The following is a 54806-nucleotide window of genomic DNA, read 5'->3' on the forward strand; positions in this document are numbered from 1 at the left end:
TGGCTGACAAGTTGGGCGAGCGCGCGGTGTTCGAGTTGGACGTGAGCTATGACGAGGCGTTGGACCCGGTCGCGCAAATGCCCACCCCGGCGCGGTGCCAAGGCTGGATTGAGGAAATCATCGCAGAGCGCAAGATCACCTTTGATCCCGGCTCTACCTCTATCAGTGCCGATGCCGTTGGCATTCTGGACGATATTGCAGAAGTGCTGCGCGGCTGTGGCCGCATGAGCATGGAGGTCGCGGGCCATACCGACAGCCAAGGCCGCCTTGAAACCAATATGCGGCTAAGCCAGCAGCGCGCCGAAGCGGTGGTGGCCGGGCTGATGGCGCGCGGTGCGCTTGTCAGCGAGTTCGAGGCGAAAGGCTACGGCCCCGAATTTCCCGTTGCCGACAATGGCACGGAAGAAGGGCGCGAAGCCAACCGCCGGATTGAATTTTCGCTGATTGGCGCATCTTTGGAAGCGGCGCGTGCGGAAACCGCGCCAGCGGAAGCGGCCACCGCCGAGGCCGCAGAACCGCAAGAGCTGCTTGACGAATCGGACCTTGCAATCCGTGTTAGCCCGGCCGAAGAGGCCGCCCTTCGCCCCCGCACCCGCCCGGATCGGCCCGAATAAGCAACAGGACTGCCTAACATGAACCGTATGCAATTTGTTCTTGTCACCGCGCTTGTGCTGTTCGTGGCTTTTGCGCTGGGGTGGTTCACCAATTGGTTGATCCATCGCTTCACGCGGGTACGCCAGCAAGATCTGGGCGAATTGGACAATATGGCCCAAGCCTTGCACGAGGCTGAGGAAATCCGCGATCAGGCCATCACCTATGTCGAAACCCGCGAGCGTGATCTGACAGCGCGCATCAAGCAATTGGAAGCAGAAGTTGACGCGGCGATGGCCGGTGTCCGCGAGGCGCGCGCAGAGGCCGAGTATTACCGCGGACAGATGCAGGGCGGCACACAGCAATAGCGCCTTGCCCGTTTTGCGGGAAATTGGCACTTGGCATCCTGCCCCGTTTCGACTAACACGCCACACGTCTAGGGCAAATCCGTCAGGTTTTGCCTTGGATGATTCGTCCGAGACGGTGGGTGATGCCTTGCATCATAAATCCTGCCTGAGGCGGGACAGAGACAATTTTCTGACCGGGGTTTTCCTCGGGCGAAATTGGAGAGTGCCCGTTCGGACCTCTTGTCGGGGGTAACAGCCCGACGCAACGAGCCGAGGGGGCAACCCCTCGAAAATTGGAGAGACCCTGTGGATAGAGCCCAAAAAGAGAAAGTGGTCGAGGAACTCGGCCAGATCTTCGAAAGCTCTGGCGTGGTTGTGGTAGCACATTACGCTGGCCTCACGGTTGCAGAGATGCAGGTTCTGCGCGCTCGCATGGGCGAAGCGGGCGGAGCCGTGCGTGTCGCCAAGAACAAGCTCGCCAAGATCGCCCTTGAAGGAAAGCCTTGCGAAAGCATTTCCGGCCTTCTGACAGGAATGACCGTTCTTGCCTATTCCGAAGACCCCGTCGCGGCTGCGAAGGTGGTTCAGGATTACACCAAAGAGAACCCCAAGCTGGTGGTTCTGGGCGGTGCAATGGGCAGTTCGGCGCTGAACCCGGATGGTGTCAAGGCTGTGGCTGCCATGCCCTCGCGCGAAGAGCTTATCGCTCAGGTCGTGTCGTGCATTGGTGCGCCTGCATCCAACATCGCCGGTGCGATCGGTGCGCCTGCTTCCAATATTGCCGGCATCCTTTCGACGCTCGAAGAGCGCGAAGCGGCATAAGCAACCCATGGCCCGCGTGGCGCGTGCGCGCCCGCGTTGGACAAACAAACCTGAACAGAACGGAACAGAACAATGGCTGACCTTAAAGCACTTGCAGAGCAGATCGTGAACCTGACCCTGCTGGAAGCACAAGAACTGAAAACCATCCTGAAGGATGAATACGGCATCGAGCCCGCTGCTGGCGGCGCTGTGATGATGGCAGGCCCGGCAGGCGATGCTGGCCCCGCTGCCGAAGAAAAGACCGAATTCGACGTCGTCCTCGTCGAAGCCGGCGCCAACAAGATCGCGGTCATCAAAGAAGTTCGCGGCATCACCGGTCTGGGCCTGAAAGAAGCCAAGGACCTGGTCGAAGCTGGTGGCAAGGCCGTGAAAGAAGGCGCTCCGAAAGAGGAAGCCGAAGAAATCAAGAAGAAGCTTGAAGAAGCTGGCGCGAAAGTCGAGCTCAAGTAATCGGGCGGGATGCGCGGCATCTCGACCCCATAAAATTGAAACTGGGGCCAGAGCATATCTGGCCCCAGTTTATCGCTGTTTCTGGACAGCTCTTTGTATTGGCTTAATTGCCCAGAGGGTTGTCCAGGGAAAGTGATCGGCTCGGGAGCGGACCTGTGGGAGGGTTCGCAGGAATAGAGCCTCTGACCCATTTCGCAAGCGGCCGGCGGCTGAGGCCCGACAGCCCGCCCGCCCGCGAAGACATAGAAGGTGACCACGCATATGGCGCAAACCCCTGTTGGCCCGAAACGCATCCGCAAGATGTTCGGCAAAATCCGCGAAGTGCTGGAGATGCCGAATCTGATCGAGATTCAGAAATCATCTTATGACCTGTTCCTGCGCTCAGGCGATGCCGACAAGCCGTTGGACGGCGAAGGTATTATGGGTGTGTTTCAGTCGGTTTTCCCGATCAAGGATTTCAACGAAACCGCAACGCTGGAATTCGTGAAATACGAGCTGGAAAAGCCGAAATACGACACCGAAGAATGCATGCAGCGTGACATGACCTATGCCGCGCCGCTGAAGGTGACTCTGCGCCTGATCGTGTTCGATATCTCGGAAGAAACCGGCGCGAAATCGGTCAAGGATATCAAGGAACAAGACGTGTTCATGGGTGACATGCCGCTTATGACCGGCAACGGCACGTTTATCGTGAACGGCACCGAACGCGTGGTCGTCAGCCAGATGCACCGCTCGCCGGGCGTGTTCTTTGACCATGACCAAGGCAAGACGCACAGCTCGGGCAAACTGCTGTTCACTTGCCGCATCATCCCCTATCGCGGCTCTTGGCTGGATTTCGAGTTTGACGCGAAGGATCTTGTATTCGCGCGCATCGACCGCCGCCGCAAGCTGCCCGTGACCAGCCTGCTCTACGCACTGGGCATGGATCAGAACGCGATCATGGATGCCTATTACGACAAGGTGAAGTTCCGCCTTGAGAAGAACAAGGGCTGGGTCACCAAGTTCTTCCCCGAGCGCGTGCGCGGCACCCGTCCGACCATGGACCTGATCGATGCCGCCACTGGCGAAGTGATCTGCAAGGCCGGCGACAAGATGACGCCGCGCATGGTCAAGAAGCTGATCGACGCGGGCGAAGTGACCGACTTGCTTGTGCCGTTCGACAATATTGTCGGGCGCTATGTGGCCAATGACATCATCAACGAAGAAACCGGCGCGATCTATGTCGAAGCCGGGGATGAGTTGACCTGGGAACTGGACAAGGATGGCGAGGTCAAGGGCGGCACGCTCAAGACCCTGCTGGACAACGGCATCACCGAGATTGACGTGCTGGACATCGACGGTGTGACGGTTGGACCTTACATCCGCAACACCATGGCCGCCGACAAGAACTGGAACCGCGAAACCGCGCTGCATGACATCTACCGCGTCATGCGCCCGGGTGAGCCGCCGACCTATGACACGGCCTCTGCCCTGTTCGACCAGTTGTTCTTCGATTCCGAGCGTTACGACCTGTCCGCCGTGGGCCGGGTGAAGATGAACATGCGCCTGCAACTGGACGCGCCCGATACCCTGCGCACGCTGCGCCCCGAAGATATCGTGGCCTGTGTGCGTGGTCTGGTGGAACTGCGCGACGGCAAGGGCGAGGTGGACGATATCGACCACCTGGGCAACCGCCGCGTTCGATCCGTGGGCGAGCTGATGGAAAACCAGTATCGCGTCGGCCTGCTGCGCATGGAGCGCGCGATCCGCGAGCGCATGTCCTCGGTCGAGATTGACACGGTCATGCCGCAAGACCTGATTAACGCGAAACCGGCAGCCGCCGCGGTGCGTGAATTCTTCGGGTCGTCGCAACTGTCGCAATTTATGGACCAGACCAACCCGCTGTCCGAAGTGACCCACAAGCGCCGCTTGTCCGCGCTTGGGCCGGGCGGTCTAACCCGCGAGCGCGCTGGTTTCGAGGTGCGCGACGTGCACCCGACCCATTATGGCCGCATGTGCCCGATTGAAACGCCGGAAGGTCAGAACATCGGTCTTATCAACTCTCTCGCGACCTTTGCGCGGGTGAACAAATATGGCTTTATCGAAACGCCCTATCGCAAGGTTGTCGATGGCAAGGTGACGGATGAGGTGGTTTACCTGTCTGCCACCGAGGAACAGCGCCACACCGTGGCGCAGGCCAACGCGGTTCTGGACGAAGAAGGCAGGTTCGTGAATGAAATGGTCTCGACCCGTGTCGGCGGCGATTTCATGCTGAACCCGGTCGAGAATGTCGACCTGATCGACGTGTCGCCCAAGCAGCTTGTATCGGTCGCGGCTTCGCTCATTCCGTTCTTGGAAAATGACGATGCCAACCGCGCGCTGATGGGGTCGAACATGATGCGTCAGGCCGTGCCGCTGTTGCAGGCCGACGCGCCGCTGGTCGGCACCGGTATGGAAGCGACCGTGGCCCGCGATTCGGGGGCTGCGATCATGTCCCGCCGCGCCGGTGTCATCGACCAGGTCGATGCGCAGCGTATCGTTGTGCGCGCCACGGAAATGCTGGAACCGGGCGAACCGGGCGTGGATATTTACCGCCTGCGCAAGTTCAAGCGGTCCAACGCGTCGTCCTGCATCAACCAGCGTCCGCTGGTGACGGTGGGCGAACAGGTTACGCGCGGTCAGGTCATCGCTGACGGTCCTTGCACCGATTTGGGCGAATTGGCCGTGGGGCGCAACGTGGTCGTCGCCTTCATGCCGTGGAATGGTTACAACTACGAAGACTCGATCCTGATCTCGGAGCGCATCCTGAAGGATGACGTCTTCACCTCGATCCATATCGACGAATACGAAGTGGCCGCCCGCGACACCAAGCTGGGGCCGGAAGAGATTACCCGCGATATCCCCAATGTGGGCGAGGAAGCGCTGCGCAACCTTGACGAAGCGGGCATCGTCTATGTCGGGGCCGAAGTAGGGGCAGGCGATATTCTGGTCGGCAAGGTCACTCCCAAGGGCGAAAGCCCGATGACGCCGGAAGAAAAGCTGCTGCGCGCCATCTTTGGTGAAAAGGCATCGGATGTGCGCGATACCTCGCTGCGTCTGCCGCCCGGCGCCTACGGCACGATTGTCGAGGTTCGGGTGTTCAACCGTCACGGCGTGGAAAAAGACGAGCGTGCGCTTCAGATCGAACGTGAGGAAATCGAACGCCTGTCGCGCGACCGCGATGACGAGTTGGAAATCCTTGAACGCAACATCTATGGCCGTTTGCAGCAGTTGATTCTGGGCAAGACCGCTGTCAAAGGCCCGAAAGGTGTGAAAGCCAATTCCGAGATTACCGAGGAATTGCTCTCCAGCCTTAGCCGTGGCCAGTGGTGGCAATTGGCGCTGGCAGACGAAGGCGAAGCGCAGGAAGTCGAAGCGCTCAACGCGCTCTACGACCAGCAGAAGCGCCAGCTTCAGGCCCGTTTCGACGACAAGGTCGAAAAGGTTCGCCGCGGCGACGACCTGCCGCCGGGCGTGATGAAGATGGTCAAGGTCTTCGTCGCCGTGAAGCGCAAGCTGCAAGCGGGCGACAAGATGGCCGGGCGCCATGGCAACAAGGGTGTTATCTCCAAGATCGTTCCGGTCGAAGATATGCCTTTCCTGGCTGACGGCACCACGGTTGACATGGTTCTAAACCCGCTGGGCGTGCCGTCGCGCATGAATGTGGGCCAGATTCTGGAAACCCATATGGGCTGGGCGCTGCGGGGCTTGGGTGTGCAGATTGACGAAGCGTTGCAGGAATACCGCCGCTCGGGCGACATGACCCCTGTGCGCGAAGCCATGCGCATCGGCTATGGCGACGATACCTATTCCGAAGTGTTCGAAAACATGGACGATGGCGCGCTTGTCGGCTCTGCATCGACCGTGACCAAGGGCGTTCCCATCGGCACCCCCGTTTTCGACGGGGCAAAAGAAGCCGATGTCAACGATGCGCTGACCCGCGCGGGCTTTGACACCTCGGGGCAGTCGGCGGTGTTCGACGGTCGGACGGGCGAGAAATTCGCCCGCAACGTCACCGTGGGTGTGAAATACATGCTCAAGCTGCACCACTTGGTGGATGACAAACTGCACGCGCGCTCGACCGGGCCGTACAGCCTTGTCACGCAGCAGCCTCTGGGCGGTAAGGCGCAATTCGGGGGTCAGCGTCTGGGTGAGATGGAAGTCTGGGCATTGGAAGCCTATGGTGCCGCATACACCCTGCAAGAGATGCTGACGGTCAAGTCGGATGATGTTGCTGGCCGAACCAAGGTCTATGAATCGATCGTCAAGGGCGAAGACAATTTCGAGGCCGGCGTGCCCGAATCCTTCAACGTGCTGGTGAAGGAAGTCCGCGGCCTTGGCCTGAACATGGAACTCCTGGATTCGAAGGAGGATGAGTAAGCGGCACGCGCCGGACCCTTCCAAAGGGTCCGGTCCGTTTTCTTTGCAAGAAAACGGTGTCGCGCTTCCTTCCACCGCCAGTCTTTTAGGAATATGAAATGAACCAGGAACTGACCACCAACCCGTTCAACCCGCTGGCCCAGACCAAGACCTTTGATCAGATCAAGGTGTCGCTGGCCTCGCCGGAGCGTATCCTCTCTTGGTCCTATGGTGAGATCAAGAAACCCGAAACCATCAACTATCGCACGTTCAAGCCAGAACGTGACGGCCTGTTTTGCGCGCGCATCTTTGGCCCGATCAAAGATTACGAATGCTTGTGCGGCAAATACAAGCGCATGAAATATCGCGGCGTTGTCTGCGAGAAATGCGGCGTGGAAGTGACCCTGCAAAAAGTGCGCCGCGAGCGTATGGGCCATATCGAATTGGCCAGCCCCGTTGCGCATATCTGGTTCCTGAAATCGCTGCCGTCGCGCATTGGTCTGATGCTGGACATGACGCTGCGTGACTTGGAGCGCATCCTTTATTTTGAAAACTATGTGGTGATCGAGCCGGGTCTGACCGACCTGACCTATGGCCAGTTGATGAACGAGGAAGAATTCCTCGACGCGCAAGACCAGTATGGCGCCGACGCTTTTACCGCCAATATCGGCGCCGAAGCGATCCGCGAAATGCTGGCAAATATCGACCTTGACGATGAAGCGACCCGCCTGCGCGAGGAGCTGAAGGAAGCCAAGGGCGAATTGAAGCCCAAGAAGATCATCAAGCGGCTGAAAGTGGTCGAGCATTTCATCGAATCCGGCAACCGCCCGGAATGGATGATCATGACTGTTCTGCCGGTCATCCCGCCGGAACTGCGCCCGCTGGTGCCGTTGGATGGTGGCCGTTTCGCCACGTCTGACCTGAACGACCTGTATCGCCGGGTTATCAACCGCAACAACCGACTGAAGCGCCTGATCGAACTGCGCGCGCCTGATATCATCGTGCGCAACGAAAAGCGCATGTTGCAGGAATCGGTCGATGCGCTGTTCGACAATGGCCGTCGTGGCCGGGTCATCACGGGCAATAACAAACGTCCGCTGAAATCCATGTCCGACATGCTGAAAGGCAAGCAGGGCCGGTTCCGTCAGAACCTTTTGGGCAAACGCGTGGATTTCTCGGGCCGATCCGTCATCGTGACCGGGCCGGAGCTGAAGCTGCATCAGTGTGGCCTGCCCAAGAAGATGGCGCTCGAATTGTTCAAGCCGTTCATCTATTCGCGGCTAGAGGCCAAGGGCCTGTCCAGCACCGTGAAACAGGCGAAAAAGCTGGTCGAGAAAGAGCGCCCCGAAGTTTGGGATATTCTGGACGAGGTGATCCGCGAGCACCCGGTTCTGTTGAACCGCGCGCCCACGTTGCACCGTCTGGGCATTCAGGCGTTTGAACCGATCTTGATCGAAGGCAAGGCGATCCAGCTTCACCCGCTGGTGTGTTCCGCCTTCAACGCCGATTTCGACGGTGACCAGATGGCCGTCCACGTTCCGCTGTCGCTGGAAGCGCAGTTGGAAGCGCGCGTGCTGATGATGTCGACCAATAACGTGCTGTCGCCTGCCAACGGTGCACCGATCATCGTGCCGTCGCAGGATATGGTGTTGGGTCTGTACTACGTTACCATGATGCGCGAGGGCATGACCGGCGAAGGCATGATCTTTGCATCTATCGACGAAGTGGAACATGCGCTGGCCAATGGCGACGTGCATCTGCACGCCAAGATCCAGTGTCGCATTACCCAGATCGACGAAGACGGGAACGAAGTGACCAAGCGTGTGGAAACCACGCCGGGCCGTTTGCGCTTGGGCGCGTTGCTGCCGCTGAATGCAAAAGCGCCCTTCGAACTGGTCAACCGCCTGTTGCGCAAGAAAGACGTGCAGACGGTCATCGACACGGTCTACCGGTATTGCGGGCAGAAGGAATCGGTCATTTTCTGCGACCAGATCATGACCCTTGGTTTCCGCGAAGCGTTCCGCGCCGGGATTTCCTTTGGCAAGGACGATATGCTGATCCCCGATGCCAAATGGGAGCAGGTGAACGAGACCCGTGAACAGGTCAAGGAATTCGAACAGCAATACCTTGATGGTCTGATTACGCAGGGCGAGAAATACAACAAGGTGGTCGACGCTTGGTCGAAGTGTTCCGACACCGTGGCAAACGCCATGATGGGCGAGATTTCGGCCGTGCGCCGCGACGAGGAAGGCCGCGAACTGGAGCCGAACTCGGTCTACATGATGTCGCATTCCGGGGCGCGTGGTTCGCCCGCACAGATGAAACAGCTGGGCGGGATGCGCGGGCTGATGGCCAAGCCTTCGGGCGAGATCATCGAAACGCCGATCATCTCGAACTTCAAGGAAGGTCTGACCGTTCTTGAATACTTCAACTCGACCCACGGTGCCCGCAAGGGTCTGGCCGATACCGCGCTGAAAACCGCGAACTCGGGCTACCTGACGCGTCGTCTGGTGGACGTGGCGCAGGATTGCATCGTGCGCATGGATGATTGCGGAACCGATATGTTCATCACCGCGCAAGCGGCGGTGAATGATGGTGAGATCATCGCGTCGCTGGCAGAGCGCATTCTGGGCCGCGTGACGGCGGAAGACGTGATCGACCCGGCCTCTGGCGAGGTATTGGTCGCGCGTAACAGCCTGATCGACGAGCGCGACGCGGATGATATCGAGGCCGCTGGCATCGCCACGGTCAAGATCCGCTCGCCGCTGACCTGTGAAGCTGAAGAAGGCGTTTGCGCCAAGTGTTACGGGCGCGACCTTGCGCGCGGCACGATGGTCAACCAAGGCGAGGCCGTGGGGATCATCGCGGCGCAGTCGATTGGCGAGCCGGGCACACAGTTGACCATGCGGACCTTCCACATCGGCGGGATCGCTCAGGGGGGTAGCCAGTCCTTCCAAGAGGCGAATGCCTCCGGGACGATCGAATTGCGCAATGCCCACAGTCTGCAAAATGCGGCAGGCGAGCAGATCGTGATGGGCCGTTCGGTGCAGATCGTCATCATCGATGCCAATGGTGTCGAGCGGGCGACCTTCAAGCCGGGTTACGGTTCCAAGCTGTTCGTCAAGGACGGTCAGCAGGTCGAACGCGGTGACAAGCTGTTCGAATGGGACCCCTATACCCTGCCGATCATTGCCGAAACCTCGGGTCGTGCGCGGTTTGTCGACCTTCTGGCGGGCCTGTCGGTGCGCGAGGAAACCGACGACGCCACCGGCATGTCGCAGAAGATCGTCAGCGACTGGCGTTCGACCGCGAAGGGTGGCGACCTGAAACCAGAAGTCATCCTGATGGACCCGGAAACCGGAGAGCCGCTGCGCAACGAGCAGGGCAACCCGATTACCTATCCGATGTCCGTGGATGCCATTCTGTCGGTCGAAGATGGGCAAGACCTGCAAGCTGGTGACGTGGTTGCGCGTATTCCGCGCGAGGGTGCCAAGACCAAGGACATCACCGGCGGTCTGCCGCGGGTGGCGGAATTGTTCGAAGCACGCCGCCCCAAGGATCACGCCATCATCTGCGAGATGGACGGCTATGTGCGCTTTGGCAAGGACTACAAGAACAAGCGCCGCATCACCGTCGAGCCTGCCGATGACACGCTGGAGCCGGTGGAATACCTTGTGCCCAAGGGCAAGCACATCCCCGTGCAGGAAGGTGATTTCATCCAGCGCGGCGATTACATCATGGACGGCAACCCCGCCCCGCATGACATTCTGCGCATTCTGGGGATCGAGGCGCTTGCGAACTACCTGATTGACGAAGTGCAGGACGTGTATCGTCTGCAAGGCGTGAAGATCAACGACAAGCATATCGAGGTGATCGTTCGCCAGATGCTTCAGAAGTGGGAAATCCTGGACTCTGGCCAGACCACGCTTCTGAAGGGCGAGAATGTCGACAAGATCGAGTTCGAGGAAGCCAACGCCAAGGCCATTTCCATGGGTCTGGAACCGGCCAAGGGCGAGCCGATTCTGCTGGGCATTACCAAGGCCAGCTTGCAGACGCGCAGCTTTATCTCTGCTGCGTCCTTCCAGGAAACCACGCGTGTTCTGACCGAAGCATCGGTGCAGGGCAAACGCGACCACCTTGTGGGCCTGAAGGAAAACGTCATCGTGGGCCGGTTGATCCCGGCGGGAACTGGCGGCGTTGTTGCCAAGGTGCGCCAATTGGCAGCCGACCGCGACAAGAAGGTGCTGGATGCGCGCCGCGCAGAGGCAGAGGCCGCCGCAGCATTGGCAGCGCCCGAACCTGCCGCGCAAAGCGAAGCCGATGTCGTGTTCGGCAAGCGCGACGACTGACGCGGCACCTGATACGACCTGAACCAACCGCCCCCGCGCATCGCTTTGCGCGGGGGCTTTTCTTTTACACATGCATCAGGCAATCCTTCAGCAGTATTCCGCAAAAGGGTTATGCGCATGGATTTCACGCCTCAGGTCATCGTCGTGATCCGGTTTTCCTACCTTGGCGAAAATGGCTGGCGGCTGACGCATGGCGGTTTAGACGCCAACCGCGCAACGCTGTATAACGAGGCCCGCTTGGCCCGGCGTTTCAAGCTGTTCGAGGCCCTGACGCTGCGCTCGCTTCTGGCCCAGACCGATGCGGATTTCACGACGGCCATACTGATCGGATCGGATTTCCCGCTGGCATGGCGCAAACGCCTGACCGATCTTGTCAGGCCATTGGCCAAGGCCCGGATCATCGCGCTGCCACCGATGAAGAATTTCGCAGCCACCAAGAAAGTGTTGGACCTGTGCACCGAAGCGCCCTCGCATGTCATCTCTCTGCGGTTGGATGATGACGACGCCATGAGCCTTGATTGCGTCGCCGAGCAAAAGCGCCTTGCCCCGATGGTGTTGCAGATTTCGGGCGTGGATACGCCGACAGTCATTGCTTTCAACAACGGGCTGTTTCTGAAAATCGCAGAAGGTGGGAACAAGCTGTTCGGCGTTATTGAAAGCCTGCCTCTGGGCATCGGGATGGGTATGATCGCGCCCAAGGGTATGCGGCCCACGATCTTTTCGACCGATCATCGGCAAATTCACACAAGGTGGAATTGCTACACCGATTCCATGACGCCGCATTTCATTCGTTCGGTGCATGGCGACAACGATTCCGGCGCGCGCGTTTATGGTGTGGAAAAAGACTATTCCGATGCGGAACTGGACCAGATCATGGCAACCCGCTTTCCGTTCACGCGAGCAGAGTTGATGGCGCTGCATCCATGATGACCGACAACCTGCGCGCGGCTGTGTTCATGATGACCGGGTCCAGCGCATTTGCGGTGAACGACACCTTTCTAAAGCTGCTGGGCGACAATCTTGGCATGTTCCAGATCATCACCATGCGCGGGGTCGTGGTGTCGCTGATCTTTGCCCTGCTTTTGTGGATGCAGCGTGCCAAGATCAGCGCGCTGGTGCCGAAAGACAGGTGGCTGCTGGCCATGCGGTCGGGCGCGGAAATGGGGGCGGCGTTCTTCTTCTTCAACGCGTTGTTCCACATGCCCTTGGCGGCGGTCACGGCCATTTTGCAGGTCGTGCCGCTGACTGTTGCGGCTGCGGCCTACCTATTTCTGAAAGAGCCGCTGGGCTGGCGCAGGCTGTCGGCCATTCTGATCGGTATGGGCGGGGTCATGCTGATCGTGCGGCCCGGAACCGACAGTTTTACCATGGCTTCTGTCCATGCGTTGCTGTGCGTCTTAATGGTCACGCTGCGCGATCTGACCACGCGGGTCATGGCCAAGGGCGTGCCCTCTAGCATGGTGGCGCTGACCACGGCCATCGGGGTTACATTGATGGGCGCGGTGGGATCGGTGACGGAACACTGGGTCGTGCCTGCTGCCCTGTCATGGGCTTGGCTGGGCGGAACCGTGGTGTTCACGGTGCTGGGCTATTACCTTGTCATCCTTGCCATGCGCACCGGAGAGCTGACATTCGTTGCCCCGTTTCGGTATGCCTCACTGTTGGCGGCGCTGGTGCTGGGGTGGTTCGTGCTGTCGGAATGGCCCGCACCGCTGACCTTCGCAGGCAGCGCGATCGTGGTCGCAACAGGGGTCTATACGCTTTACCGCGAGGGCCGGGCGCGCCGCCGTGCATTGGCCGCCAAAGCAGCATTGCCACGCGCGCCCGGCGAGTGTTGACAACACCTGCGACTCCACCTATACGCCCCACAATCCACCTATCGCAGACTTTTCTGTGTGGCGGTGCGACTCAGATTAGTAGCGGTCAAGATCCGGGCTAAGCGCCCCGATCCTCTGGAATTCCACCGCGGCGCCCCCACCCTTGGGGACGCAAGCGGTATTCTGCGTTCTGCCTTTCGGGGATTGGGCGCAAACATGAGAGGCGCATAAAGCGTCATGAACACGGGTTGAAACGGGAAGAACCGGAATGCCAACGATCCAACAGCTGATCCGCAAGCCGCGGCAGCCGAAAGTCAAGCGCTCCAAGTCCATGCATCTGGAGCAGTGCCCCCAGAAGCGTGGTGTTTGTACGCGCGTTTACACCACGACGCCGAAAAAGCCGAACTCGGCTATGCGGAAGGTTGCCAAGGTGCGCCTGACCAATGGGTATGAAGTCATCAGCTACATCCCCGGCGAAAAGCACAACCTGCAAGAGCACTCTGTCGTGCTGATTCGCGGCGGCCGCGTCAAAGACCTTCCCGGTGTGCGTTACCACATCCTGCGCGGCGTTCTGGATACGCAGGGCGTGAAAGACCGTAAGCAACGCCGTTCGAAATATGGCGCGAAGCGTCCGAAGTAAGGAGAAGTTCAGATGTCTCGTCGTCACGCCGCTGAAAAGCGCGAAATCCTGCCGGACGCAAAGTTCGGCGACATGGTCCTGTCGAAATTCATGAACAACCTCATGATCGACGGTAAGAAATCGGTCGCTGAATCGATCGTCTATAACGCAATGGACCGGGTCGAGGGCAAGCTGAAGCGCGCGCCCATCGAGGTGTTCCACGAAGCGCTCGACAACATCAAGCCGTCCGTCGAAGTGCGCTCGCGCCGCGTTGGTGGTGCCACCTACCAGGTGCCCGTCGAAGTGCGCCCGACCCGCCGCGAAGCACTGGCGATCCGTTGGCTTATCAAAGCTGCGCGCGCCCGCAACGAGAACACGATGGAAGAGCGTCTGGCCGCCGAGCTGGTCGATGCCGTCAACTCGCGCGGGTCTGCCGTCAAGAAGCGGGAAGACACCCACAAGATGGCCGATGCTAACAAGGCATTCAGCCATTACCGCTGGTAATCCAGTTATTTCTGCAAGCCTGAGGAACTAGATCATGGCACGCGAATACCCCCTAGAGCGCTACCGCAACTTCGGGATCATGGCGCATATTGACGCCGGAAAGACCACGACGACCGAGCGCATCCTGTATTACACCGGCAAGTCGCACAAGATTGGCGAAGTCCATGACGGCGCGGCCACCATGGACTGGATGGAGCAGGAACAAGAGCGTGGCATCACGATCACCTCTGCTGCAACGACCACCTTCTGGGCCAAGACCATCGATGGCGAAAACCAGATCGGTGAGAAGCACCGCTTCAACATCATCGATACTCCCGGCCACGTTGACTTCACCATCGAAGTTGAGCGGTCGTTGGCCGTGCTCGACGGTGCGATCTGCCTGCTCGACGGCAATGCCGGGGTAGAGCCGCAGACCGAAACCGTCTGGCGTCAGGCTGACCGCTACAAAGTTCCGCGCATCGTGTTCGTCAACAAGATGGACAAAATCGGCGCAGACTTCTTCAACTGCGTGAAGATGATCAAGGACCGCACCGGTGCGACCCCGCTGCCGATCCAGCTGCCCATCGGCGCAGAGGATCAGCTGGAAGGCATCATCGACCTTATCGCGATGGAAGAATGGACCTGGCGTGGCGAGGATCTGGGCGCAAGCTGGACCCGTCAGCCGATCCGTGACGATCTGAAGGACTTGGCCGACGAATGGCGCGCCAACATGATCGAAATCGTCTGCGATCAGGACGACGACGTGATGGAAGCCTATCTTGAAGGCAACGAGCCCGACGAAGCGACCCTGCGCCGCCTGATCCGCAAAGGCACGCTGGCACTGGATTTCGTGCCTGTTTGCACCGGTTCTGCGTTCAAGAACAAAGGTGTCCAGCCGCTGCTGAACGCCGTGACCGACTATCTGCCCAGCCCGCTGGACGTGCCCGCCTATATGGGGTTCGACCCGAAGGACGAGACAGAGACCCGCGACATTCCGCGGTCTGCCGATGACGGTCAGCCTTTTGCCGGTCTGGCGTTCAAGATCATGAACGACCCGTTCGTCGGTTCGCTGACCTTTACCCGCATCTATTCGGGCGTCATCAGCAAAGGCGACGGCATCCTGAACTCGACCAAGGGCAAAAAAGAGCGCGTCGGTCGCATGATGATGATGCACTCGAACTCGCGCGAGGAAATCGATTGGGCCGCGGCTGGTGACATTATCGCACTTGCCGGCCTGAAAGAGACCACGACGGGTGACACGCTGTGCGATCCGGCCAAGCCGGTGGTTCTGGAAACCATGACCTTCCCCGATCCCGTGATCGAGATTGCCGTGGAACCCAAAACCAAGGCTGACCAAGAAAAGATGAGCCAAGGTCTGGCACGTCTGGCCGCCGAGGATCCGTCTTTCCGCGTCGAAACCGATCTGGAATCGGGTCAGACCATCATGAAGGGCATGGGCGAGCTTCATCTCGACATTCTGGTCGACCGTCTGAAGCGCGAATTCAAGGTGGAAGCGAATATCGGTGCGCCGCAGGTGGCCTATCGTGAAACGATCAGCCACAAGATCGAACACACCTACACCCACAAGAAGCAGTCGGGTGGTTCTGGTCAGTTCGCAGAGGTCAAGCTGGAAATCAGCCCGACCGAACCGGGCGAAGGCTATTCGTTCGAATCCCGCATCGTCGGCGGCACGGTCCCGAAAGAATACATTCCGGGCGTCGAAAAGGGCATCAACTCTGTCATGGACTCCGGTCCTTTGGCAGGCTTCCCGGTGATCGACTTCAAGGTCGCGCTGCTGGACGGCAAATATCACGATGTCGACTCGTCGGTCTTGGCGTTTGAAATCGCATCGCGGATGGCCATGCGCGAAGGTCTGAAAAAGGCCGGCGCGAAGCTGCTGGAACCGATGATGAAGGTCGAAGTTATCTCGCCCGAGGAATACACGGGTTCGGTGATCGGCGACCTGACCTCGCGTCGTGGCCAAGTGACCGGTCAGGAACAGCGCGGCAACGCGATCGCCATCAACGCTTTCGTGCCGCTTGCAAACATGTTCGGCTACATCAACACGCTGCGGTCCATGTCTTCGGGGCGCGCGAACTTTACGATGCAGTTCGACCATTACGAGCCGGTTCCGCAGAACGTGTCCGAAGAGATCCAGAAGAAATACGCCTGATAGCAGCGGTGCGTGGGTTACCACGCACCCTACAAACCGTAGGGTGCGCGCTTGCGCGCACCGCCCCCCGAGAAAAGGAGATGCCACCATGGCAAAAGCAAAGTTTGACCGGACGAAACCGCATGTGAACATCGGCACGATTGGCCATGTTGACCATGGCAAGACGACGCTGACGGCGGCGATCACGAAGTATTTCGGTGATTTCCGGGCCTATGACCAGATTGACGGTGCGCCCGAAGAAAAGGCGCGCGGGATCACGATCTCGACCGCGCATGTGGAATATGAAACCGAAGCGCGTCACTACGCCCATGTGGACTGCCCCGGCCACGCCGACTACGTCAAGAACATGATCACCGGTGCGGCGCAGATGGACGGCGCGATCCTGGTGGTGAACGCTGCTGACGGCCCGATGCCGCAGACGCGCGAGCACATCCTGCTGGGCCGTCAGGTGGGCATTCCGTTCATGGTTGTGTACATGAACAAGGTCGACCAGGTCGATGACGAGGAACTGCTGGAGCTGGTGGAAATGGAAATCCGCGAGCTGCTGTCCTCCTACGACTACCCGGGCGACGATATTCCGATCATCAAAGGCTCGGCTCTGGCCGCGATGGAAGGGCGTGACCCGGAAATCGGCGAGAACTCGATCCGCGAGCTGCTGGCCGCTGTTGACAGCTACATCCCGACGCCCGAGCGCGCCGTGGACCAGCCCTTCCTGATGCCGATCGAGGACGTGTTCTCGATTTCCGGCCGCGGCACGGTTGTGACCGGTCGTGTGGAACGCGGCGTCATCAATGTGGGCGATTCGATCGAGATCGTGGGCATTCGCGACACCAAGACCACGACCTGCACGGGTGTGGAAATGTTCCGCAAGCTGCTGGATCGGGGTGAGGCTGGCGACAATATCGGTGCGCTGCTGCGCGGCATTGGCCGTGAAGATGTCGAGCGCGGGCAGGTGCTGTGCAAGCCGAAATCGGTGACGCCGCACACGCATTTCGAAGCCGAGGCCTATATCCTGACCAAGGAAGAAGGCGGCCGCCACACCCCGTTCTTCGCGAATTATCGCCCGCAATTCTACTTCCGCACGACGGATGTGACCGGCACGGTCCAGCTTCCCGAAGGCACGGAAATGGTGATGCCCGGCGACAACCTGAAATTCGAGGTCGAGCTGATCGCGCCCATCGCCATGGAAGAGAAGCTGCGCTTCGCCATCCGTGAAGGCGGCCGCACCGTCGGCGCAGGCGTCGTGTCGAAAATCATCAAGTGATGCGTCATCGGCGCGCCCTGTCAGGTGCGTCGAAGATCATCGCATATTGTGACGGGTAGGGTGCGTGGTTTCCACGCACCACGCCTTTCGAGGGAAAAGAAGATGCAAGGTCAGAATATCCGCATCCGGCTCAAGGCCTTCGATTACCGCGTGCTAGATGCTAGCACGCAGGAAATCGTGAACACGGCCAAGCGGACGGGCGCCCAGGTGCGCGGTCCGATCCCGCTGCCGAACAAGATTGAAAAGTTCACGGTTCTTCGTGGTCCGCATGTCGACAAGAAATCGCGCGACCAGTGGGAGATCCGCACGCATAAACGTCTTCTCGACATTGTCGACCCGACCCCGCAGACCGTGGACGCGCTGATGAAGCTCGACCTCGCCGCCGGTGTCGATGTCGAGATCAAAGTGTAAGGAGCCAGGACAATGCGCTCTGGAGTTATCGCAAAGAAGCTGGGCATGACCCGGCTGTTCATGGAGGACGGGCGGCAAGTTCCCGTGACGGTCCTTCAACTTGATGGGTTGCAGGTCGTCGCTCAGCGGACTGCGGACCGGGATGGGTATACGGCTGTTCAGTTGGGTGCGGGCACGGCGAAAGCCAAGCGTGTCGCAGCCCCGATGCGTGGTCATTTCGCCAAGGCAAGCGTTGCGCCCAAGCGCAAACTGGCCGAATTCCGCGTCAGCCCCGATTGCATGATCGATGTGGGTGAGGAAATCACCGCCGACCATTACTTCGAAGGTCAGTTCGTGGATATCGCGGGCACCTCGATCGGTAAGGGGTTTGCCGGTGCTATGAAGCGCCACAATTTTGGCGGTCTACGCGCCTCGCATGGTGTGTCGATCAGCCACCGTTCGCACGGGTCCACGGGCCAGTGTCAGGACCCCGGCAAGGTGTTCAAGGGCAAGAAGATGGCGGGTCACATGGGTGCTGCCCGTGTGACGACCCAGAACCTTCAGGTTGTGCGCACCGATAGCGAGCGCGGCCTGATCATGGTCAAGGGCGCTGTCCCCGGGTCCAAGGGCGGCTGGGTCACGATCAAGGATGCGGTGAAAAAGCCGTTCCCCGAGAACGCGATCATGCCTGCTGCGCTGAAATCCGCCGCCGAAGCCGCGCGCAAGGCTGCTGAAGAAGCTGCCGCTGCTGCCGCTGCCGAGGAAGAAGCAGCCCGTCAGGCCGCTCTGGAAGCCGAAGCCGCAGAGCAGGAAGCTGCTTTGAAAGCGGCCGAGGCACAGATCGAAGCCGATAAGAAGGAAGGCGAGTGATATGAAACTCGACATCGTTAACCTGCAAGCGGGCAAAGCCGGCGAAGTCGAGCTGAACGAGGCCATTTTCGGCCTCGAGCCGCGCGCCGACATCCTACACCGCGTGGTGCGCTGGCAGAGGGCGAAAGCCCAAGCTGGCACCCACAAGGTAAAAACCCGGTCGGAAACCAGCTATTCCACCAAGAAGATCTACCGCCAGAAGGGCACCGGTGGCGCACGCCATGGTGACCGGAACGCGCCGATTTTCCGCAAAGGTGGTGTTTACAAGGGGCCGACCCCGCGCAGCCATGCGCATGACCTTCCCAAGAAGGTGCGTGCTCTGGGCCTGCGCATGGCGCTGTCCGCCAAGGCGGGCGCTGGCAAGCTTGTTGTTCTGGATTCGACCGATATGGCCGAAGCCAAGACCGCCGTGCTGGCCAAGGCCGCCAAGGACCTGGGCTGGAAAAAGGCCCTGATTATCGACGGTGCGGAAGTGAGCGAGAATTTCGCCCGCGCCGCGCGCAACCTGGATGGTGTCGATGTGCTGCCGTCGATCGGGGCGAATGTCTATGACATCCTGCGCCGCGACACGCTGGTCATCACCCGTGCGGGTCTTGAAGCACTGGAGGCTCGACTGGCATGAGCGTGAAAGCTGAACATTACGACGTGATCCGCAAGCCGATCATCACCGAGAAGGCCACGATGGCGTCTGAAGCCAACGCGGTTGTGTTCGAGGTGGCGGTCGATGCGAATAAGCCGCAGATCAAGGATGCGGTCGAAGCGATCTTCGGCGTGAAGGTGAAAGCGGTGAACACCTCTATCACCAAGGGCAAGACCAAGACGTTCCGCGGGGTCAAAGGCCGCCGCAAGGATGTCAAGAAAGCCTATGTCACGCTCGAAGAGGGAAATGCTATCGACGTGACCACCGGGCTTTGATAAGTGAGACGCGACTCAGCGGCCCCGACGCTCTCGGGGCCGTTGGTTATTTGGCGCAACGCGCGCCGATTGACGAAACCGGACCTTTTGGTCCAGAGCTAACGGAAGACAGAAAGCATGGCACTCAAGTCGTATAAACCGACGACGCCGGGCCAGCGTGGGCTGGTTCTGATCGACCGTTCGGAGCTTTGGAAAGGTCGCCCGGTCAAGGCCCTTACGCAGGGTTTGACCAAATCGGGCGGTCGGAACAACACCGGACGGATTACCGCACGCCGCATCGGCGGTGGCGCGAAGCGCCTGTATCGCATTGTCGATTTCAAGCGCAACAAACTGGATGTTCCGGCTACCGTGGAACGGATCGAATACGACCCGAACCGCACGGCCTTCATCGCGCTTGTCAAATATGAAGATGGCGAGCAGGCTTACATCTTGGCGCCGCAGCGTTTGGCTGTGGGTGACAAGGTGATCGCAAGCGCCAAGGCTGATATCAAGCCGGGCAATGCGATGCCGTTCTCGGGCATGCCCATCGGCACGATCGTCCACAACATCGAGATGAAGCCCGGCAAGGGCGGTCAGATCGCGCGTTCGGCTGGCACCTATGCCCAGTTCGTGGGTCGTGACGGTGGCTACGCGCAGATCCGCCTGTCCTCGGGCGAGCTGCGCCTTGTGCGCCAGGAATGCTTCGCCACCATTGGCGCGGTGTCCAACCCCGACCATTCGAACCAGAATTTCGGTAAAGCTGGCCGCACCCGTCATCAGGGCAAGCGCCCGTCGGTGCGCGGTGTCGCGATGAACCCGATCGATCACCCCCATGGTGGTGGTGAAGGTCGCACCTCGGGTGGCCGGACGCCGGTTACGCCTTGGGGTAAAGACACCAAGGGTCGCAAGACGCGCTCCAACAAGCAGACCGACAAGTATATTCTGCGGTCTCGCCACGCGAAGAAGAAGGGTCGCTAATCCATGGCACGTTCAGTTTGGAAGGGCCCTTTCGTCGATGCTTACGTTTTGAAAAAAGCGGAAAAAGCACGCGAGTCGGGTCGCAATGAAGTCATCAAGATCTGGTCGCGCCGCTCGACCATCCTGCCCCAGTTCGTTGGTCTGACCTTCGGCGTCTATAACGGGAAAAAGCATGTTCCCGTCAATGTGACCGAAGACATGATCGGCCAGAAGTTCGGGGAATATTCGCCGACGCGCACCTATTACGGGCACGCGGCCGACAAAAAAGCGAAACGGAAATAAGCCATGGGTAAAGAGACAAATCCGCGCCGCGTGGCCGAGAATGAAGCAATGGCGAAGACGCGCATGCTGCGCACTTCGCCGCAGAAGCTGAACCTCGTCGCTGCGATGATCCGCGGCAAGAAAGTGGATCGTGCTTTGACCGATCTGACCTTCTCCAAGAAGCGTATTGCTGGCGACGTCAAGAAATGCCTGCAATCGGCGATTGCCAACGCCGAAAACAACCACGGTCTGGATGTAGACGCGTTGGTTGTGGCCGAAGCATGGGTTGGCAAGAACCTGGTCATGAAGCGGGGCCGTCCGCGCGCACGCGGTCGCTTCGGCAAGATCATGAAGCCGTTTTCCGAACTGACCATCAAGGTTCGCCAGGCCGAGGAGCAAGCATAATGGGTCACAAGGTAAATCCGATTGGCATGCGCCTTCAGGTCAACCGGACCTGGGACAGCCGCTGGTTCGCGGAAAGCAAGGATTACGGCAACCTGTTGCTGGAAGACCTTAAAATCCGTGACTTCATTCATGAAGAGTGCAAGCAGGCTGGCATCAGCCGCGTGATTATCGAACGTCCGCACAAGAAGTGCCGCGTCACGATCCACACGGCGCGTCCGGGTGTCATTATCGGCAAAAAAGGCGCCGATATCGAAACCCTGCGCAAGAAGCTGGCAAACTTCACCGCATCCGACCTGCACCTGAACATCGTCGAAATCCGCAAGCCGGAACTGGACGCGCAGTTGGTGGCAGAATCGATCACGCAACAGCTGGAACGCCGTGTCAGCTTCCGTCGCGCCATGAAACGCGCGGTGCAGAACGCGATGCGCATGGGCGCCTTGGGCATCCGTGTGAACCTGGCTGGCCGTTTGGGCGGCGCAGAGATTGCGCGCACCGAATGGTATCGCGAGGGTCGCGTTCCGCTGCACACGTTGCGGGCAGATATTGATTACGCGCATTCCGAAGGCCTGACGGCTTATGGCATCATCGGTGTGAAGGTGTGGATCTTCAAGGGCGAGATCATGGAGCATGATCCGCAAGCCCGCGATCGTCGGCATCAGGAACTTCAGGACAGCGGCGGCGCACAGCGCCCGCGTCGCTGAGCCGAGTGAAGGAGTAGAGCAATGCTACAACCGAAACGGACGAAGTTCCGCAAGCAGCACAAAGGCCGGATCAAGGGCGAAGCAAAGGGCGGGTTCGACCTGAACTTCGGCGGCTACGGTCTGAAAGCGCTGGAACCTGAGCGCATCACCGCGCGCCAGATCGAAGCTGCACGCCGTGCCATGACGCGCCACATGAAGCGTCAGGGCCGTGTCTGGATCCGCATCTTCCCGGATGTGCCCGTCACCTCCAAGCCCACCGAAGTGCGGATGGGTAAAGGTAAGGGTTCGGTCGATTTCTGGGCTGCCAAGGTCAAGCCCGGCCGCGTGATGTTCGAGATTGACGGTGTCGGAGATGCCGTGGCGCGTGAAGCGCTGCGTCTGGCCGCAATGAAACTGCCGATCAAGACCCGCGTCGTTCAGCGCGAAGACTGGTAAGGCGTTTGGTGCGTGTCAGGCACGCACCTTGCCAAACGATCGGATATCCCGGCTTTGCACAAGCCGGGATATCTTCTTTCCAAGGAGCACTTGCCAAGCGGGCGCATCGCGCCTATACGGCACGCTCATCCACCTCCGCCGGGAATCAGGGTGACCCTTACCCAAGGGGCCTTCCGGTGATTGTTGACTGAAGGAATGGCCATGAAAGCCGAAGATCTGCGATCCAAAACACCGGATCAGTTGCGCGACGAACTCGTTGCGCTGAAAAAGGAAGCGTTCAACCTGCGCTTCCAAAAGGCGACCAACCAGCTGGAAAACACGGCTCGTATTCGCCAGGTCCGTCGGGACGCCGCGCGCGTTTCGACCATCCTCAACGAAAAAGCCGCTGAAGCGGCGGCGAACTAAGGAGCTGGCCCATGCCCAAACGCATCCTGCAAGGCAAGGTGACGAGCGACAAAAACGAGCAGACCGTCACGGTTCTGGTTGAGCGCCGCTTCACGCACCCCGTTATGAAGAAGACGGTTCGCAGCACGAAGAAATATCGTGCCCACGATCCGCTGAACCAATTCAAGGTTGGTGACACCGTTCGTATCATCGAATGTGCGCCGATCTCGAAGTCCAAGCGCTGGGAGGTTCTGGTCGACGCTGAGGCGTAAGATCCGTTCCAATCAGACTTATCGAAACCCTGGGCGTAGTGCCCAAAGGTCGGGAGAAACCCAATGATCCAGATGCAGACCAATCTGGATGTTGCTGACAACTCTGGCGCACGCCGAGTTCAGTGCATCAAGGTCCTCGGCGGCTCCAAGCGGCGCTATGCGTCGGTGGGCGACATCATCGTGGTGTCGGTCAAGGAAGCCATTCCGCGGGGCCGCGTGAAGAAGGGCGACGTGCGTAAAGCTGTCGTCGTTCGGACCGCAAAAGAAGTGCGTCGTGAAGACGGCACATCCATCCGCTTCGACCGAAATGCGGCCGTGATCCTCAACAACTCTGGCGAACCTGTCGGCACCCGTATCTTCGGGCCGGTGGTGCGCGAGCTGCGCGCGAAGAACTTCATGAAGATCATCTCGCTCGCGCCGGAGGTGTTGTAATGGCTGCGAAACTGAAAAAAGGCGACAAGGTCGTCGTGCTGACCGGCAAGGACAAGGGTAAGCAGGGCGAGATTTCTGCCGTCATGCCCAAGGCCAACAAAGCCGTTGTCGACGGGATCAACATCTCGATTCGCCACACCAAGCAAAGCCAGACCAGCCAAGGTGGCCGCCTGCCGCAGGCAATGCCCATTGATCTGTCGAATCTGGCAATCGTTGACGCGAACGGAAAGCCCACCCGCGTCGGCTTCCGCGAGGAAGACGGCAAGAAGGTGCGCTACGCCAAGACAACCGGGGAGGCGATCTGATGCTGGATCAAGCCAACTACACCCCTCGTCTGCGGACGGTCTACAAAGACACGATCCGTTCCGCGATGAAGGAAGAATTCGGCTACAAGAACGACATGATGATCCCGAAGCTCGACAAGATCGTGCTGAATATGGGCATCGGTGAAGCCGTCAAGGACACCAAGAAGATCAAATCTGCGCAAGCCGATCTGACCGCGATTGCCGGTCAGAAGGCCGTCATCACCAAGGCGCGCAATTCGATCGCCGGGTTCCGCGTCCGTGAAGAAATGCCGCTGGGTGTGAAAGTCACGCTGCGCGGTGAGCGGATGTATGAATTCCTCGACCGTCTGATCAACATCGCGCTGCCGCGCGTCCGCGACTTCCGCGGCGTTAAGGGCACGTCGTTCGATGGCAATGGCAACTATGCCATGGGGATCAAGGAACACATCGTGTTCCCCGAGATCAACTTCGATCAGATCGACGAGATGTGGGGCATGGATATCATCATCTGCACCACGGCGAAAACCGACGCGGAAGCCAAGGCGCTGTTGAAGCATTTCAACATGCCCTTCACAAGCTGACGCGAGAGGGAGAGAACCAATGGCTAAAAAAGCAATGGTCGAGCGCGAAAAGAAGCGTCAGAAGCTGGTGGCGAAGTATTCCGCCAAGCGCGCTGAGCTGAAAGCAATCGCCGCCGACGCCGAACGTCCGATGGAAGAGCGTTTCAAGGCAAACCTGAAACTGGCACAGTTGCCGCGGAATTCTTCGGAAACCCGCTTGCACAACCGCTGCCAGCTGTCGGGTCGCCCGAAGGCTTATTATCGCAAACTGAAACTGTCGCGGATCGCGCTGCGGGATCTGGCCTCTAAGGGTCAAATTCCGGGCATGGTCAAGTCGAGCTGGTAAGGAGAAGGGATCATGTCCATGAACGATCCGCTCGGCGATATGCTGACCCGTATCCGCAACGCGCAAATGCGTGGCAAATCGACCGTGCGTTCGCCCGCGTCGAAGCTGCGCGCCTGGGTGCTCGATGTGCTTCAGGGTGAAGGGTATATCCGCGGCTATGAGCGCGTCACAAGCGCCGATGGTCACGCGGAACTGGAAATCGCGCTGAAATATGCCGATGGTCAGCCCGTCATCCGCGAATTGAAGCGCATCTCGACCCCTGGTCGTCGCGTGTATTCCGGTGTTCGTGAAATCCCGCAGGTCCGCAACGGCCTAGGTATTTCGGTTGTCTCCACGCCGAAAGGTGTGATGTCCGACGCAGCAGCCCGCGCCGCCAATGTTGGTGGCGAAGTGCTCTGCCGTGTGTTCTGAGGAGGGCTGAGATGTCTCGTATTGGCAAAAAGCCTGTCGAACTGCCTTCGGGCGTGAGCGCGCAGGTCTCGGGCCAGACCATCGAGGTCAAGGGCCCCAAGGGCACCCGCAGCTTCACCGCTGGCGATGATGTGGATATCGTGCTGGACGGCAACACCGTGTCCGTCAAACCGCGCGGGTTGTCCAAGCGCGCACGCCAGCAGTGGGGTATGACCCGCTCTATGGTGGCGAACTTGGCCACCGGCGTGACCACCGGCTTCAAAAAAGAGCTGGAACTGGTCGGCGTTGGTTACCGTGCCGCGATGCAGGGCAAAGACCTGAAGCTGTCTTTGGGTTACAGCCACGAAGTGATCTTCGAGGTTCCCGCCGGCATCACCATCACCGCGCCAAAGCAGACTGAAGTTGTTGTCGAAGGTATCGACCAGCAGCAGGTCGGCGAAGTGGCCGCAAACATCCGCAAGTGGCGGTCGCCAGAGCCCTATAAGGGCAAAGGCATTCGCTACAAGGACGAGTATATCTTCCGTAAGGAAGGCAAGAAGAAGTAAGGGCGCGAAAGATGGCGAACACAAAGCAAAAGCTGTTCCAAAAACGCCGCCTGCGCGTTCGGAACAAACTGAAAAAATCGGCCAACGGGCGTCCGCGTCTGTCTGTCCACCGCTCCAACAAGAACATCAGCGTTCAGCTGATCGACGATGTGCGCGGTGTGACATTGGCTTCGGCCTCGACGCTGGAAAAAGATTTCGGTGTCGTGGGTGTCAACAACAAGGACGCAGCCGCCAAGATTGGTGCCGCGATTGCCGAGCGCGCAAAAGCCGCTGGCGTCGAGGAATGCTATTTCGACCGTGGCGGCTTCATCTTTCATGGGAAGGTCAAGGCACTTGCCGACGCCGCCCGTGAAGGCGGCCTGAAGTTCTGAGGAGACGATTATGGCAGAAAGAGAAAACCGCCGGGACCGCCGCGAACAGCGCGAGGAAACCCCGGAATTCGCCGATCGTCTGGTTGCGATCAACCGCGTGTCGAAAACCGTGAAAGGCGGCAAACGCTTCGGCTTTGCAGCGCTCGTGGTGGTCGGCGATCAGCGCGGTCGCGTTGGGTTTGGCAAGGGTAAGGCGAAAGAAGTGCCCGAAGCCATCCGCAAGGCGACCGAGCAGGCCAAGCGCCAGATGGTGCGTGTGCCGCTGAAGGATGGTCGCACCCTGCATCATGACATCGAAGGCCGCCATGGCGCGGGCAAGATTGTCATGCGTCAGGCCGTGCCGGGGACCGGTATCATTGCCGGTGGTCCGATGCGCGCCGTGTTCGAGATGCTGGGCCTGCAAGATGTTGTGGCCAAGTCGCTCGGCAGCCAGAACCCTTACAACATGATCCGCGCGACTTTTGACGCGCTCAAGAACTCTGCCAGCCCCCGTCAGGTGGCGCAGCGTCGCGGCAAGAAGGTGGCAGATATCCTGCGCAAGCCTGAAGCCGAGACCGAAACCGCAGACGCGTAAGGAAGGGTCGAACTCATGGCTAAAACCATCGTCGTCAAGCAGATCGGCTCTCCGATCCGCCGCCCTGCCGTTCAGCGTGCCACGCTGGTCGGTCTGGGCCTGAATAAGATGCACCGCACCCGCGAGCTGGAAGACACCCCTTCCGTGCGCGGCATGGTCAACTCTATCCCGCATCTGGTCACGATCATCGAAGAGCGTGGCTGATACAGCCGTGGGGTGCGCGTATTTGCGCGCCCTACTTTTTATTTGGCCGTGTGGCCCTGATCCGTCGCTGGCAGGGCTTTCCGGCATAGGAGAAGCGACATGAAACTGAACGAACTTCACGACAATCCCGGCGCAACCAAAAAGCGGATGCGCGTTGGCCGTGGTCCCGGCTCTGGCAAGGGCAAGATGGGTGGCCGCGGTATCAAGGGTCAGAAATCCCGCTCGGGTGTGGCCATCAATGGCTACGAAGGTGGCCAGATGCCGCTGTATATGCGCCTGCCGAAGCGTGGCTTCAACAAGCCCAACCGCGCGCGCTATGCGGTCGTCAACCTTGGCCTGATCGAGAAATTCATCGGCGAAGGCAAGCTGGACGCGACTGCGACCATCACCGAAGACGCGCTGGTCGCGTCCGGTCTGGTCCGCCGCAAACTGGACGGTGTGCGCGTTCTGGCCAAGGGCGAGATCACGACGAAGGTTGATCTGTCGGTGACCGGTGCTTCGAAATCTGCGGTGGACGCGGTTGAGAAGGCGGGTGGGTCCGTTCAAATCATCGCGCCTGCGCCGAAAAACGAAGGCGCGGCTGCCGAATAAAGGTTGTGAGGGGAAGCATAGCCCCTTACATCACCCCAGACAGGGTTTTCGCGCCGCCGACCGCACCCCGGTCTGGCGGCGTTGACATGACAGAGAGAGACGCAGATGGCATCTGGTGCTGATCAACTCGCGGCAAATACAAGCTGGGGTGCGCTGGCAAAGGCGACTGACCTTCGCAAACGCATCTTTTTTGCGCTTGGTCTGCTGATTGTCTACCGTATCGGGACGTATATTCCGGTTCCCGGCATTGACGGTCTGGCGCTGCGCGAGTTTATGGATGAAGCAGCATCTGGCATCGGGGGCATGCTGAACATGTTCACCGGCGGCGCGATCAGCCGGATGGGTATCTTTGCGCTTGGCATCATGCCCTATATTTCCGCCGCGATCATCGTGCAGCTTGTCGGTGCAATGTATGAACCGTGGAAAGCCCTGAAAAAAGAAGGTGAAATGGGGCGGCGCAAGCTGAACCAATACACCCGTTACCTGACCGTTATGCTGGCGCTTGGGCAATCCTACGGTCTGGCCGTGTCGCTGGAAGCGGGCGATCTGGCGACCGATCCGGGTTGGTTCTTCCGCGCGGCCGTGGTGATTACGCTTGTGGGCGGCACCATGTTCTTGATGTGGCTGGGCGAGCAGATCACCGAACGCGGCATCGGCAATGGTATTTCTCTGATCATCTTCGTCGGGATCATTGCAGAGATCCCCGCCGCTCTGGCCAATTTCTTGGCACAAGGCCGCTCGGGAGAGATTTCGCCCGCCGTCATCATCGGTGTGATTGTGATGATTGTGGCCGTGATTGCCTTCGTGGTGTTCATGGAGCGCGCGATCCGCAAGATCAGCATTCAATATCCGCGCCGCCAAGTGGGCATGAAAGTGTTCGACGGCGGCTCGTCGCATCTGCCAATCAAGGTGAACCCGGCCAATGTGATCCCGGCGATCTTTGCCTCTTCCTTGCTGCTGCTGCCGACGACCTTGGCGACCTTCTCTGGCAATTCTCAGTCCGAGATCATGGCGACCGTTCTGGCCTATTTCGGCCCCGGTCAGCCGGCGTATCTGCTGTTCTTCACGGCGATGATTGTCTTTTTCACATTCTTCTACACGCAGAATGTTGCGTTCAAGACAGATGAAGTTGCCGAGAACCTGAAAAACCAGAACGGGTTTGTTCCCGGTATCCGCCCGGGCAAGCGCACAGAGGAATATCTGGATTACGTTGTTGTCCGCTTGGTGACGGTCGGGTCCATCTATTTGGCCGCGGTCTGTTTGCTGCCGGAAATACTGCGCGGCCAGTTGGCGATTCCGTTCTATTTTGGCGGCACGTCGGTGTTGATTATCGTTTCTGTCACGATGGACACGATCAACCGTGTGCAGTCGCATCTGATCGCGCATCAGTATGAAGGTCTGCTGGAAAGATCCAACCTGCGTGGCAAATCCCGCAAGCGCAGTGGTAAACCGAAGGCTCCGGCGCGGCGATGAACATTATTCTGATCGGGCCGCCGGGGGCCGGAAAAGGAACGCAGGCACAAAAACTGGTGGCCACGCGCGGTATGGTGCAGCTCTCTACGGGCGATATGCTGCGGGCCGCGAAAACCTCTGGCACAGAGATCGGCAATCGTGTGGCAGAGGTGATGGACAAGGGCGAGCTCGTCACTGATGAGATCGTCATTGGCCTGATCGAGGAGAAGCTCGAACAAGGCTCTGCCGGTGGGTTCATTTTCGATGGCTTTCCGCGCACGCTGGCGCAGGCCGATGCCTTGGGCGCGCTGCTGGATCGCAATGGCACTGGGCTGCACGCCGTGATTGAACTGGTTGTGGATGATGCGGCACTGGTGGGGCGCATTGTAAAGCGCGCCGACGAAGCGCGCGCCGCTGGCCAACCCGTGCGCCGCGATGACACGCCAGAGGTGTTCAATGACCGTCTGCGCGCCTACTACAAGCAGACTGCGCCGCTTCTGGGCTATTATCATGCCAAGGGCCAGCTTCGTCAGGTTGACGGCATGGCCAGCATGGACGCGGTCGAAGCCCAGATCGCAAGCATTCTTGGCTCATGAGCCTTGCTGTCGGTCAACGGTTGCGCTGCGATTTCGGCCTGTCCGAAGCGCTCGGCCAGCTTTTGATCTGGGTGGTGCTTGTCATCATCACCTTTGGGCTGGCGCTGTTTGTCTTGCCCTACTATTTCCTGAAAGCCCCGATCAACAAAACAACCGTGCTTGACGCCGAAGGAAACGCGGTTGCCCGGTTGTCGGTCGAAGTGGGCTTTGCGGATATCCTGGGCCATGCTATTATCTGGCTGGTTCTGACTATCCTGACCTTGGGGCTTGCCTATTTCATTTACTGGCAATCCGTGGTCAAACGGCTGATGAATGCGACCGTCACAGTGCCGCTGTGATCGGGTCTTGACCTTGGCCGCAAAAGCACATACCCGACACGCCTGAGATAAGAATCGCGTCTGCACGGCAGTCTGTCTGCCACAGGCGCTTTTCGTTTTGGAATGCACGCGGGGGGCCAAAGCGCCCCGTGTTGTGAAAAAAGGTTCTGGGATTACGGAACCGCAACGAAAGGAACGAACCGCGTGGCACGTATTGCTGGCGTAAACATCCCTACAGGAAAGCGCGTTGTCATCGCGTTGACCTATATTCACGGCATTGGCCCCAAGGCTGCATCGGACATCTGTGCCGCTGTCGGCATTGAACTGACCCGCCGTGTCAACGAACTGTCCGATGCCGAAGTGCTTGCTGTGCGCGAGCATATTGATGCGAATTACACCGTCGAAGGCGATCTGCGCCGCGAAGTGTCCATGAACGTCAAGCGCATGATGGATATCGGCTCGTATCGCGGTCTGCGCCATCGTCGCAACCTTCCCGTGCGCGGTCAGCGCACCCATACCAATGCGCGCACGCGCAAGGGCCCGGCAAAAGCTATTGCCGGCAAGAAGAAGTAAGGGAAGGCTTGTTTCATGGCTCGTGATAAAACGCGCGTAAAGCGCAAGGTTCGCAAGAATATCGCCGCTGGTGTCGCTCATGTGAATTCCAGCTTCAACAACACCAAGATCCTGATTTCCGACGTGCAGGGCAACGCGATTTCGTGGTCGTCTGCTGGCACGATGGGCTTCAAGGGCTCGCGCAAATCGACCCCTTACGCCGCGCAGTTGGCCGCCGAAGATGCGGGCAAGAAAGCGCAGGAACATGGCGTGAAAACGCTGGATGTCGAAGTGCAGGGTCCGGGTTCGGGCCGCGAATCGGCGCTGCGCGCGCTGGCCGCTGTTGGCTTCAACATCACGTCCATCCGCGATGTAACGCCGATGGCGCATAACGGCTGCCGCCCGCCGAAGCGCCGTCGCGTCTAAGGCCGGTTTGGTTTTGCCAGGCCCCGCTCTTCTGTGGGGTCTGGTTTTCTGTCTTTTAGATCCTCGGGCGTCGCACGGGCTTGGGCATGACCCGGCGACAAGAATGGAGGCGACACATGATCCATAAAAACTGGCAAGAGCTTATCAAGCCGGCACAGCTTGACGTAAAACCGGGTGCCGATAGCGCCCGCCGTGCGACCATCGTTGCAGAACCGCTGGAGCGTGGCTTCGGTCTGACTTTGGGCAACGCGCTGCGTCGCGTGCTGATGGCATCGCTGCAAGGCGCTGCGATCACATCGGTTCAGATCGACAATGTCCTACACGAGTTCTCCTCTGTGCCGGGCGTGCGCGAGGACGTGACCGACATCGTCCTGAACCTGAAAAGCGTTGCGCTGCGCATGGATGTCGAAGGCCCGAAGCGGGTGTCGATCTCGGCGCAGGGTCCGGGCGTTGTCACGGCAGGCGATATCGAAACCAGCGCCGGGATAGAGGTCCTGAACAAGGATCTGGTTATCTGCCATATTGATGACGGTGCGTCGGTTTACATGGAACTGACGGTCAATACCGGCAAGGGCTATGTCAGCGCCGACAAGAACCGCCCCGAGGATGCGCCCATTGGTCTGATCCCGATTGACGCGATCTTCTCGCCGGTCAAGCGTGTCAGCTATGATGTTCAGCCAACCCGCGAGGGGCAGGTGTTGGATTATGACAAGCTGACGATGAAAGTCGAAACCGACGGTTCCGTCCGCCCGGAAGACGCCGTTGCCTACGCCGCGCGCATTCTGCAAGACCAGTTGCAGATCTTCGTCAATTTCGATGAGCCGGAATCGGCCGGGTCGAAGGATGATGATGACGGTCTGGAGTTCAACCCGCTTCTGCTGAAGAAAGTGGACGAGCTGGAACTGTCCGTGCGCTCTGCGAACTGCCTGAAGAACGACAACATCGTCTATATCGGCGATCTGATCCAGAAAACCGAAGCGGAAATGCTGCGCACCCCGAACTTCGGCCGCAAATCCTTGAACGAGATCAAGGAAGTGCTGTCGGGCATGGGGCTGCATCTGGGCATGGATGTGGAAGAATGGCCGCCAGAGAATATCGACGAACTGGCCAAGCGTTTCGAGGATCAATTCTGATCCTTTGCGGGGTGGGCGCGCCAAGCGCCCGCCCCATACGATCGGGCATCCGCCCCAAGGAGAGCCGAGGTCACGCAGCCACGGCCAGACAAAGTAAAACACGACGTTAAGGAGAAATGACATGCGTCACGCCCGTGGCTACCGCCGCCTGAACCGCACCGCCGAGCACCGCAAGGCGCTGTTCTCGAACATGGCGGGTTCGCTGATTGAACACGAACAGATCAAGACCACCTTGCCGAAGGCCAAGGAACTGCGTCCGATCGTAGAAAAGCTGATTACGCTGGCGAAGCGCGGCGATCTGCACGCGCGCCGTCTGGCCGCCGCCCAGCTGAAGCAGGACAAGGATGTCAAGAAACTGTTCGACATTCTTGGCCCGCGCTACAAAGATCGTCAGGGTGGTTACATCCGCATCCTGAAAGCTGGCTTCCGCTATGGCGACATGGCGCCGATGGCGATCATCGAATTCGTAGAGCGTGATCCGGCCGCCAAAGGCGCTGCCGATCTGGCCCGCGAAGACGCGGCTGCCGCGCAGGACTAAGCGAGACACCAGAATGACAAAGGCCCGTGCGCAGTTTGCGCGCGGGCCTTTTGCTTTGGGCGGCGTGGCCCCATATTGCCCCTAACGCGTTCAAGGAGGCTGCCCCGTGTTTCGTATCGTGACCTTGTGCCTTGCCGTCAGTTTGGCAGGCGTGTTTCCGGCGCTGGCCCAGACGGTGCCGCAATCCATGGCGCAAATCCAACTGTCTTACGCGCCGCTTGTCAAACAGGCCGCGCCCGCAGTGGTCAACATCTATGCGCAGCGGGTGGTGGCCGAACGCCGCAATCCTTTTGCAGATGACCCGTTCTTCGGCGATCTGTTCCGTAATTTCGGCCAAGCAACGCCGCGCGTGCAAAACTCGCTTGGGTCGGGGGTGATTGTCGGCGCCGATGGGTTGGTTGTGTCGAATTATCATGTCGTGGGGCAGGCGACAGAAATTCGCGTTGTGCTGAACGACCGCCGCGAATTCGTGGCAGAGGTCGTGCTGACGGATGAAGAAAGCGACCTTGCCGTATTGCAATTGCAGGGCGCCCGCGATTTGCCTGCCTTGCCCTTGGCCGATTCTGACAAGGCCGAAGTGGGCGATCTGGTCTTGGCCATCGGCAACCCCTTCGGCGTGGGGCAGACGGTGTCCAGCGGGATCGTCTCTGGTCTTGCGCGGTCTGGCATCGCGGTTGGGTCGGGGCGCGGGTATTTTCTGCAAACCGATGCACCCATCAACCCCGGCAATTCTGGCGGTGCGCTGGTAAACATGGCGGGCGAATTGGTCGGGGTGAACACGGCGATCATCACCCGGTCCGGCGGGTCGAACGGCATTGGCTTTGCCATTCCGGCCAATCTGGTGGCGCAGGTCGTCGCGCAGGCGCGTGACGGGCGCGCGCGTTTCCAGCGCCCTTGGGCGGGTGTGACCGCGCAGGCGGTTGACGCGAATTTGGCAGAGGCGTTCGGCCAAACCATCCCCGCTGGTGTGGTGCTACTGGACCTGCACCCGGACAGCCCTTTGGCGCAGGCCGGGTTGCAGCGCGGCGATGTTATCCTGTCGGTCGATGGAGGCGAGGTGAATTCCGCCCCTGAAATGATGTTTCGCATGTCGGCCCAAGGCATTGGCGCGCAGTCGGTTCTGGAATTTCGGCGTGGCTCACAAACCCGCGAGGTGACGGTTGATCTGATTGCACCGCCGGAAACCCCGCCGCGGGACACGCGCCAGATAGGGGGGCGTGCCGCGCTTTCCGGGCTGGAGGTGATGCGCATAAACCCTGCCGTAATCGCGGAATTTGGCCTGTCGCCAGAGGCCGAGGGCGTGCTAGTCACGCAAGCGCGCAATCTGGCCGGGCGTGTGGGCTTGCGGCCTGGCGACATTTTGCTGGCCATTAATGGCACGCGCGTGGACAGCACTGCGGATGTCGTGCGCCTGTCGCAGGCGCAAACCCGCACATGGGTGATAGAACTGATCCGCGAGGGGCGTGAGCTCTCGTTGCGGTTTCGGCTGTAACCGATCCGTTCGGCGCGCTAGGCTGGGCCATGGCTGACCTGTTCGACACTGCCGCCGACAAGGCGCCCCCGCCCGGCCCGCGCCCTTTGGCCGACAGGCTGCGCCCGCGGGCCCTGTCAGAGGTGATCGGGCAGGCCAAGGCCATCGGCCCGGATGGCCCGCTTGGGGCGATGCTGGCCAGCGGGCATTTGGCCAGCCTTATTCTGTGGGGGCCGCCCGGTGTGGGCAAGACCACCATCGCGCGTCTTCTGGCCGATCATACACAGCAGGAATTCGTCCAGATCAGCGCAATCTTCACCGGCGTGCCGGAATTGCGCAAGGTTTTCGACGCCGCCAAGCTGCGCCGCCAAACCGGGCGCGGGACAATGCTGTTTGTGGATGAGATTCATCGTTTCAACCGCGCGCAGCAGGACAGTTTCCTGCCGCATATGGAAGATGGCACGATCACGTTGGTCGGCGCCACGACCGAAAACCCGTCTTTCGAATTGAACGCCGCGCTGATGTCGCGCGCGCAGGTGATCGTGCTGGAGCGGTTGACGCTGGCCGATCTGGAACGGTTGGCACAGCGCGCAGAGCAGGAACTGGGCCGCGCGCTGCCGCTGGACGGTCCCGCCCGAGAGGCGCTTTTGGAAATGGCCGATGGCGACGGGCGCGCGGCGCTGAACCTGATTGAACAGGTCATGGGCTGGCAGGTGAGCGGCAAGATGAACCGCGATGGGCTGTCCAAGCGGCTGATGCGGCGCGCGGCGCAATACGACAAATCGGGCGATGCGCATTACAACCTGATCTCTGCCCTGCACAAATCGGTGCGCGGGTCTGACCCGGACGCGGCGGTCTACTGGCTGGCCCGGATGATGGAGGGCGGCGAAGACCCGCGCTATCTGGCGCGACGCATGGTCCGCATGGCGGTCGAGGATATTGGCCTTGCCGACCCGCAGGCGCAGGCCGTGTGTCTGGACGCTTGGAACACCTATGAGCGCCTTGGCAGCCCCGAAGGCGATCTTGCATTGGCGCAGGCGGTGATCTATCTGGCGCTCGCGCCGAAATCGAACGCAGGCTATGTAGCGTGGAAGGGCGCGCAACGTTTGGCCAAGCAAACCGGGTCGGAACCGCCGCCAAAGCACATTCTGAATGCACCCACAGGGTTGATGAAAGAACAGGGCTACGGCGCGGGCTATGCCTATGACCATGATGCCGAGGACGGGTTTTCGGGCCAAAACTATTTCCCCGAGGGCGTGACGCGCCCGGTTCTCTATGCGCCGCCGGAACGCGGGTTCGAGCGCGATCTGGGCAAGCGGGTGGCTTGGTTCGCAAAATTGCGGGCCAAGCGTCAGGGCAGCTAAGCGGGCGTTGACATTCGGGGTCGCCTGCGCGCATGACATCGCTGGTTTTCAGGGGAACGCGATGAGCAGGGTAGAGACACGGCAGGTCGGGCCGGAAGAGGGCGGGCAGCGGCTGGACCGTTGGCTGAAACGCCAGTTTCCGCAGATCACGCAAGGGCTGATCGAAAAAGCCTGCCGCAAGGGTGACATTCGGGTCGATGGCGGGCGGGTCAAGGCCAATACCCGCATCGAAGCGGGGCAGTCGGTGCGCGTGCCGCCCTTGCCCGATGCACCCGCAGCCCCGTCCGTGGCCAAATCCGGCCCGTCCGATGCCGATGCCGAGATGATCCGGTCCTGCGTGATCTTCCGCGACCAGCATGTGATCGCGTTGAACAAGCCGCCGGGCCTGCCCAGCCAAGGCGGCAGCGGGCAGGGCAAGCGCCATGTCGACGGGTTGGCGGATGCGCTGATGTTCGACTATAAAGAACGCCCCATGCTGGTGCACCGGCTGGACAAGGACACATCGGGCGTGCTGCTTTTGGCGCGCACCCCGCGCGTGGCGCGCCGCTTGTCCGAAAGCTTTCGCCACCGCAACACCCGCAAAATATACTGGGCGCTTGTCGCGGGCGTGCCGCAACCGCTGATGGGCACGGTGCGCTATGGCCTGCTGAAAACCGGCGGCCGCGGGGCCGAAAAGATGCGCTGCATTCACCCGAATGAGGTGGACGCGACCGAAGGCGCGAAACGCGCCATGACCGATTTCGCGGTCATCGAACGTCTGGGCAGCCGCGCCGCGTGGATGGCGCTGTCGCCCATCACGGGCCGCACCCATCAATTGCGCGCGCATATGGCAGAGATGGGCCACCCCATTATCGGGGACGGCAAATATGGCGGGTCCGGACAGGAGAACCTTGGCGATGGCTGGGGTGCCGGCATTGGCGGAGAGGTCAGCCGCAAGCTGCATCTGCACGCGCGCTCGCTGGTGTTGGAGCACCCGGTGACGGGGGCTTCGCTCAGCGTGACCGCGCCCTTGCCGGACCATATGGCGCAAAGCTGGAAGCTGTTTGGCTGGACAGCCGCCGACGCCCCCGCAGACCCGTTCGAGGAGGCTTGATGCCAGTCTGCCGGGGCGGGACAGGGGGCAATCATCCGGCAGCGCGGCTTGGCTCGCGCGGGGTGGAATGTTTCGTGGCCGTGGCGCCATTGGAAAAGGAGCTTTGCATATGATCCGGGATGGGGCAGCAGCATGACCGGATGGGTCAGGAAACGCTTTTGGACAGAGGTTTCGGTCGCAGAGGCCGAGGGCGGGTTCGCCATATTGCTGGATGGGCGCGGCGTAAAAACACCGGCGAAATCGCCCTTGGTGGTGCCGACCATTGCCTTTGCCGAGATCATCGCCGAGGAGTGGCGCGCGCAGGCCGAGGCCATCAATCCCGCCAGCATGCCCGCCACCCGTGCGTCCAATGCCGCTATCGATAAGGTGCGCGGGCAGATGGACGAGGTCGCGGGCCTGATTAGCGATTACGGTGACAGCGATCAGGTCTGCTACCGGGCCGATGCGCCTGACACGCTGGTTGCCAAAGAGGCCGAGGCATGGGATCCGATCACGGACTGGGCGGCCCATCGCTACGGGCTGCGGCCGATCTTGTGCGCAGGCGTGGTGCACAAGCCCCAGCCTGCGTTGCTGCTGGAAAGCTTGCGCGCCGATGTCGCCCAGTTGACGGCCTTTGAACTGACCTGCTTTCACGACCTTGTGGCCAATTCTGGGTCGCTGTTGATTGCCTTGGCCGTCATTGACCGGTTCGATACGCCAGAGGCGTTGTGGACAGCCTCTCGTGTGGATGAGGATTGGCAGATCGCCCAATGGGGCACAGATGAAGAGGCCGAAGCCTTGACCGCCGAACGCAAATGCGCCTTTCTGAATGCCGCGCGCTTCTATTTCGCGCTTCAGCCCGGCAGTTGAACGCGGTGCCCATGGAAGGGGGGGCGATGACCGGCAAGGACACAGCCCGCAAACCTGACCCAAGCTTGCGGCTGCGCATTGTGTTTGGGGATGTCGTTATGCTTGGCCCCGGCAAGGCAGAGCTGCTGGAGCGGATTCAGCAAACCGGGTCCATCGCCGCTGCCGGACGCAGCATGGCGATGAGCTATAAGCGCGCCTGGATGTTGGTGGAAACCATGAACGCGGCCTTTTGCGAACCGCTTGTCGCGTCTTCGCGCGGCGGGGCGAAAGGGGGGGGCGCGTATCTGACGGATACCGGCCTTGCGGTTCTGGCGCAGTATCGCGCTATGGAAGCCGCCATGGCCGATGCAGGCGCAGCGCAAATCCAGGCATTGCAAGCCTTGTTGCGCGATATTCCCACTGGAAAATAACGCTTGATGGTGCTGCGAAACCTACGATATGTTTTGTCGAACATATCCATGAGAGCGCATGACATGAAGGTGCTTCCCTTCCCATCATCGGTTCCGGCGCTTGTGCTGGGTTTTCTGCTTGCCCCCCCGGTGCTGGCCGATGATGTCACCGTTTTTGCGGCGGCCAGCATGGCCAACGCCATGGCAGAGATCGAGACGGGGTTCGAAGCCGCAACCGAGTATGATCTGGTCGTGTCGCTGGCTGGATCTTCGGTGCTGGCCCGCCAGATTCAGCAAGGTGCGCCGGCGGATATCTTCATATCCGCCAATCCCGGCTGGATGGATGTGCTGGAACAGGACGCGCTTTTGGAACCCGGAAGCCGCATCGACCTGCTGACCAACCGGCTTGTGCTGATTGCCGCGGATGCCGACACACCGGCCGTTCGCATCGGGCCGGATACGGACCTTGCGGGTCTGCTTGGCCCGGGGCGCTTGGCCATGGCGATGGTCGATTCGGTCCCGGCAGGCTTATATGGCAAGGCCGCCTTGGAACGCCTTGGTTTGTGGGAAGGTCTTGCCCCGCAAGTTGCGCAGGCCGACAATGTGCGCGCCGCGATGGCTTTCGTCGCCACTGGCGCGGCACCCTTCGGAATTGTCTATGCCAGCGATGCCGTCGCGTCGCCCGACGTGACGGTGGTTGGCACCTTCGCCGCAGACTTGCACCCGCCCATCATCTACCCTGCCGCCAAGCTGGCCAGTCGCGACACGCCCGCCAAAGCCGCGTTCATGGACTACCTGCGCGGCGCGCACGCCCGCGCGGCATTCGAAAGGCAGGGCTTTATGGTCATTGCAGAGTAACCCGTGACAGATTGGCTTGGCCCAGCGGAATGGCAGGCGGTTGCGCTGTCGCTGCGCGTGTCCTTCTGGGCCACGCTGGTCAGCCTGCCGCTTGGCATATGGGTGGCTTTTGCACTTGCGCGCTGGTCCTTTCCGGGCAAGCAACTTCTGAACGGCATTGTCCACTTGCCGTTGATCTTACCGCCCGTGGTCACGGGCTATGTGCTGCTTCTGACCTTGGGGCCACAAGGCCCGGTGGGCAGCATTCTGGCCGATTGGGGCATTGTCCTGGCCTTTCGCTGGACCGGGGCCGCCGTGGCCGCCGCCGTCATGGCCTTTCCGCTGATGGTGCGCGCCATTCGCCTGTCGATAGAGGCAATCGACCCCAAGCTGGAACAGGCCAGCGCGACTTTGGGCGCGCCGCCCATCTGGGTGTTTCTGACCGTCACCCTGCCCATGGCGCTGCCCGGCATTATCGCGGGCGCGATCCTTGCTTTTGCAAAAGCGATGGGCGAATTCGGCGCAACGATCACCTTCGTTTCCAACATACCCGGGCAGACCCGCACCATCCCCTCGGCCATCTACGCCTTTTTGCAAGTGCCGGGGGGCGAGGGCGCAGCGGTGAAACTGGTAATCGTGTCTGTTATCGTGGCGATGGGGGCGCTTTTGTTGTCCGAAGTGTTGGCGCGGCGCGTCGCCAAACGGGTCGGGGGGGTATGATGCTGGAGGTTGCCGTCAAACATGCCTTCAAGGGCTTTTCGCTGGATGTTGCCTTCAAGGCCCCGCCGGGCGTGACAGTGCTGTCCGGGCGGTCCGGGTCGGGCAAGACCACGTTGGTCAACGCGGTCGCAGGGCTGTTGATGCCCGATCAAGGCTGCATCGCGTCGGGCGACTGGGTGCTGTTGGACACGGCCAAGGGCGTCCGCCTGCGCCCGCATAAGCGCCGTCTGGGTTATGTGTTTCAAGAAGGGCGGTTGTTCCCGCATCTGACCGTGCGCCAGAACCTGGCTTATGGCGCATGGTTCGCGCCGAAAGATGCCCTGCGCGAAGACACCGCGCGCGTGGTCGAGATGCTGGGCATCGGCCCGCTGCTGGACCGCCGCCCGGCTGCATTGTCGGGCGGCGAAAAGCAACGCGTGGCCATTGGACGGGCCTTGCTGTCGGCACCGCGCCTTATTCTGGCCGATGAGCCCCTTGCCGCGCTGGACGAGGCCCGCAAGGCGGAAATTCTGCCCTATTTCGAACGGCTGCGCGACGAAGTCTCGGTGCCGATTTTATATGTCAGCCATTCCGCATCGGAAGTGGCGCGGCTGGCAACAACCGTGGTCGTGCTGGATGCGGGCCGTGTTGTGGCGCAAGGCCCGGCGGCAGATGTGCTGGGCGATCCTCACTTGCGCCCCGGCGGTGCGCGCGATGTGGGCGCGGTTCTGACCGCGCGGGTCCTGCGCCACCACGAAGACGGTTTGACCGAATTGCAGGCAGGCGGACTATCCCTATTTCTGCCGCAAGTGGCCGCAGCACCCGGCAGCAGCCTGCGCATTCGCATCGCCGCGCATGATGTGATCTTGTCGTGCGAGCGGCCGCAGGGCTTGTCGGCGCTGAACATCCTGCCCGGCACCATTGCCGAGATGCGCGCGGGCGATGGTCCCGGCGCGATCGTGGCGCTTGATACCGCGGCGGGCCGGGTCTTGGCACGGATTACGCGGCGCTCTGCCACGGCCATGGCGCTGGCACCCGGTATGCGGGTTCATGCGGTTATCAAAAGTGTTGCGGTCGCAGCCTTTGACATTGGATTGGTGTTTTAGTTTGTGATGTCAGCGTGTTAGGAGGGCGGCGCGCTGTGCGATTTCGTCGAGCCCTTCGCCGCCTTGGTTGACATAGTCGCGCAGTTGTTTGCGCATGCGCGGTTCCCAGTAATCGGTGATATGGGCGGCGACGCGGGCGGGGGCGTCTTCGTTTGGTTGGGTTTTGAAGAAGGTTGCGATCTGGTTGGCCATGCGGACCATTTTTTCAGGCGACATCGGGAACCCCGTCAATAATGCGGTGAGGGTGGGCGTATAGATCGAAGCCGCCGCCACGGGCGAAGGCGGCAAGGGTCATGCCTGCGCCCTCGGCCAAGCGCAGCGCATGGGCGGTGGGGGCGGAGACGGCGATCAGCGTGGTCACGCCCGCGATGGCGCATTTTTGCACCAGTTCGACTGACAGGCGGCTGGTCATGACCACAGCGCCCGCGCTTGCGTCGGTCCCCTGCCGGGCCATCGCGCCGATCAGCTTGTCGAGCGCGTTGTGGCGGCCGACATCCTCGCGCACGAAGGTGATGCCTTGGCCCGGCAGCAGGAACCCGGCCGCATGGGTGGCATGGGTCTGGTCATGCAGGGGTTGCTGGTCGCGCAGTCTATCGGTGGCGCAAGCGACTTCGGCGCGGGTAAAGCGCGGGCCGTCGCCCACCAGCGGCAACGCGCGCGCGGCAGCATCAAGGCTGTCAATTCCGCACAACCCGCAGCCCACAGGTCCGGCCATGAAGCGGCGGCGCGCGGCCAAAGCCTCGGCCCGGTCCTCGCGCAGCCAGAAGCGGGCTTCCAGCCCGTTCGGGTGTTCGGCCAGTTCGAACCCGTCCAATTGGTCGGGCGCGGTGACAATCCCTTCGGACAGGGCAAAGCCGGTGGCGAAGTCCTGCAGATCGGCGGGCGTGGCCATCATGACCGCCGCGCTCGACCCGTCAAAGACCATGGCGACCGCCACTTCCTCTGGCAAGCTGCGGTGCACCGCCACGGTCCGGTCGGATTGCACCGACAGGCCGGACTGGCTGCTATGGGGGCGCGGGGCCATCACTCTGCCGCCGGCAGGATGCGGCGCGCCTGCGCGGCTTGCGCGGCGTAATCCTCCTGCCACTCGGTCGGCCCGTTCGAGGGGCTGACCTGCACCGCCGTCACCTTGTATTCCGGGCAGTTCGTGGCCCAGTCGGAATAATCCGTGGTGATGACATTGGCTTGCGTGTCGGGGTGGTGGAAGGTGGTGTAAACCACGCCGGGGCTGACACGGTCGGTGATCTTGGCGCGCAGCGCGGTTTCGCCAGAGCGGGACGCCAGCTTCACCCAATCGCCATCTTTCAGCCCGCGATTTTCCGCGTCATGCGGGTGGATTTCCAGCAAATCGGCCTCGTGCCAGATCACGTTCTCGGTCCGCCGGGTTTGTGCACCTACGTTATATTGCGACAGGATCCGTCCCGTGGTCAGCAACAGCGGAAAGCGCGGTCCGGTCTTTTCATCGGTGGCGACGTATTCGGTGACAATGAACCGCCCCTTGCCGCGCACGAAGCCGTCGACATGCATCAGCGGTGTGCCATCGGGGTGCGCCTCGTTGCAGGGCCACTGGACCGACCCTTTTTCTTCCAGCAGCGTATAGCTTACCCCGGCAAAGCTGGGCGTGGTCAGCGCGATTTCATCCATGATCTGACTTGGGTGCATGTAGGACCAACCCGCCCCCATCGCATTGGCCAGCATCTGGGTAATCTCCCAATCCGCATAGCCATTGCGGGGTTTCATCACCTCGCGCACGCGGTTGATGCGGCGCTCGGCATTGGTGAAGGTGCCGTCTTTCTCAAGGAAGGTAGACCCCGGCAGAAACACATGCGCATAATTCGCGGTTTCATTCAGGAACAGGTCATGGACGATCACACAGTCCATTGCCGCGAGGCCAGCCGCGACATGCTTGGTGTCGGGGTCGGATTGCAGGATGTCCTCGCCTTGGCAATACAGGCCCTTGAACGTGCCATCCACGGCGGCATCGAGCATGTTGGGAATGCGCAGGCCCGGTTCCGGGTCGATCTCGACCCCCCAGACCGATTTGAACAATTCGCGCACATCGTCGTTTTTCACATGGCGGTAGCCCGGCAGCTCATGCGGGAAGGATCCCATGTCGCAGGCGCCCTGCACGTTGTTTTGGCCGCGCAGCGGGTTCACGCCCACACCGGGACGGCCCAGGTTGCCCGTCAGCATGGCAAGATTGGCAATCGCCATCACCGTGGTGGAGCCTTGGCTATGCTCGGTCACGCCCAGCCCGTAATAGATCGCGCCATTGCCGCCGGTGGCAAACAGGCGCGCGGCGGCGCGCAGCTCTGCGGCCGGCACACCCGTCAGCAACTCAATGGCCTCGGGGCTGTGGCGCGGGTCGCTGACAAAGGCGGCGTAGTCCTGGAACTCGTCCCAGTCGCAGCGCGCGCGGATGAACGCCTCATCCATCAGCCCTTCGGTGACGATGACATGCGCCAGCGCCGTGACCACCGCCACATTGGTGCCGGGGCGCAGGGGCAGGTGGTGTGCGGCCTTCACATGTGCCGATTTCACCAGATCAATCCGGCGCGGGTCGATCACGATCAGCTTGGCGCCCGCGCGCAGCCGCTTTTTCAGGCGGCTGGCAAAGACCGGGTGCCCATCGGTCGGGTTCGCGCCGATCACGATGACCACATCCGTGTGTTCCACACTGTCAAAGTCTTGCGTGCCGGCGCTTGTGCCAAAGGTCTGGCCCAAGCCATAGCCGGTGGGCGAATGGCAGACCCGCGCGCAAGTGTCGGTGTTGTTATTGCCGAACACCGCACGGGCCAGTTTCTGCACCAAGTAGGTTTCTTCATTGGTGCAGCGCGACGAGGTGATGACACCGATGGATTTCTGCCCATAGCGGGCCTGAATGCCGCGCATCTTGTCGGCGGCGAATCCCAGCGCTTCGTCCCATGACACTTCGCGCCACGGCTGGTCAATCCGGTCGCGGATCATCGGGTTCAGAATGCGGTCGCGGTGGCTGGCATAGCCATAGGCAAACCGCCCTTTTACGCAGCTATGGCCGCGGTTCGCCTTGCCGTGCTTGTAGGGCACCATGCGCACAAGCTGGTCGCCCTGCATCTCGGCCTTGAAAGAACAGCCCACGCCGCAATAGGCACAGGTGGTCACGACGGACCGATCCGGCGTGCCCATCTCGATCACGGATTTCTCTTGCAGCGTCGCGGTGGGGCAGGCCTGCACGCAAGCGCCGCAAGACACGCAGTCAGACGCCAGCGCGTCGTCGGTTTTCGCGCCAAAGGACACGCGGCTGTCAAAGCCCCGCCCTTCGATGGTCAGCGCGAAGGTGCCTTGCACTTCCTCGCAGGCGCGCACACAGCGATTGCAGACAATGCATTTCGCCGGGTCGTAGCTGAAATAGGGGTTGCTGTCATCCTTGGGGCGCCATTCGGGGTTGGCTTCGCCCGATGTATTGCGGGGCGCGAAATGCGTAGCCATGCCGCCTGTCGGCGCGGTATAACGCACATCGCGCAGGCCCACGGCCCCCGCCATATCCTGCAATTCGCAATCGCCATTGGCCGAGCAGGTCAGGCAATCCAGCGGGTGGTCGCTGATATAGAGCTCCATCACGCCGCGGCGGATTTTGCGCACATTGTCGGATTGCGTGCGCACGACCATGCCGGGGGCGACGGGCGTGGTGCAGGACGCGGGCGTGCCGCGACGGCCCTCGATCTCGACCACGCATAAGCGGCACGACCCGAACGCTTCCAGACTGTCTGTGGCGCAGAGTTTCGGCACCTGGATGCCGGCTTCGGCCGCCGCGCGCATCACCGATGTGCCCTCGGGCACCGTCACGTTGATCCCGTCAATCGACAGCGTGACCGGCGCGCCTTGCTTGGCGGGCGTGCCCATGTCGCGCTCGTCTTTCCAGTCCATCGGGGGGATGATGAAATCTTTCATTCAGCGGCCTCCTTCGCGCGGGCGAAATCGTCGGGGAAGTGGTTCAGCGCGGACAGGACGGGCAGGGGCGTAAAGCCCCCCAGCGCGCAGAGCGAACCGTCTTTCATGGTCGCGCACAGATCCGTCAACAGCGGAATCGCAGCCGGGTCGCCTTGCGCGATCCGGTCGATGGTCTCAACCCCGCGCACAGCACCTATGCGGCAGGGCGTGCATTTGCCGCAGGACTCCACGGCGCAGAATTCCATCGCAAACCGCGCCATGCCCAGCATGTCGGTGCGGTCGTCGAACACCACCAGCCCGGCATGGCCCAGCAAACCGCCCTCTGAATCAAGTTCCTCGTAGCCCAGCTGCGCGCCGAATTTCGACACGGGCAGGTAAGAGCCAAGCGGCCCGCCCACCTGCACGGCTTTGACCGGGTGGCCGGTTGCGGTGCCGCCGCCAAGGTCATTGACAACCTCGCCCACGGAGATGCCGAAGGCGGTTTCAAACAACCCGCCGCGCGCGACATTCCCGGCAATCTGCAAGGTGACCGTGCCGCGCGACCGGCCCAGCCCGAAATCGGCATAGAACGCCGCGCCGCGCTCGAAGATGACCGGAACGGTCGCCAGCGAGATGACGTTGTTCACCACGGTCGGGCGGCCCAGAAACCCTTCCAGCGCGGGCAGCGGTGGCTTGGCGCGCACCACGCCGCGCTTGCCTTCCAGACTGTTCAGCAGCGAGGTTTCCTCGCCGCAGACATAGGCGCCCGCACCCACCCGGATTTCCATGTCAAAGGCGCGGCCCGATCCCAGCACATCCGGCCCCAAGACGCCCGCCGCGCGCGCAATCGCGACCGCGCGGCGCATGACCGCGATGGCATCGGGATATTCCGAGCGCAGGTAGACATAGCCGCGCGTGGCCCCCACGCCCAAGCCCGCAATCGCCATGCCTTCGATCAGGGTGAACGGGTCGCCTTCCATCACCATACGGTCGGCGAAGGTGCCGCTATCGCCCTCGTCGGCGTTGCAGACAATGTACTTCTGCGGCGCGTCCGCGTCATGCACGGTCTGCCACTTTATGCCGGTCGGAAAGCCCGCCCCGCCGCGCCCGCGCAGGCCAGAGGCCTTCACCTCGTCCACGATCTGCTGACCGGTCATCGCCAGCGCGCGGCGCAGGCCCGCAAGCCCGCCATGGCCCTCGTAATCGGCCAGCGACAGCGGGTCGATGACGCCCACGCGCGCGAAGGTCAGCCGGGTCTGGCGCTGCATCCAGTCCAGATCTTCGACCGGGCCAAGCGCCTTGGGGCTGCTGCCATCCAGAATGCCCGCCACGTCGCCCGGTTCCGCCGGGCCAAAGCCATGGCGCACCCCGTCAACCTCGACCTCGATCAGCGGTTCCAGCCAGATCATCCCGCGCGTGCCGGTGCGGATGATCCGCGCGTCAGGGGCGGCGGCGCGCAGGGCCGCGACCACATCTTCCGCGCCAAGCGCCTTGGCGGCGCTGTCCATGGGAACGTAAATCTTCATGCGCCTGCCTCCGCCAACAGCGCGTCAAGCTTGGCCGCGTCAGCGCGCCCCACCACCCGGTCATCCACCATCACGGCAGGCGCGCAGGCGCATAGCCCAAGGCAATAGACAGGTTCGATCGTGACCGCCCCATTGCGCGAGGTGCCGTGCCAGTCCAGCCCCAGCTTGGCCAGCACGCTCTCCGCCAAGGCCGCGCCGCCCATGGCCTGACACGCCTCTGCCCGGCAAATCTTCACCACATGCCGCCCGGCAGGTGCCTCGCGGAAATCATGGTAGAAGCTCAGAACCCCATGCAATTCCGCCTTCGATATGTTCAGCGCCGCGCAAATCGGTCCATGCGCCGCCACAGGAACATGCCCAAACACCTCCTGAAGCCCATGCAAAAGCGGCAATAACGGACCCTCAAGGCTAAGATGCTCCGCTATGATCGCGGAAATCTCTGCATCGACAGATTGGGGCGTGGCGGGTGTCATGGCTTGGCCTTGTCTGAGTATCATGCCCCATTTCACCTGCGCATCATTCGGAAATCAATATTTTTGATGCGTGTTTAGATAGGCAACGCCTATCAAGGCGCGATGTTGCGACATCAGGTCTTCGTGGCGGTGAATCGCCGGTGCAGATGCGACATTCTGGCACCCGGCTGCCAAGGGCGCATTGCCCAATGCGCCGCAACGCCCTGCGCCCCTCATTGTGACGCGTTTGTGTCGCGCTGCACAAAGGCCAGCGCTAACAGCCCGGCTAACCGGTCATGGTTCGTGAAAGTTTCACAAATGATACGCCGTTCTGTCACACGGCGCTGTCATTTAGTGGCGGTCCGCACAACGCGGAATCATATGCTGCTATGATCGGGAGATCACCTATGAAATCTAAAGCCCTTGCCATGGTGCTGGCTGCGACCACCGCGCTGAGCACTCTTCCCATGACCGCACATGCCGATTGGCGCGAAGACCTGCCGGTGTTCCGCATTGGTCTGCTGGGTGGCGAAAACGAAGCCGACCGCCTGCGCAACAACGAATGCTTGGCGACCGCTCTGTCCGAGCGTCTGGGCGTTCCGGTCGAGATGTTCCCCGCCCCCGATTACGCGGGCGTGATGCAGGGCCTGCTGGCCGGTCAGCTGGAATATGCTGCCCTTGGCGCATCGGGCTATGCCGGTATCTACCTGCAAGACCCCGAAGCGGTTGAGCCGCTTTTCGTGTCGGCTGAGGCCGATGGCTCCACCGGTTACATCGCGGCAATGTATACCCGCGCTGATAGCGGCATCACCTCGATCGAGCAGCTGGAAGGCAAGTCGCTGGCTTATGCCGACCCGAACTCGACCTCGGGCTACCTGGTGCCGCGTTTCGAACTGAAGCGCGCTGGTATCAATGACGAAGAATTCTTCAGCCGCACCGGTTTTGGCGGTGGTCACGAGCAGGCCGTTGTGGCCGTGCTTCAGGGCCAGTACGACGCCGGCGTGACCTGGGCCTCTGGCCAGGGCGAAGCGTCCGAAGGTTACACCCGTGGCAACCTGCGTCGCATGATCGACAACGGCCTGCTGGAGATGTCCGACCTGAACATCATCTGGGAAAGCCCGGTCATCCCGAACGGTCCGGTTGTTGTGCGCAAGGACATCCCGCAGGAAGTCAAGGACATCGTCAGCGACTACCTGGCCAACCAGCTGGAAACCGACCCCCAGTGCTATTACGACGTGTCCTTCGGCGAAGGCCAAGGCTGGGTCGCGGTGGATCACAGCTTCTTCGAAGGTGTTGTCGCCATGCGCGAAGAAGAGCTGCGCGGCTCTCGCTAACCAAGAACAAAGGGCGGTCCCAAGGGGCCGCCCTTTTTCATGGCCCGCGCGGGGGGAGAGTTGCGGGGGTCTGATCTTCATCCATCCAAAAAGGACGAACACCATGACCAAGACCTTCACCGGCGTCGCTGCCACGCTCGCTGTTCTTCTGTCCTCTGTCGCCCCGGCTGCCGCCGATTGGCGCAACACCATCGGCACCTACAATATCGGCCTGCTTGGCGGCGAGAATGAAGCTGACCGCCTGCGCCGCTACGATTGCTTTGCCGACCTGATGTCGGAAACGCTGGGTGTGCCGGTCGAATTGTTCCCGGCCTCTGACTATGCCGGTGTCATGCAGGGCCTGCTGGCAGGCCAGTTGCATCAGGCCGGTCTGGGCGCGTCGGCCTATGCGGGCATTTACCTGCAAGACGCCGACGCCGTGTCGCCCGTCCTGACCACCAAGAATGTCGATGACAGCTTGGGCTATTACGCCGTGATCTACACGCGCGCCGATAGTGGCCTGACCACGATGGAAGACCTGCAAGGCAAGTCCATGGCCTATGCCGACCCGAACTCGACCTCTGGCTACCTTGTGCCGCGCGCCGAATTGACCCGTGCGGGCATCAATGACGAAGAGTATTTCGGCTCTACCGGCTTCGGTGGCGGGCATGAACAGGCCGTGATCGCCGTGCTGCAAGGCCAGTATGACGCGGGCGTGACCTGGTCCTCGATGATGGGCGATGCGTCCGAAGGCTACACCCGTGGCAACCTGCGCCGCATGGTGGACAATGGCTTGCTGGACATGAATGACCTGAACATTGTCTGGCAATCCAGCCTGATCCCGAACGGTCCGACCGTGATGCGCAACGACCTGCCGGAAGAGGCGCGCCAACTGGCGGTCGATTTCATGCTGGGCATGAAGGACAACCATCCCGAATGCTACGCCGACACCGTGGGCGGTGACGGCAATGGCTATGCCGAAGTCGATCACAGCTTCTACGAAGGCATTGTCGCCATGCGCGAGGCCGAATTGGCCGGGTCGCGCTAAGATCAACCACCCAGTTGCAGGCCCCTGCCGGATGCGGGGGCCTGCCGTCGTTTTCGCGGCCATCCCCCCGCCGCCGACAGGAGAGACCCCCATGCTCGAATTCAAGGGCCTGACCAAGCAATTCCGCGACAATGTCGCTGTGAAGCCCGCCACGTTCACCATTCCCGACGGCCAGATGGTCGGCATTATCGGGCGCTCGGGCGCAGGCAAATCCACGCTGTTGCGCATGATAAACCGGCTGAACGAACCCTCTGGTGGGCAGATGCTGTTCGACGGGCGCGATATTACCGCGCTGAAGGGCCGCGCGCTGCGCCAATGGCGCAACGAATGCGCCATGGTGTTCCAGCAGTTCAACCTTGTGGGCCGTCTGAACGTGCTGACCAATGTCATGTCGGGGCGGCTGTTCCACCACGACTTCGCCACATCCATGCTGGGCCTGTTTTCCGCCAAGGAACGCGCCTTTGCTATTCGCGCGCTGGACCGGCTGGGCATGGCGCATGTGGCGCTGCAACAGACCGACACGCTGTCGGGCGGGCAGATGCAGCGCGTGGCAATCGCGCGGGCGCTGGTGCAAGAACCGCGCATCATGCTGGCCGATGAACCCATCGCCAGCCTCGACCCGCTGAACGCCAAGGTGGTGATGGACGCGCTGCGCGCCATCAACCAGGAAGACGGGCTGACGGTGATCTGCAACCTGCACACGCTGGACACCGCGCGCCAGTATTGCGACCGCATTATCGGGATGCAGGACGGCGTGATCGTATTCGACGGCACCGCCAAACAACTGACCGACAAGGCCGCGCGCGAAATTTACGGTGCAGAGGCCGAAGAAGCGTTTTCAGAGGCCATGACCTCTACCGCGCTGCGCCCGGCTGAAAAGCCCTTGGCAGACGCCCCGCGCGTGGTGAACTGACATGGCCGACCTAACGCAAAACCCCGGCGGGCAAGACCCCGTCGCATTGTTCGAGCGCCACCGCGCGCAATTGATCCGTGACCGGATGGCGGCGAATATCCTGCTGCTGGTCCTGTTCCTTGCCTTTCTGGCCTGGTCCATCTGGATTGCCAATTTCACGCCGGAACGGCTGGCGCAGGGCGTGCCGCGGATCTTTGAATATTTCGGCACGGTTATGCCATCGCTCCAGATGGATGTTCTGCTGGAAAGCCGTAACGAGGCCGGGCGGTTCCCCGCAGGTTCTATCGGGTTTTGGTACAACGATTTCTGGAAATACGTCACGCTGATCTGGGAAACCATCCTGATGGCGCTGACCGCAACGCTGCTGGCGACGGGGCTGGCGGTGATCCTGAGCTTTCTGGCCGCGCGCAACACCACGCCGCACCCCATGGTCGGCGCCATTGCGCGCCGGTTTCTGGAATTCTGCCGGGGCGTGCCGGAAATTCTGTTCGCGCTGGTGCTGGTGTTCTGGGTTGGCATCGGGCCGCTGGCCGGTGTTCTGGCCATTACCATTCACGCGGCGGGCGCATTGGGCAAGCTGTTTTCCGAAGTGGTCGAGAATGCGTCGATGCGCCCTGTGGACGGCATGAAAGCCGTGGGCGGATCGTGGTTCGAGCAGATGCGCTACGGCATTCTGCCGCAGGTTCTGCCGAATTTCACATCCTACGCGCTGTGGCGGTTCGAGATCAATGTCCGCGCGTCTGCCGTTGTCGGCTTTGTCGGCGCCGGCGGGATCGGGACGGAGTTGAGCCACACGATCAGCTTCTACTCGGATGACCGTGTAACGGCGGTGTTGCTGCTGGTCGTGCTGTTGGTGACGGTCATCGACCTTCTGTCCGAACGCGCGCGCCATACCCTTATCGGCAAGGAGGCTTTGAAATGAGCACGCTGAGTTTTGCCGCCATATCCCAAGCCGATATCGACGCGGCCCGCAAGCGCAACCCCAAGGCATTCGGCGATCCGCTGGTCACCACGCTAAGGGCTGCAAGCTGGGCGTTCGTGGTGATCTACATTGTCTGGTCGCTGGGCTTTTTCGAGATCGACAAGCTTTTGAACAATGCCGACCGCGCCGTGCAATTGCTGTCGCGCATGGTGATCTGGCAGGACATGGCGACATGGCAATATGCCAATATCTACAAAGGTATTGCGCAGACCATTGCCATGGCCTTCGTGGGCACGCTGCTGGGCACGATCTTTGCGCTGGGGCTGGCATTCTTCGCAGCGCGGAACACAATGCCGGTCGGCCCTGTGCGCCATGCCGTGCGCCGCTTGCTGGACGTGTTCCGCGGCATTGACCAAGTTGTCTGGGGGCTTGTCTTCGTGCGCGCTGTGGGCTTGGGGCCACTGGCCGGGGTATTGGCGATCTGGATTTCGGATATGGGCAACCTTGCCAAGCTCTATTCGGAAGCGATCGAAAATATCGACCGCAAGCAGGTCGAGGGCGTGCGCGCCACCGGGGCCGATACCGGGCGGATCATCCGCTATGGCTATCTGCCGCAAATCTTGCCGGTGTTCATCTCGCTGTCGCTCTATTCGTTCGAATCCTCAACCCGCTCGGCCACCATTCTGGGGCTGGTGGGCGCAGGCGGGATCGGGATGATTATTATCGAGCGGTTCCGCGCGGGCCTGTTCGATCAGGTCGCCTTCGTGGTGCTGAACGTGCTGGTGGTGATCGCGATCATCGACTGGGGCTCGGGCCTGATCCGCAAGCGCTTCATCGGCGAGCGCGGGCACTAGGCCAGCCACGCAAGAGTTGCTCCCGGCGGAAGCCTTCGCCGGGAGTATCTTGGCAAGATGAAGTTGATGACATGCATATCGTGATAACTGGCGCTGCGCGTGGCATTGGGCGCAACATGGCTGTGGGTGCGCTGGCGCGCGGTTGGCAGGTGACGGCCACTGTGCGGCAGGCTGGCGATGCACCCGTTGGCGCTGCGGAACTGGTCGCCGATATGCGCGATCTGGACAGTTTGGCGCGGGTTTGCGCCGGGCTGCGAAAGGTCAATGTTCTGATAAACAATGCCGGTATCATCGGCCCCGCGCGCCAAGCCACGCTGGACATGGATTTCGCAGGCTTTGCCGAGACACTCGCGGTCAACACGCTTGCCCCTTTGGCGATGGCGCAGGCGGTGCTGCCTGCCATGCAGGCGGGCGGGCGAATTCTGACCATCTCTAGCCAGATGGCGTGGATGGGTTATGCGAAATCCGACCGCATCGCTTATCGTGCCTCCAAGGCGGCGGTGAACAAGGTCATGCAGGGGCTGGCCACTGATCTGCGCCCGCGCGGCATTGCAGTGCTGCTGATAGATCCCGGCTGGGTGCGCACCGATATGGGCGGGCCAGAGGCCGAAGAAGACCCGGAATCGGTCGCAAGCGGGGTGCTGGACCTTGCTGCCAGACTGGACATAACACAGACCGGACAGTTCCTGCGCTGGACCGGTGAGCAGAGGGAATTCTGATGACGCGACAGCTTTCACCGGAAGGGGCGTTGATCCATCCTGATTGCACCATCACGAATAGTGACTTTGGGTCGTATACCGAGGTTGGAGCAGGCTCTGTGATCCTGAACACCACGATGGGCGATTACAGCTACTGTGCGCGGGGCTGCGATATTGCCAATGCCAGCATCGGCAAATTCACCAATATCGCCGCGAATGTGCGGATCGGCCCGACCGATCACCCTATGGACCGCGCAAGCCTGCACCACTTTCTGTATCGGTCCGACATGTATTGGCCGGACGAGGCCCCGGATGAGGCGTTCTTCGCCAAGCGCCGCGCGCGGCGTGTGACCATCGGCCATGATGTCTGGATCGGACATGGTGCAATCATCCGCCCGGAAGTGACCATCGGCACGGGCGCCGTGGTGGGCGCAGGTGCCGTGGTCACGCGCGACGTGGCCCCCTATACCATCGTGGTGGGTGTTCCCGCCGAGAAGATGCGCCGCCGGTTTTCCAAGCAGGTGGCCCGGCGTCTGGTTGATTTGGCGTGGTGGGATTGGGACCATAACCGCTTGCAAATGGCGCTGGGTGATTTTCGCACGCTAGAGGCCGAAGCCTTCTTGGAAAAATATGAAGAGGTGTTGCTGCATTGACCGCAGCTTATGCCGCGCGCGACATCTCTGAGATCTTGAGCAAAAAGCGTTCAAGGTTCGGGTCGCTATCGTCGAACGGGGCGTCATTGAACCGGAACCAGCGCATATCGCGATATTCGCGCGGGTCGTAATCGGGCAGGCGGCTACAATCGCCTTGCAGCCCATACCAGAGCGACACGTCCTCATGCGGCTGCGCGCCAATGGTTTCCGCAATGGTCAGGAACAACGGCGTGGCTTGCAGGAAGCGGGCAGGGGTGCGCAGCTCTTCCATGCATTCGCGGCGCACCGTGTCACGCGGGTGTTCGCCCATGTCCACATGCCCGCCAGGCGGCAGCCACAGGCCAGATGTGATATGCGCGCCCAGCAGGATATAGCCATGGTCCATGACCGGAAAATAGCTGACCAGATGCATGGGCGGTGTGGCGGGCGGGCGCAGCCGACAAAGCGGCGCGCCAGAGGCAACCCAAGCCTGCGCGCGCCCAAGATGGTCCAATTCCAGCAGGTCATGGGGGCGGATATGGCGCAATTCCTGGGTGATCGCGGCAGCGTAGCTCATTGGGTTACTGCGCGGCCATGACGGAATAAGCGGGTGCGATCAAACGGCGTGCGACATCTCTGGTCGCGTGCTGTATGCGACCGCCCGCGATCGTGGCTTCTATCCGGCGGGTATTGGGGTTCATCACCACCAGATCGGCGCGCTGACCGGGGCGCAACTGGCCACGATCCGTCAGCCCCATGATACGCGCAGGCGCGGTCGAGATCATCTCCCACGCATGGGCAAAAGACAGCGCGCGGGCATCGGCAATGGCCCAAGCCGCCTGTGCCAGCGCCGGGATGTAGTAATCCGAGATCAACGCGTCGCACAGCCCTTCTTCGACAAGGTCCATTGCGGCAATATTGCCCGACTGTGACCCGCCGCGCACGATATTCGGCGCGCCCATCAGCACCGGTTCGCCCGCATCGCGTGCGGCTTGCGCGGCGGCCACGCTGGTTGGGAATTCGCACACCTGCGCGCCGATACCCCGGAAAAACGCGCGGGTTTCCGGGTCCGGGTCGTCATGTGACCCAAGCGTAACGCCTGCGGCCACCAGATCGGCGGCCAGCCCTGTCAGGAAGGCGGGGATGTCGGGGTCTGCCTTGTGCGCCTCTTCGACAATCGCCAGCAGCGTGTCGGGTGTGTGCCCGTTTGACCCGGCCCAGATCGCGAAGCGGTCCGGCTTGTTGCGGGCCATGTCCAACGCTTCGGGCAGGTGATTGTTGAACACGATGTAATCAAGGTGATACTCGCGCACCACGGCCATCAGCGCGGCATGGTCACGCGGCATATGGGTTTCGAACCGCAACTGGATGCGGATATCGGTGCCCAGCCGCTGCGCGATCTGGCGGCGTGCGTCCAGCAGGGCGACCGCTTCGTCCGGGGACCGCGCGCCCCCTTCCCATGACCAGCTTTGCGCGAACCAAGCGGTGGTCACGCCTTGGCAGGCAAGCTCGGTATCGGCTGCCAAAAGGGCCGCGCGCTTGTCGAACGGGGCAGAAGGGCGCGGGCGGATATGCCGCTCGAAACCGTCGCCATGTAGGTCCACGATGCCGGGAAGCACCCAGTAGCCGGTCAGGTCCAATGTCTGCATCTGGGTGCTGGGCGCAACGATCTGTTCGCCGGACAGGGCAATGTCAGTGTCTTCCAGCGTGCTGCCAACAAGGCAAAGTGCGCCGGTCAGGCGCAGGTCAGGCAGGGTGGTCATTGGACGGTCCTTCAGCTTTAAGCCGGGGCTTAGGCCAAGCATATGAACCTTATGCGACAATGGCACCAGTTTCTGGCCCGTCCAAAACCAGATCGACCCTTGCTGCAACAAAAAATGTGCGTCCGTATTCCAGCGGGCGGCCATCGGGGTCGATATTGATCGCCTCTGACAGCAGCAGCATGTCACCCGGCGCGATCTCCAGGTGGCGGGCTTGCAGCACATCGGCGGCATAGCCTGAAATGCGGGTGGATTTGCGCGTGTAATCCGGCACGCCAAGCGCGCGCAACGCCCGCGTTATAGAATCGCCGCTGGCAAGGTGGCGGCCCAGTTCGGGAAAGCGCGTGGCGCAAAAGGCAGACCGAAACAGCGACACCGGTTGGTCATCGGCAAGGCTGATGCCTTCAACCACATGCAGGGGGGCATCGGGGCGCAGGGACAGCGCATCGGCTTCAACCTCGGTCGCGCGGGCAAGCGCGGTGTGCAGGATGCGCCGGGACGGGGCGCGGCCCGTGTCCAAAAGGTTCTGGTGAAACCGGGTGCGTGGCCCGATGCGATAGGGCAAGCGTTCCGCCGCGCGTACGAACACGCCCGCACCCCGGCGTGCCTGCACCAGCCCGGCCTCTGCCAAGGCGGCCAGCGCGCGGCGCACGGTATGGCGGTTGACCCCGAAACGCTGCGCCAGATCGGCCTCTGTTGGCAGGCGGCTGCCCGCACGCCACTGCCCGCGCGCAATCTCGTCGCGCAACGTGTCATG

At 61.2% G+C, this 54806-nt stretch carries 63 protein-coding genes (2 of these 63 only partly in view); 55 read left to right on the forward strand and 8 right to left on the reverse strand.

Annotation, left to right across the window (positions count from 1 at the left end):
• From AWT76_RS00910 to modC, 48 genes are all read left to right on the forward strand, one after another.
• A protein-coding gene (locus AWT76_RS00910) for an OmpA family protein (protein WP_082700041.1) crosses the window boundary here: on the forward strand, positions 1-614 show its final stretch. It extends 1411 nt beyond the left edge of the window; 614 of the gene's 2025 nt are visible here — the last part of the coding sequence; its start codon lies beyond the left edge, outside the window; it ends in the stop codon at positions 612-614.
• 18 nt (positions 615-632) lie between these two features.
• Positions 633-959 carry a hypothetical protein gene (locus tag AWT76_RS00915; protein WP_072244299.1) on the forward strand — a complete coding sequence of 109 codons (327 nt, stop codon included), beginning with the start codon at positions 633-635 and terminating at the stop codon, positions 957-959.
• Positions 960-1244: 285 nt separating this feature from the next.
• Positions 1245-1760: a 50S ribosomal protein L10 gene (gene rplJ, locus AWT76_RS00920; protein WP_072244300.1), complete on the forward strand. Its 516-nt coding sequence runs from the start codon at positions 1245-1247 to the stop codon at positions 1758-1760.
• A 72-nt stretch (positions 1761-1832) separates the two neighbouring features.
• Positions 1833-2210: a 50S ribosomal protein L7/L12 gene (gene rplL / locus AWT76_RS00925; protein WP_071479236.1), complete on the forward strand. Its 378-nt coding sequence runs from the start codon at positions 1833-1835 to the stop codon at positions 2208-2210.
• A 261-nt stretch (positions 2211-2471) separates the two neighbouring features.
• On the forward strand, positions 2472-6608 hold the full coding sequence (gene rpoB / locus AWT76_RS00930; RefSeq protein ID WP_072244301.1) for a DNA-directed RNA polymerase subunit beta: 4137 nt from the start codon (positions 2472-2474) through the stop codon (positions 6606-6608).
• 98 nt (positions 6609-6706) lie between these two features.
• Positions 6707-10936, forward strand: a complete 4230-nt coding sequence (gene rpoC / locus AWT76_RS00935; protein ID WP_072244302.1) for a DNA-directed RNA polymerase subunit beta' — start codon at positions 6707-6709, stop codon at positions 10934-10936.
• A 117-nt stretch (positions 10937-11053) separates the two neighbouring features.
• The gene (locus AWT76_RS00940) at positions 11054-11863 is read left to right on the forward strand and encodes a glycosyltransferase (protein ID WP_176699301.1); all 810 of its coding nucleotides are present in this window, start codon (positions 11054-11056) and stop codon (positions 11861-11863) included.
• Positions 11860-12774, forward strand: a complete 915-nt coding sequence (locus tag AWT76_RS00945; RefSeq protein WP_082700042.1) for a DMT family transporter — start codon at positions 11860-11862, stop codon at positions 12772-12774. The genes AWT76_RS00940 and AWT76_RS00945 overlap by 4 nt, the downstream gene beginning before the upstream one ends.
• 247 nt (positions 12775-13021) lie before the next feature.
• The gene (gene rpsL / locus AWT76_RS00950) at positions 13022-13393 is read left to right on the forward strand and encodes a 30S ribosomal protein S12 (protein WP_026759053.1); all 372 of its coding nucleotides are present in this window, start codon (positions 13022-13024) and stop codon (positions 13391-13393) included.
• A 12-nt stretch (positions 13394-13405) separates the two neighbouring features.
• Positions 13406-13876 (forward strand): 30S ribosomal protein S7, encoded by a 471-nt coding sequence (gene rpsG / locus AWT76_RS00955; RefSeq protein ID WP_072244304.1) that lies wholly within the window; start codon positions 13406-13408, stop codon positions 13874-13876.
• Positions 13877-13910: 34 nt separating this feature from the next.
• On the forward strand, positions 13911-16028 hold the full coding sequence (fusA, locus tag AWT76_RS00960) for an elongation factor G (protein ID WP_072244305.1): 2118 nt from the start codon (positions 13911-13913) through the stop codon (positions 16026-16028).
• An 88-nt stretch (positions 16029-16116) separates the two neighbouring features.
• Complete coding sequence (tuf, locus tag AWT76_RS00965) at positions 16117-17292, forward strand: elongation factor Tu (protein WP_072244306.1); 1176 nt, start codon at positions 16117-16119, stop codon at positions 17290-17292.
• Between the two features lie 102 nt (positions 17293-17394).
• Complete coding sequence (rpsJ, locus tag AWT76_RS00970; RefSeq protein WP_072244307.1) at positions 17395-17703, forward strand: 30S ribosomal protein S10; 309 nt, start codon at positions 17395-17397, stop codon at positions 17701-17703.
• A gap of 12 nt (positions 17704-17715) precedes the next feature.
• Positions 17716-18552, forward strand: a complete 837-nt coding sequence (rplC, locus tag AWT76_RS00975; protein WP_072244308.1) for a 50S ribosomal protein L3 — start codon at positions 17716-17718, stop codon at positions 18550-18552.
• A gap of 1 nt (position 18553) precedes the next feature.
• Complete coding sequence (gene rplD, locus AWT76_RS00980; protein ID WP_072244309.1) at positions 18554-19174, forward strand: 50S ribosomal protein L4; 621 nt, start codon at positions 18554-18556, stop codon at positions 19172-19174.
• Positions 19171-19467, forward strand: coding sequence for a 50S ribosomal protein L23 (locus tag AWT76_RS00985; RefSeq protein ID WP_072244310.1), 297 nt, complete (start codon positions 19171-19173; stop codon positions 19465-19467). Before rplD ends, AWT76_RS00985 begins: the two co-directional genes overlap by 4 nt.
• Positions 19468-19584: 117 nt before the next feature.
• Entirely contained in the window at positions 19585-20424 is an 840-nt protein-coding gene (gene rplB / locus AWT76_RS00990) for a 50S ribosomal protein L2 (protein ID WP_072244311.1), read from the forward strand.
• Positions 20425-20427: 3 nt separating this feature from the next.
• Entirely contained in the window at positions 20428-20706 is a 279-nt protein-coding gene (gene rpsS, locus AWT76_RS00995; protein ID WP_072244312.1) for a 30S ribosomal protein S19, read from the forward strand.
• A gap of 3 nt (positions 20707-20709) precedes the next feature.
• A complete protein-coding gene (rplV, locus tag AWT76_RS01000; RefSeq protein ID WP_072244313.1) occupies positions 20710-21090 on the forward strand; it encodes a 50S ribosomal protein L22 in 381 nt (126 codons plus the stop codon).
• On the forward strand, positions 21090-21791 hold the full coding sequence (rpsC, locus tag AWT76_RS01005) for a 30S ribosomal protein S3 (RefSeq protein WP_072244314.1): 702 nt from the start codon (positions 21090-21092) through the stop codon (positions 21789-21791). The genes rplV and rpsC overlap by 1 nt, the downstream gene beginning before the upstream one ends.
• A 21-nt stretch (positions 21792-21812) precedes the next feature.
• Positions 21813-22226, forward strand: a complete 414-nt coding sequence (gene rplP / locus AWT76_RS01010; protein ID WP_072244315.1) for a 50S ribosomal protein L16 — start codon at positions 21813-21815, stop codon at positions 22224-22226.
• Between the two features lie 201 nt (positions 22227-22427).
• Positions 22428-22631 carry a 50S ribosomal protein L29 gene (gene rpmC, locus AWT76_RS01015; protein ID WP_072244681.1) on the forward strand — a complete coding sequence of 68 codons (204 nt, stop codon included), beginning with the start codon at positions 22428-22430 and terminating at the stop codon, positions 22629-22631.
• Positions 22632-22642: 11 nt separating this feature from the next.
• Entirely contained in the window at positions 22643-22882 is a 240-nt protein-coding gene (gene rpsQ / locus AWT76_RS01020) for a 30S ribosomal protein S17 (protein ID WP_072244316.1), read from the forward strand.
• Between the two features lie 63 nt (positions 22883-22945).
• Positions 22946-23314, forward strand: a complete 369-nt coding sequence (gene rplN / locus AWT76_RS01025; RefSeq protein ID WP_072244317.1) for a 50S ribosomal protein L14 — start codon at positions 22946-22948, stop codon at positions 23312-23314.
• Complete coding sequence (gene rplX, locus AWT76_RS01030; RefSeq protein WP_072244318.1) at positions 23314-23619, forward strand: 50S ribosomal protein L24; 306 nt, start codon at positions 23314-23316, stop codon at positions 23617-23619. The genes rplN and rplX overlap by 1 nt, the downstream gene beginning before the upstream one ends.
• Positions 23619-24179: a 50S ribosomal protein L5 gene (gene rplE, locus AWT76_RS01035; RefSeq protein WP_072244319.1), complete on the forward strand. Its 561-nt coding sequence runs from the start codon at positions 23619-23621 to the stop codon at positions 24177-24179. The genes rplX and rplE overlap by 1 nt, the downstream gene beginning before the upstream one ends.
• A gap of 19 nt (positions 24180-24198) precedes the next feature.
• Positions 24199-24504, forward strand: coding sequence for a 30S ribosomal protein S14 (gene rpsN, locus AWT76_RS01040; protein WP_072244320.1), 306 nt, complete (start codon positions 24199-24201; stop codon positions 24502-24504).
• Positions 24505-24516: 12 nt separating this feature from the next.
• Positions 24517-24915, forward strand: a complete 399-nt coding sequence (gene rpsH, locus AWT76_RS01045) for a 30S ribosomal protein S8 (protein ID WP_176699302.1) — start codon at positions 24517-24519, stop codon at positions 24913-24915.
• Positions 24916-24926: 11 nt separating this feature from the next.
• On the forward strand, positions 24927-25460 hold the full coding sequence (gene rplF, locus AWT76_RS01050) for a 50S ribosomal protein L6 (protein WP_072244321.1): 534 nt from the start codon (positions 24927-24929) through the stop codon (positions 25458-25460).
• 11 nt (positions 25461-25471) lie between these two features.
• Entirely contained in the window at positions 25472-25831 is a 360-nt protein-coding gene (rplR, locus tag AWT76_RS01055; RefSeq protein WP_072244322.1) for a 50S ribosomal protein L18, read from the forward strand.
• Positions 25832-25841: 10 nt separating this feature from the next.
• Positions 25842-26405: a 30S ribosomal protein S5 gene (rpsE, locus tag AWT76_RS01060; RefSeq protein ID WP_072244323.1), complete on the forward strand. Its 564-nt coding sequence runs from the start codon at positions 25842-25844 to the stop codon at positions 26403-26405.
• A 15-nt stretch (positions 26406-26420) separates the two neighbouring features.
• Positions 26421-26609, forward strand: a complete 189-nt coding sequence (gene rpmD, locus AWT76_RS01065; protein ID WP_072244324.1) for a 50S ribosomal protein L30 — start codon at positions 26421-26423, stop codon at positions 26607-26609.
• Positions 26610-26708: 99 nt separating this feature from the next.
• Positions 26709-27200 (forward strand): 50S ribosomal protein L15, encoded by a 492-nt coding sequence (gene rplO, locus AWT76_RS01070; RefSeq protein WP_072244325.1) that lies wholly within the window; start codon positions 26709-26711, stop codon positions 27198-27200.
• Positions 27201-27305: 105 nt separating this feature from the next.
• On the forward strand, positions 27306-28673 hold the full coding sequence (gene secY, locus AWT76_RS01075; RefSeq protein WP_072244326.1) for a preprotein translocase subunit SecY: 1368 nt from the start codon (positions 27306-27308) through the stop codon (positions 28671-28673).
• Entirely contained in the window at positions 28670-29248 is a 579-nt protein-coding gene (locus tag AWT76_RS01080) for an adenylate kinase (RefSeq protein WP_072244327.1), read from the forward strand. The genes secY and AWT76_RS01080 overlap by 4 nt, the downstream gene beginning before the upstream one ends.
• Positions 29245-29586 (forward strand): DUF6693 family protein, encoded by a 342-nt coding sequence (locus AWT76_RS01085; protein ID WP_072244328.1) that lies wholly within the window; start codon positions 29245-29247, stop codon positions 29584-29586. Before AWT76_RS01080 ends, AWT76_RS01085 begins: the two co-directional genes overlap by 4 nt.
• A 183-nt stretch (positions 29587-29769) precedes the next feature.
• Entirely contained in the window at positions 29770-30138 is a 369-nt protein-coding gene (gene rpsM, locus AWT76_RS01090; protein ID WP_072244329.1) for a 30S ribosomal protein S13, read from the forward strand.
• Positions 30139-30153: 15 nt separating this feature from the next.
• Positions 30154-30543 (forward strand): 30S ribosomal protein S11, encoded by a 390-nt coding sequence (gene rpsK, locus AWT76_RS01095; protein ID WP_072244330.1) that lies wholly within the window; start codon positions 30154-30156, stop codon positions 30541-30543.
• 116 nt (positions 30544-30659) lie between these two features.
• The gene (locus AWT76_RS01100) at positions 30660-31676 is read left to right on the forward strand and encodes a DNA-directed RNA polymerase subunit alpha (protein ID WP_072244331.1); all 1017 of its coding nucleotides are present in this window, start codon (positions 30660-30662) and stop codon (positions 31674-31676) included.
• A 121-nt stretch (positions 31677-31797) separates the two neighbouring features.
• On the forward strand, positions 31798-32214 hold the full coding sequence (rplQ, locus tag AWT76_RS01105; protein ID WP_072244332.1) for a 50S ribosomal protein L17: 417 nt from the start codon (positions 31798-31800) through the stop codon (positions 32212-32214).
• A 106-nt stretch (positions 32215-32320) separates the two neighbouring features.
• Positions 32321-33706, forward strand: coding sequence for a trypsin-like peptidase domain-containing protein (locus AWT76_RS01110; protein WP_245638740.1), 1386 nt, complete (start codon positions 32321-32323; stop codon positions 33704-33706).
• 29 nt (positions 33707-33735) lie between these two features.
• Positions 33736-35049: a replication-associated recombination protein A gene (locus tag AWT76_RS01115; RefSeq protein ID WP_072244333.1), complete on the forward strand. Its 1314-nt coding sequence runs from the start codon at positions 33736-33738 to the stop codon at positions 35047-35049.
• 61 nt (positions 35050-35110) lie between these two features.
• Entirely contained in the window at positions 35111-36142 is a 1032-nt protein-coding gene (locus AWT76_RS01120) for an RluA family pseudouridine synthase (RefSeq protein WP_072244687.1), read from the forward strand.
• Between the two features lie 132 nt (positions 36143-36274).
• Positions 36275-36991, forward strand: coding sequence for an ATP12 family chaperone protein (locus AWT76_RS01125; RefSeq protein ID WP_072244334.1), 717 nt, complete (start codon positions 36275-36277; stop codon positions 36989-36991).
• A gap of 26 nt (positions 36992-37017) precedes the next feature.
• Entirely contained in the window at positions 37018-37401 is a 384-nt protein-coding gene (locus AWT76_RS01130) for a winged helix-turn-helix domain-containing protein (RefSeq protein ID WP_072244335.1), read from the forward strand.
• 63 nt (positions 37402-37464) lie between these two features.
• Positions 37465-38238 (forward strand): molybdate ABC transporter substrate-binding protein, encoded by a 774-nt coding sequence (modA, locus tag AWT76_RS01135; protein WP_072244689.1) that lies wholly within the window; start codon positions 37465-37467, stop codon positions 38236-38238.
• Between the two features lie 3 nt (positions 38239-38241).
• Complete coding sequence (gene modB / locus AWT76_RS01140; RefSeq protein ID WP_072244336.1) at positions 38242-38937, forward strand: molybdate ABC transporter permease subunit; 696 nt, start codon at positions 38242-38244, stop codon at positions 38935-38937.
• Positions 38937-40022 (forward strand): molybdenum ABC transporter ATP-binding protein, encoded by a 1086-nt coding sequence (modC, locus tag AWT76_RS01145; protein ID WP_072244691.1) that lies wholly within the window; start codon positions 38937-38939, stop codon positions 40020-40022. Before modB ends, modC begins: the two co-directional genes overlap by 1 nt.
• A 9-nt stretch (positions 40023-40031) precedes the next feature.
• On the opposite strand, the gene AWT76_RS01150 is transcribed toward modC, so the two are convergent.
• From AWT76_RS01150 to AWT76_RS01170, 5 genes are read right to left on the reverse strand one after another with little or no spacing between them, the layout of a single operon-like run.
• Positions 40032-40238, reverse strand: coding sequence for a formate dehydrogenase subunit delta (locus AWT76_RS01150; protein ID WP_072244337.1), 207 nt, complete (start codon positions 40236-40238; stop codon positions 40032-40034).
• Positions 40228-41046: a formate dehydrogenase accessory sulfurtransferase FdhD gene (fdhD, locus tag AWT76_RS01155; RefSeq protein WP_072244338.1), complete on the reverse strand. Its 819-nt coding sequence runs from the start codon at positions 41044-41046 to the stop codon at positions 40228-40230. The genes AWT76_RS01150 and fdhD overlap by 11 nt, the downstream gene beginning before the upstream one ends.
• Positions 41046-43952, reverse strand: coding sequence for a formate dehydrogenase subunit alpha (gene fdhF / locus AWT76_RS01160; RefSeq protein ID WP_072244339.1), 2907 nt, complete (start codon positions 43950-43952; stop codon positions 41046-41048). Before fdhF ends, fdhD begins: the two co-directional genes overlap by 1 nt.
• Positions 43949-45457, reverse strand: coding sequence for an NADH-ubiquinone oxidoreductase-F iron-sulfur binding region domain-containing protein (locus AWT76_RS01165; RefSeq protein WP_072244340.1), 1509 nt, complete (start codon positions 45455-45457; stop codon positions 43949-43951). The genes fdhF and AWT76_RS01165 overlap by 4 nt, the downstream gene beginning before the upstream one ends.
• Positions 45454-45954, reverse strand: coding sequence for a formate dehydrogenase subunit gamma (locus AWT76_RS01170; protein WP_245638741.1), 501 nt, complete (start codon positions 45952-45954; stop codon positions 45454-45456). Before AWT76_RS01170 ends, AWT76_RS01165 begins: the two co-directional genes overlap by 4 nt.
• A 362-nt stretch (positions 45955-46316) precedes the next feature.
• Here AWT76_RS01170 and phnD (AWT76_RS01175) point away from each other — a divergent pair, with 362 nt between their 5' ends.
• The 7 genes from phnD (AWT76_RS01175) (at position 46317) to AWT76_RS01205 (ending at position 52310) form a co-directional block, all read left to right on the forward strand.
• Positions 46317-47243, forward strand: coding sequence for a phosphonate ABC transporter substrate-binding protein (gene phnD / locus AWT76_RS01175; RefSeq protein WP_245638742.1), 927 nt, complete (start codon positions 46317-46319; stop codon positions 47241-47243).
• A 103-nt stretch (positions 47244-47346) separates the two neighbouring features.
• Positions 47347-48270, forward strand: coding sequence for a phosphonate ABC transporter substrate-binding protein (phnD, locus tag AWT76_RS01180; RefSeq protein ID WP_072244342.1), 924 nt, complete (start codon positions 47347-47349; stop codon positions 48268-48270).
• Between the two features lie 91 nt (positions 48271-48361).
• Positions 48362-49183, forward strand: coding sequence for a phosphonate ABC transporter ATP-binding protein (gene phnC, locus AWT76_RS01185; RefSeq protein WP_072244343.1), 822 nt, complete (start codon positions 48362-48364; stop codon positions 49181-49183).
• A 1-nt stretch (position 49184) separates the two neighbouring features.
• Positions 49185-50105 (forward strand): phosphonate ABC transporter, permease protein PhnE, encoded by a 921-nt coding sequence (gene phnE, locus AWT76_RS01190; protein WP_072244344.1) that lies wholly within the window; start codon positions 49185-49187, stop codon positions 50103-50105.
• Positions 50102-50959: a phosphonate ABC transporter, permease protein PhnE gene (gene phnE, locus AWT76_RS01195; protein WP_072244345.1), complete on the forward strand. Its 858-nt coding sequence runs from the start codon at positions 50102-50104 to the stop codon at positions 50957-50959. Before phnE (AWT76_RS01190) ends, phnE (AWT76_RS01195) begins: the two co-directional genes overlap by 4 nt.
• 71 nt (positions 50960-51030) lie before the next feature.
• Positions 51031-51678, forward strand: coding sequence for an SDR family NAD(P)-dependent oxidoreductase (locus AWT76_RS01200; RefSeq protein ID WP_072244346.1), 648 nt, complete (start codon positions 51031-51033; stop codon positions 51676-51678).
• Positions 51678-52310 (forward strand): LbetaH domain-containing protein, encoded by a 633-nt coding sequence (locus AWT76_RS01205; RefSeq protein ID WP_072244347.1) that lies wholly within the window; start codon positions 51678-51680, stop codon positions 52308-52310. Before AWT76_RS01200 ends, AWT76_RS01205 begins: the two co-directional genes overlap by 1 nt.
• A gap of 7 nt (positions 52311-52317) precedes the next feature.
• On the opposite strand, the gene AWT76_RS01210 is transcribed toward AWT76_RS01205, so the two are convergent.
• The 3 genes in view from AWT76_RS01210 to phnF are tightly spaced (at most 49 nt apart) and all read right to left on the reverse strand, a layout consistent with a single transcriptional unit that may run on beyond the window.
• Positions 52318-52866 (reverse strand): NUDIX domain-containing protein, encoded by a 549-nt coding sequence (locus AWT76_RS01210; RefSeq protein WP_072244348.1) that lies wholly within the window; start codon positions 52864-52866, stop codon positions 52318-52320.
• Between the two features lie 4 nt (positions 52867-52870).
• Positions 52871-54052 carry an alpha-D-ribose 1-methylphosphonate 5-triphosphate diphosphatase gene (locus AWT76_RS01215; RefSeq protein WP_072244349.1) on the reverse strand — a complete coding sequence of 394 codons (1182 nt, stop codon included), beginning with the start codon at positions 54050-54052 and terminating at the stop codon, positions 52871-52873.
• Positions 54053-54101: 49 nt separating this feature from the next.
• Positions 54102-54806, reverse strand: partial view of a phosphonate metabolism transcriptional regulator PhnF gene (gene phnF / locus AWT76_RS01220; RefSeq protein ID WP_072244350.1) — the 3' portion only. It continues 33 nt past the right edge of the window; only the last 705 of its 738 coding nucleotides appear in the window; its start codon lies beyond the right edge, outside the window; the stop codon is at positions 54102-54104.

This window comes from Roseibaca calidilacus (assembly GCF_001517585.1).
Classification (GTDB): Bacteria; Pseudomonadota; Alphaproteobacteria; order Rhodobacterales; family Rhodobacteraceae; genus Roseinatronobacter; species Roseinatronobacter calidilacus.

Excerpts from the sequence above, each read along its gene's own strand:
- rpsH (WP_176699302.1), top strand. The coding sequence starts at position 24,517 with ATGTCCATGAACGATCCGCTCGGCGATATGCTGACCCGTATCCGCAAC.
- rpsE (WP_072244323.1), top strand. The coding sequence starts at position 25,842 with ATGGCAGAAAGAGAAAACCGCCGGGACCGCCGCGAACAGCGCGAGGAA.
- rpsS (WP_072244312.1), top strand. The coding sequence starts at position 20,428 with ATGGCACGTTCAGTTTGGAAGGGCCCTTTCGTCGATGCTTACGTTTTG.
- AWT76_RS01200 (WP_072244346.1), top strand. The coding sequence starts at position 51,031 with ATGCATATCGTGATAACTGGCGCTGCGCGTGGCATTGGGCGCAACATG.
- modC (WP_072244691.1), top strand. The coding sequence starts at position 38,937 with ATGCTGGAGGTTGCCGTCAAACATGCCTTCAAGGGCTTTTCGCTGGAT.
- rplQ (WP_072244332.1), top strand. The coding sequence starts at position 31,798 with ATGCGTCACGCCCGTGGCTACCGCCGCCTGAACCGCACCGCCGAGCAC.
- fdhD (WP_072244338.1), bottom strand. The coding sequence starts at position 41,046 with ATGGCCCCGCGCCCCCATAGCAGCCAGTCCGGCCTGTCGGTGCAATCC.
- AWT76_RS01115 (WP_072244333.1), top strand. The coding sequence starts at position 33,736 with ATGGCTGACCTGTTCGACACTGCCGCCGACAAGGCGCCCCCGCCCGGC.
- phnC (WP_072244343.1), top strand. The coding sequence starts at position 48,362 with ATGCTCGAATTCAAGGGCCTGACCAAGCAATTCCGCGACAATGTCGCT.
- rplL (WP_071479236.1), top strand. The coding sequence starts at position 1,833 with ATGGCTGACCTTAAAGCACTTGCAGAGCAGATCGTGAACCTGACCCTG.
- rplB (WP_072244311.1), top strand. The coding sequence starts at position 19,585 with ATGGCACTCAAGTCGTATAAACCGACGACGCCGGGCCAGCGTGGGCTG.
- AWT76_RS01150 (WP_072244337.1), bottom strand. The coding sequence starts at position 40,238 with ATGTCGCCTGAAAAAATGGTCCGCATGGCCAACCAGATCGCAACCTTC.
- phnE (WP_072244345.1), top strand. The coding sequence starts at position 50,102 with ATGAGCACGCTGAGTTTTGCCGCCATATCCCAAGCCGATATCGACGCG.
- secY (WP_072244326.1), top strand. The coding sequence starts at position 27,306 with ATGGCATCTGGTGCTGATCAACTCGCGGCAAATACAAGCTGGGGTGCG.
- AWT76_RS01130 (WP_072244335.1), top strand. The coding sequence starts at position 37,018 with ATGACCGGCAAGGACACAGCCCGCAAACCTGACCCAAGCTTGCGGCTG.
- AWT76_RS01100 (WP_072244331.1), top strand. The coding sequence starts at position 30,660 with ATGATCCATAAAAACTGGCAAGAGCTTATCAAGCCGGCACAGCTTGAC.
- rpsQ (WP_072244316.1), top strand. The coding sequence starts at position 22,643 with ATGCCCAAACGCATCCTGCAAGGCAAGGTGACGAGCGACAAAAACGAG.
- AWT76_RS01120 (WP_072244687.1), top strand. The coding sequence starts at position 35,111 with ATGAGCAGGGTAGAGACACGGCAGGTCGGGCCGGAAGAGGGCGGGCAG.
- AWT76_RS01080 (WP_072244327.1), top strand. The coding sequence starts at position 28,670 with ATGAACATTATTCTGATCGGGCCGCCGGGGGCCGGAAAAGGAACGCAG.
- AWT76_RS01210 (WP_072244348.1), bottom strand. The coding sequence starts at position 52,866 with ATGAGCTACGCTGCCGCGATCACCCAGGAATTGCGCCATATCCGCCCC.
- rplP (WP_072244315.1), top strand. The coding sequence starts at position 21,813 with ATGCTACAACCGAAACGGACGAAGTTCCGCAAGCAGCACAAAGGCCGG.
- rplV (WP_072244313.1), top strand. The coding sequence starts at position 20,710 with ATGGGTAAAGAGACAAATCCGCGCCGCGTGGCCGAGAATGAAGCAATG.
- AWT76_RS01170 (WP_245638741.1), bottom strand. The coding sequence starts at position 45,954 with ATGATACTCAGACAAGGCCAAGCCATGACACCCGCCACGCCCCAATCT.
- AWT76_RS01125 (WP_072244334.1), top strand. The coding sequence starts at position 36,275 with ATGACCGGATGGGTCAGGAAACGCTTTTGGACAGAGGTTTCGGTCGCA.
- rpsJ (WP_072244307.1), top strand. The coding sequence starts at position 17,395 with ATGCAAGGTCAGAATATCCGCATCCGGCTCAAGGCCTTCGATTACCGC.
- phnE (WP_072244344.1), top strand. The coding sequence starts at position 49,185 with ATGGCCGACCTAACGCAAAACCCCGGCGGGCAAGACCCCGTCGCATTG.
- rpsC (WP_072244314.1), top strand. The coding sequence starts at position 21,090 with ATGGGTCACAAGGTAAATCCGATTGGCATGCGCCTTCAGGTCAACCGG.
- AWT76_RS01165 (WP_072244340.1), bottom strand. The coding sequence starts at position 45,457 with ATGAAGATTTACGTTCCCATGGACAGCGCCGCCAAGGCGCTTGGCGCG.
- rplN (WP_072244317.1), top strand. The coding sequence starts at position 22,946 with ATGATCCAGATGCAGACCAATCTGGATGTTGCTGACAACTCTGGCGCA.
- tuf (WP_072244306.1), top strand. The coding sequence starts at position 16,117 with ATGGCAAAAGCAAAGTTTGACCGGACGAAACCGCATGTGAACATCGGC.
- rplR (WP_072244322.1), top strand. The coding sequence starts at position 25,472 with ATGGCGAACACAAAGCAAAAGCTGTTCCAAAAACGCCGCCTGCGCGTT.
- rpoC (WP_072244302.1), top strand. The coding sequence starts at position 6,707 with ATGAACCAGGAACTGACCACCAACCCGTTCAACCCGCTGGCCCAGACC.
- rplD (WP_072244309.1), top strand. The coding sequence starts at position 18,554 with ATGAAACTCGACATCGTTAACCTGCAAGCGGGCAAAGCCGGCGAAGTC.
- AWT76_RS00940 (WP_176699301.1), top strand. The coding sequence starts at position 11,054 with ATGGATTTCACGCCTCAGGTCATCGTCGTGATCCGGTTTTCCTACCTT.
- AWT76_RS00915 (WP_072244299.1), top strand. The coding sequence starts at position 633 with ATGAACCGTATGCAATTTGTTCTTGTCACCGCGCTTGTGCTGTTCGTG.
- phnD (WP_245638742.1), top strand. The coding sequence starts at position 46,317 with ATGAAATCTAAAGCCCTTGCCATGGTGCTGGCTGCGACCACCGCGCTG.
- rplX (WP_072244318.1), top strand. The coding sequence starts at position 23,314 with ATGGCTGCGAAACTGAAAAAAGGCGACAAGGTCGTCGTGCTGACCGGC.
- rpsN (WP_072244320.1), top strand. The coding sequence starts at position 24,199 with ATGGCTAAAAAAGCAATGGTCGAGCGCGAAAAGAAGCGTCAGAAGCTG.
- rpmC (WP_072244681.1), top strand. The coding sequence starts at position 22,428 with ATGAAAGCCGAAGATCTGCGATCCAAAACACCGGATCAGTTGCGCGAC.
- rplC (WP_072244308.1), top strand. The coding sequence starts at position 17,716 with ATGCGCTCTGGAGTTATCGCAAAGAAGCTGGGCATGACCCGGCTGTTC.
- AWT76_RS00945 (WP_082700042.1), top strand. The coding sequence starts at position 11,860 with ATGATGACCGACAACCTGCGCGCGGCTGTGTTCATGATGACCGGGTCC.
- rplO (WP_072244325.1), top strand. The coding sequence starts at position 26,709 with ATGAAACTGAACGAACTTCACGACAATCCCGGCGCAACCAAAAAGCGG.
- AWT76_RS01085 (WP_072244328.1), top strand. The coding sequence starts at position 29,245 with ATGAGCCTTGCTGTCGGTCAACGGTTGCGCTGCGATTTCGGCCTGTCC.
- AWT76_RS01215 (WP_072244349.1), bottom strand. The coding sequence starts at position 54,052 with ATGACCACCCTGCCTGACCTGCGCCTGACCGGCGCACTTTGCCTTGTT.
- AWT76_RS01205 (WP_072244347.1), top strand. The coding sequence starts at position 51,678 with ATGACGCGACAGCTTTCACCGGAAGGGGCGTTGATCCATCCTGATTGC.
- rpoB (WP_072244301.1), top strand. The coding sequence starts at position 2,472 with ATGGCGCAAACCCCTGTTGGCCCGAAACGCATCCGCAAGATGTTCGGC.
- rpsG (WP_072244304.1), top strand. The coding sequence starts at position 13,406 with ATGTCTCGTCGTCACGCCGCTGAAAAGCGCGAAATCCTGCCGGACGCA.
- fusA (WP_072244305.1), top strand. The coding sequence starts at position 13,911 with ATGGCACGCGAATACCCCCTAGAGCGCTACCGCAACTTCGGGATCATG.
- rpsL (WP_026759053.1), top strand. The coding sequence starts at position 13,022 with ATGCCAACGATCCAACAGCTGATCCGCAAGCCGCGGCAGCCGAAAGTC.
- rplF (WP_072244321.1), top strand. The coding sequence starts at position 24,927 with ATGTCTCGTATTGGCAAAAAGCCTGTCGAACTGCCTTCGGGCGTGAGC.
- rplE (WP_072244319.1), top strand. The coding sequence starts at position 23,619 with ATGCTGGATCAAGCCAACTACACCCCTCGTCTGCGGACGGTCTACAAA.
- AWT76_RS00985 (WP_072244310.1), top strand. The coding sequence starts at position 19,171 with ATGAGCGTGAAAGCTGAACATTACGACGTGATCCGCAAGCCGATCATC.
- modA (WP_072244689.1), top strand. The coding sequence starts at position 37,465 with ATGAAGGTGCTTCCCTTCCCATCATCGGTTCCGGCGCTTGTGCTGGGT.
- fdhF (WP_072244339.1), bottom strand. The coding sequence starts at position 43,952 with ATGAAAGATTTCATCATCCCCCCGATGGACTGGAAAGACGAGCGCGAC.
- rpsK (WP_072244330.1), top strand. The coding sequence starts at position 30,154 with ATGGCTCGTGATAAAACGCGCGTAAAGCGCAAGGTTCGCAAGAATATC.
- phnD (WP_072244342.1), top strand. The coding sequence starts at position 47,347 with ATGACCAAGACCTTCACCGGCGTCGCTGCCACGCTCGCTGTTCTTCTG.
- rpmD (WP_072244324.1), top strand. The coding sequence starts at position 26,421 with ATGGCTAAAACCATCGTCGTCAAGCAGATCGGCTCTCCGATCCGCCGC.